Annotated in this window: 43 protein-coding genes, 2 tRNA genes, 2 rRNA genes and 2 riboswitches (1 of these 49 cut by a window edge); of the genes, 42 read left to right on the forward strand and 5 right to left on the reverse strand. The window is 43.2% G+C overall.

The annotated features are described in order from the left end of the window. The first annotated feature begins 21 nt into the window (after positions 1–21). From ACUXV2_RS00040 to ACUXV2_RS00080, 9 genes are all read left to right on the forward strand, one after another. A 23S ribosomal RNA gene (locus tag ACUXV2_RS00040) occupies positions 22–2957 on the forward strand. A gap of 99 nt (positions 2958–3056) precedes the next feature. Next, a 5S ribosomal RNA gene (gene rrf / locus ACUXV2_RS00045) occupies positions 3057–3173 on the forward strand. Positions 3174–3252: 79 nt separating this feature from the next. Continuing rightward, positions 3253–3326 (forward strand) — tRNA-Met (locus ACUXV2_RS00050). 100 nt (positions 3327–3426) lie between these two features. Next, positions 3427–3503 (forward strand) — tRNA-Asp (locus ACUXV2_RS00055). A gap of 287 nt (positions 3504–3790) precedes the next feature. Further along, positions 3791–4246, forward strand: coding sequence for a tRNA (adenosine(37)-N6)-threonylcarbamoyltransferase complex ATPase subunit type 1 TsaE (tsaE, locus tag ACUXV2_RS00060; protein ID WP_446245038.1), 456 nt, complete (start codon positions 3791–3793; stop codon positions 4244–4246). Beyond that, entirely contained in the window at positions 4243–4938 is a 696-nt protein-coding gene (gene tsaB, locus ACUXV2_RS00065; RefSeq protein ID WP_446245039.1) for a tRNA (adenosine(37)-N6)-threonylcarbamoyltransferase complex dimerization subunit type 1 TsaB, read from the forward strand. Before tsaE ends, tsaB begins: the two co-directional genes overlap by 4 nt. 24 nt (positions 4939–4962) lie before the next feature. Continuing rightward, positions 4963–5400 (forward strand): ribosomal protein S18-alanine N-acetyltransferase, encoded by a 438-nt coding sequence (gene rimI, locus ACUXV2_RS00070; protein ID WP_446245040.1) that lies wholly within the window; start codon positions 4963–4965, stop codon positions 5398–5400. Beyond that, positions 5397–6413, forward strand: a complete 1017-nt coding sequence (tsaD, locus tag ACUXV2_RS00075; RefSeq protein ID WP_446245041.1) for a tRNA (adenosine(37)-N6)-threonylcarbamoyltransferase complex transferase subunit TsaD — start codon at positions 5397–5399, stop codon at positions 6411–6413. Before rimI ends, tsaD begins: the two co-directional genes overlap by 4 nt. A 222-nt stretch (positions 6414–6635) precedes the next feature. Next, complete coding sequence (locus tag ACUXV2_RS00080; protein ID WP_446245042.1) at positions 6636–7973, forward strand: VWA domain-containing protein; 1338 nt, start codon at positions 6636–6638, stop codon at positions 7971–7973. 247 nt (positions 7974–8220) lie between these two features. Here the strand turns inward: ACUXV2_RS00080 and ACUXV2_RS00085 are convergent, their stop codons facing one another. Then, entirely contained in the window at positions 8221–10167 is a 1947-nt protein-coding gene (locus ACUXV2_RS00085; protein ID WP_446245043.1) for an ABC-F family ATP-binding cassette domain-containing protein, read from the reverse strand. A 223-nt stretch (positions 10168–10390) separates the two neighbouring features. Here ACUXV2_RS00085 and ACUXV2_RS00090 point away from each other — a divergent pair, with 223 nt between their 5' ends. Genes ACUXV2_RS00090 through tatC form a run of 3 tightly spaced genes read left to right on the forward strand, consistent with a single transcriptional unit; the run spans position 10391 to position 12088 of the window. Further along, on the forward strand, positions 10391–11068 hold the full coding sequence (locus ACUXV2_RS00090; RefSeq protein ID WP_175986500.1) for a redox-sensing transcriptional repressor Rex: 678 nt from the start codon (positions 10391–10393) through the stop codon (positions 11066–11068). 54 nt (positions 11069–11122) lie between these two features. Continuing rightward, positions 11123–11296, forward strand: a complete 174-nt coding sequence (locus ACUXV2_RS00095; protein WP_175986501.1) for a twin-arginine translocase TatA/TatE family subunit — start codon at positions 11123–11125, stop codon at positions 11294–11296. A 15-nt stretch (positions 11297–11311) separates the two neighbouring features. Next, positions 11312–12088 (forward strand): twin-arginine translocase subunit TatC, encoded by a 777-nt coding sequence (gene tatC, locus ACUXV2_RS00100; protein ID WP_446245044.1) that lies wholly within the window; start codon positions 11312–11314, stop codon positions 12086–12088. An 18-nt stretch (positions 12089–12106) separates the two neighbouring features. Here the strand turns inward: tatC and ACUXV2_RS00105 are convergent, their stop codons facing one another. Beyond that, positions 12107–12313 carry a YdiK family protein gene (locus tag ACUXV2_RS00105; RefSeq protein ID WP_446245045.1) on the reverse strand — a complete coding sequence of 69 codons (207 nt, stop codon included), beginning with the start codon at positions 12311–12313 and terminating at the stop codon, positions 12107–12109. Further along, entirely contained in the window at positions 12310–13053 is a 744-nt protein-coding gene (locus tag ACUXV2_RS00110; RefSeq protein WP_446245046.1) for a CPBP family intramembrane glutamic endopeptidase, read from the reverse strand. The genes ACUXV2_RS00105 and ACUXV2_RS00110 overlap by 4 nt, the downstream gene beginning before the upstream one ends. 388 nt (positions 13054–13441) lie before the next feature. On the opposite strand from ACUXV2_RS00110, the gene groES reads away from it, so the two are divergent. The 4 genes from groES to ACUXV2_RS00130 all read left to right on the forward strand — a co-directional run bounded on the left by groES (position 13442) and on the right by ACUXV2_RS00130 (position 18300). Beyond that, entirely contained in the window at positions 13442–13729 is a 288-nt protein-coding gene (groES, locus tag ACUXV2_RS00115) for a co-chaperone GroES (protein ID WP_175986508.1), read from the forward strand. A 54-nt stretch (positions 13730–13783) separates the two neighbouring features. Next, entirely contained in the window at positions 13784–15418 is a 1635-nt protein-coding gene (groL, locus tag ACUXV2_RS00120; RefSeq protein WP_446245047.1) for a chaperonin GroEL, read from the forward strand. Positions 15419–15628: 210 nt separating this feature from the next. Next, the gene (locus tag ACUXV2_RS00125) at positions 15629–17326 is read left to right on the forward strand and encodes a transglutaminase domain-containing protein (protein ID WP_446245048.1); all 1698 of its coding nucleotides are present in this window, start codon (positions 15629–15631) and stop codon (positions 17324–17326) included. 35 nt (positions 17327–17361) lie between these two features. Continuing rightward, complete coding sequence (locus tag ACUXV2_RS00130) at positions 17362–18300, forward strand: nucleoside hydrolase (protein WP_446245049.1); 939 nt, start codon at positions 17362–17364, stop codon at positions 18298–18300. Positions 18301–18364: 64 nt separating this feature from the next. On the opposite strand, the gene ACUXV2_RS00135 is transcribed toward ACUXV2_RS00130, so the two are convergent. Then, positions 18365–18526 (reverse strand): hypothetical protein, encoded by a 162-nt coding sequence (locus ACUXV2_RS00135; RefSeq protein ID WP_446245050.1) that lies wholly within the window; start codon positions 18524–18526, stop codon positions 18365–18367. A 148-nt stretch (positions 18527–18674) separates the two neighbouring features. Between ACUXV2_RS00135 and ACUXV2_RS00140 the strand changes: the two genes are divergently transcribed. From ACUXV2_RS00140 to ACUXV2_RS00220, 17 genes are all read left to right on the forward strand, one after another. Further along, positions 18675–19880, forward strand: a complete 1206-nt coding sequence (locus tag ACUXV2_RS00140; RefSeq protein WP_446245051.1) for an alanyl-tRNA editing protein — start codon at positions 18675–18677, stop codon at positions 19878–19880. Between the two features lie 648 nt (positions 19881–20528). Then, positions 20529–21302, forward strand: a complete 774-nt coding sequence (cpaB, locus tag ACUXV2_RS00145) for a Flp pilus assembly protein CpaB (protein WP_446245052.1) — start codon at positions 20529–20531, stop codon at positions 21300–21302. A gap of 28 nt (positions 21303–21330) precedes the next feature. Further along, positions 21331–22482 carry an AAA family ATPase gene (locus ACUXV2_RS00150; RefSeq protein WP_446245053.1) on the forward strand — a complete coding sequence of 384 codons (1152 nt, stop codon included), beginning with the start codon at positions 21331–21333 and terminating at the stop codon, positions 22480–22482. Positions 22483–22513: 31 nt separating this feature from the next. Further along, on the forward strand, positions 22514–23896 hold the full coding sequence (locus ACUXV2_RS00155) for a CpaF family protein (RefSeq protein WP_446245054.1): 1383 nt from the start codon (positions 22514–22516) through the stop codon (positions 23894–23896). Further along, positions 23865–24797: a type II secretion system F family protein gene (locus ACUXV2_RS00160; protein WP_446245055.1), complete on the forward strand. Its 933-nt coding sequence runs from the start codon at positions 23865–23867 to the stop codon at positions 24795–24797. The genes ACUXV2_RS00155 and ACUXV2_RS00160 overlap by 32 nt, the downstream gene beginning before the upstream one ends. 3 nt (positions 24798–24800) lie before the next feature. After that, a complete protein-coding gene (locus ACUXV2_RS00165; RefSeq protein ID WP_446245056.1) occupies positions 24801–25739 on the forward strand; it encodes a type II secretion system F family protein in 939 nt (312 codons plus the stop codon). Positions 25740–25755: 16 nt separating this feature from the next. After that, a complete protein-coding gene (locus ACUXV2_RS00170) occupies positions 25756–25983 on the forward strand; it encodes a hypothetical protein (RefSeq protein ID WP_446245057.1) in 228 nt (75 codons plus the stop codon). Positions 25984–26092: 109 nt separating this feature from the next. Further along, positions 26093–27478: a VWA domain-containing protein gene (locus ACUXV2_RS00175; protein WP_446245058.1), complete on the forward strand. Its 1386-nt coding sequence runs from the start codon at positions 26093–26095 to the stop codon at positions 27476–27478. Between the two features lie 49 nt (positions 27479–27527). Beyond that, positions 27528–28799, forward strand: a complete 1272-nt coding sequence (locus ACUXV2_RS00180; protein WP_446245059.1) for a hypothetical protein — start codon at positions 27528–27530, stop codon at positions 28797–28799. A 61-nt stretch (positions 28800–28860) separates the two neighbouring features. Then, positions 28861–29661, forward strand: coding sequence for a hypothetical protein (locus tag ACUXV2_RS00185; protein WP_446245060.1), 801 nt, complete (start codon positions 28861–28863; stop codon positions 29659–29661). Between the two features lie 11 nt (positions 29662–29672). Then, on the forward strand, positions 29673–30365 hold the full coding sequence (locus ACUXV2_RS00190) for a hypothetical protein (protein WP_446245061.1): 693 nt from the start codon (positions 29673–29675) through the stop codon (positions 30363–30365). 19 nt (positions 30366–30384) lie between these two features. Then, positions 30385–30792 carry a TadE/TadG family type IV pilus assembly protein gene (locus ACUXV2_RS00195; protein ID WP_446245062.1) on the forward strand — a complete coding sequence of 136 codons (408 nt, stop codon included), beginning with the start codon at positions 30385–30387 and terminating at the stop codon, positions 30790–30792. Further along, positions 30782–31474, forward strand: a complete 693-nt coding sequence (locus ACUXV2_RS00200; protein WP_446245063.1) for a TadE/TadG family type IV pilus assembly protein — start codon at positions 30782–30784, stop codon at positions 31472–31474. The genes ACUXV2_RS00195 and ACUXV2_RS00200 overlap by 11 nt, the downstream gene beginning before the upstream one ends. A gap of 20 nt (positions 31475–31494) precedes the next feature. Continuing rightward, the gene (locus ACUXV2_RS00205; RefSeq protein WP_446245064.1) at positions 31495–31701 is read left to right on the forward strand and encodes a hypothetical protein; all 207 of its coding nucleotides are present in this window, start codon (positions 31495–31497) and stop codon (positions 31699–31701) included. Between the two features lie 306 nt (positions 31702–32007). Beyond that, complete coding sequence (locus ACUXV2_RS00210; RefSeq protein ID WP_446245065.1) at positions 32008–32586, forward strand: hypothetical protein; 579 nt, start codon at positions 32008–32010, stop codon at positions 32584–32586. After that, positions 32583–33197, forward strand: coding sequence for a hypothetical protein (locus tag ACUXV2_RS00215; RefSeq protein WP_446245066.1), 615 nt, complete (start codon positions 32583–32585; stop codon positions 33195–33197). Before ACUXV2_RS00210 ends, ACUXV2_RS00215 begins: the two co-directional genes overlap by 4 nt. Positions 33198–33216: 19 nt before the next feature. Continuing rightward, positions 33217–34107, forward strand: coding sequence for a sporulation protein (locus ACUXV2_RS00220; protein WP_446245067.1), 891 nt, complete (start codon positions 33217–33219; stop codon positions 34105–34107). A 455-nt stretch (positions 34108–34562) separates the two neighbouring features. Here ACUXV2_RS00220 and ACUXV2_RS00225 read toward each other — a convergent pair whose 3' ends face one another. Beyond that, entirely contained in the window at positions 34563–35249 is a 687-nt protein-coding gene (locus tag ACUXV2_RS00225; protein WP_446245068.1) for a hypothetical protein, read from the reverse strand. Between the two features lie 507 nt (positions 35250–35756). Here ACUXV2_RS00225 and ACUXV2_RS00230 point away from each other — a divergent pair. The 9 genes from ACUXV2_RS00230 to ptsG form a co-directional block, all read left to right on the forward strand. Continuing rightward, complete coding sequence (locus ACUXV2_RS00230) at positions 35757–37226, forward strand: nicotinate phosphoribosyltransferase (protein ID WP_446245069.1); 1470 nt, start codon at positions 35757–35759, stop codon at positions 37224–37226. Positions 37227–37297: 71 nt separating this feature from the next. Continuing rightward, positions 37298–38125 carry an ammonia-dependent NAD(+) synthetase gene (nadE, locus tag ACUXV2_RS00235; protein WP_446245070.1) on the forward strand — a complete coding sequence of 276 codons (828 nt, stop codon included), beginning with the start codon at positions 37298–37300 and terminating at the stop codon, positions 38123–38125. Between the two features lie 484 nt (positions 38126–38609). Beyond that, positions 38610–39566, forward strand: coding sequence for an AAA family ATPase (locus tag ACUXV2_RS00240; RefSeq protein WP_446245071.1), 957 nt, complete (start codon positions 38610–38612; stop codon positions 39564–39566). A 1-nt stretch (position 39567) separates the two neighbouring features. Next, on the forward strand, positions 39568–40785 hold the full coding sequence (locus tag ACUXV2_RS00245; protein WP_446245072.1) for a DUF58 domain-containing protein: 1218 nt from the start codon (positions 39568–39570) through the stop codon (positions 40783–40785). Next, on the forward strand, positions 40782–42986 hold the full coding sequence (locus ACUXV2_RS00250) for a transglutaminaseTgpA domain-containing protein (protein ID WP_446245073.1): 2205 nt from the start codon (positions 40782–40784) through the stop codon (positions 42984–42986). Before ACUXV2_RS00245 ends, ACUXV2_RS00250 begins: the two co-directional genes overlap by 4 nt. Positions 42987–43026: 40 nt before the next feature. After that, positions 43027–43128, forward strand: a riboswitch (purine riboswitch). A gap of 386 nt (positions 43129–43514) precedes the next feature. Further along, the gene (guaA, locus tag ACUXV2_RS00255; protein ID WP_446245074.1) at positions 43515–45068 is read left to right on the forward strand and encodes a glutamine-hydrolyzing GMP synthase; all 1554 of its coding nucleotides are present in this window, start codon (positions 43515–43517) and stop codon (positions 45066–45068) included. Between the two features lie 130 nt (positions 45069–45198). Further along, a riboswitch (purine riboswitch) is annotated at positions 45199–45300 on the forward strand. Positions 45301–45417: 117 nt separating this feature from the next. Next, positions 45418–46752: an NCS2 family permease gene (locus tag ACUXV2_RS00260; protein WP_446245075.1), complete on the forward strand. Its 1335-nt coding sequence runs from the start codon at positions 45418–45420 to the stop codon at positions 46750–46752. A 187-nt stretch (positions 46753–46939) separates the two neighbouring features. Beyond that, positions 46940–47782 carry a glucose PTS transporter transcription antiterminator GlcT gene (gene glcT / locus ACUXV2_RS00265; RefSeq protein WP_446245076.1) on the forward strand — a complete coding sequence of 281 codons (843 nt, stop codon included), beginning with the start codon at positions 46940–46942 and terminating at the stop codon, positions 47780–47782. 188 nt (positions 47783–47970) lie between these two features. Beyond that, positions 47971–50000, forward strand: partial view of a glucose-specific PTS transporter subunit IIBC gene (gene ptsG, locus ACUXV2_RS00270; RefSeq protein WP_446245077.1) — the 5' portion only. It continues 52 nt past the right edge of the window; the window shows 2030 of its 2082 coding nt (coding positions 1–2030); its start codon is at positions 47971–47973; its stop codon lies beyond the right edge, outside the window.

Raw genomic sequence — 50000 nt, forward strand, 5'->3', positions numbered from 1 at the left:
ACCTTATGTAACAACCAATTCGGTTAAGTTATGAAGGGCGCACGGTGGATGCCTTGGCACTAGGAGCCGATGAAGGACGGGACTAACACCGATATGCTTCGGGGAGCTGTAAGTGAGCTTTGATCCGGAGATTTCCGAATGGGGGAACCCATTGTTCGTAATGGAACAATATCCATATTTGAATACATAGAGTATGGAAGGCAGACCCAGGGAACTGAAACATCTAAGTACCTGGAGGAAGAGAAAGCAAATGCGATTCCCTGAGTAGCGGCGAGCGAAACGGGATGTAGCCCAAACCAAGAGGCTTGCCTCTTGGGGTTGTAGGACACTCTATACGGAGTTACAAAGGAACGGAGTAGACGAAGAAGTCTGGAAAGGCTCGTCAAAGAAGGTAACAACCCTGTAGTTGAAACTTCGTTCCCTCTTGAGTGGATCCTGAGTACGGCGGGACACGTGAAATCCCGTCGGAAGCTGGGAGGACCATCTCCCAAGGCTAAATACTACCTAGTGACCGATAGTGAACCAGTACCGTGAGGGAAAGGTGAAAAGCACCCCGGAAGGGGAGTGAAAGAGAACCTGAAACCGTGTGCCTACAAGTAGTCAGAGCCCGTTAACGGGTGATGGCGTGCCTTTTGTAGAATGAACCGGCGAGTTACGATCCCATGCAAGGTTAAGTCGATGAGACGGAGCCGCAGCGAAAGCGAGTCTGAATAGGGCGAATGAGTATGTGGTCGTAGACCCGAAACCAGGTGATCTACCCATGTCCAGGATGAAGTCCAGGTAACACTGGATGGAGGTCCGAACCCACGCACGTTGAAAAGTGCGGGGATGAGGTGTGGGTAGCGGAGAAATTCCAATCGAACTTGGAGATAGCTGGTTCTCTCCGAAATAGCTTTAGGGCTAGCCTCATGTGTAAGAGTCTTGGAGGTAGAGCACTGTTTGGACTAGGGGCCCTCATCGGGTTACCGAATTCAGACAAACTCCGAATGCCAAAGACTTATCCATGGGAGTCAGACTGCGAGTGATAAGATCCGTAGTCGAAAGGGAAACAGCCCAGACCACCAGCTAAGGTCCCAAAGTATACGTTAAGTGGAAAAGGATGTGGAGTTGCTTAGACAACCAGGATGTTGGCTTAGAAGCAGCCACCATTTAAAGAGTGCGTAATAGCTCACTGGTCGAGTGACTCTGCGCCGAAAATGTACCGGGGCTAAACGTATCACCGAAGCTGTGGATTGACACCTCTAGGTGTCAGTGGTAGGAGAGCGTTCTAAGGACAGTGAAGTCAGACCGTAAGGACTGGTGGAGTGCTTAGAAGTGAGAATGCCGGTATGAGTAGCGAAAGATGGGTGAGAATCCCATCCACCGAATGCCTAAGGTTTCCTGAGGAAGGCTCGTCCGCTCAGGGTTAGTCGGGACCTAAGTCGAGGCCGATAGGCGTAGACGATGGACAACAGGTTGATATTCCTGTACCACCTCTTTTCCGTTTGAGCAATGGGGGGACGCAGGAGGATAGGGTAAGCGCACTGCTGGATATGTGCGTCTAAGCAGTTAGGCTGATGATGAGGCAAATCCCATCATCGCGAAGGCTGAGCTGTGATAGCGAGCGAATTATAGTAGCGAAGTTCCTGATTCCACACTGCCAAGAAAAGCCTCTAGCGAGGAAAAAGGTGCCCGTACCGCAAACCGACACAGGTAGGCGAGGAGAGAATCCTAAGGTGAGCGAGAGAACTCTCGTTAAGGAACTCGGCAAAATGACCCCGTAACTTCGGGAGAAGGGGTGCTCTTTGAGGTGCATAGCCTCGAAGAGCCGCAGTGAATAGGCCCAGGCGACTGTTTAGCAAAAACACAGGTCTCTGCGAAGCCGTAAGGCGAAGTATAGGGGCTGACGCCTGCCCGGTGCTGGAAGGTTAAGAGGAGTGCTTAGCGCAAGCGAAGGTGCGAATCGAAGCCCCAGTAAACGGCGGCCGTAACTATAACGGTCCTAAGGTAGCGAAATTCCTTGTCGGGTAAGTTCCGACCCGCACGAAAGGCGTAACGATCTGGGCACTGTCTCAACGAGAGACTCGGTGAAATTATAGTACCTGTGAAGATGCAGGTTACCCGCGACAGGACGGAAAGACCCCGTGGAGCTTTACTGTAGCCTGATATTGAATTTTGGTACAGCTTGTACAGGATAGGTAGGAGCCTTGGAAGCCGGAGCGCCAGCTTCGGTGGAGGCGTTGGTGGGATACTACCCTGGCTGTATTGAAATTCTAACCCGCGCCCCTTATCGGGGTGGGAGACAGTGTCAGGTGGGCAGTTTGACTGGGGCGGTCGCCTCCTAAAGAGTAACGGAGGCGCCCAAAGGTTCCCTCAGAATGGTTGGAAATCATTCGCAGAGTGTAAAGGCACAAGGGAGCTTGACTGCGAGACCTACAAGTCGAGCAGGGACGAAAGTCGGGCTTAGTGATCCGGTGGTTCCGCATGGAAGGGCCATCGCTCAACGGATAAAAGCTACCCCGGGGATAACAGGCTTATCTCCCCCAAGAGTCCACATCGACGGGGAGGTTTGGCACCTCGATGTCGGCTCATCGCATCCTGGGGCTGTAGTCGGTCCCAAGGGTTGGGCTGTTCGCCCATTAAAGCGGTACGCGAGCTGGGTTCAGAACGTCGTGAGACAGTTCGGTCCCTATCCGTCGTGGGCGCAGGAAATTTGAGAGGAGCTGTCCTTAGTACGAGAGGACCGGGATGGACGCACCGCTGGTGTACCAGTTGTCTTGCCAAAGGCATCGCTGGGTAGCTATGTGCGGAAGGGATAAGTGCTGAAAGCATCTAAGCATGAAGCCCCCCTCGAGATGAGATTTCCCATCACTTTATGTGAGTAAGATCCCTAGAAGATGACTAGGTAGATAGGTCAGAGGTGGAAGCATGGTGACATGTGGAGCTGACTGATACTAATCGATCGAGGACTTAACCACAAAGAGTCATTTTTAAATGAACACAAGCGGCAATACCGGTAATCTTGACATCAATCCTTTATCTAGTTTTGAAGGAACAAACCTTCAATTGAATATTCGTCTGGTGATTATGGCGAAGAGGTCACACCCGTTCCCATGCCGAACACGGAAGTTAAGCTCTTCAGCGCCGATGGTAGTTGGGGGCTCTCCCCCTGTGAGAGTAGGACGTCGCCAGGCGGATATGAAATTTTTTTTGCACAATCTAACATCGGTGACATATAGTGTGGTATAATCTATATATTACCAATCTTATCGTCGCGGGGTGGAGCAGTTCGGTAGCTCGTCGGGCTCATAACCCGAAGGTCGCAGGTTCAAATCCTGTCCCCGCAATACCATTTTTGTAAAGTGAATATGTATCCTAACGGGTGACCGATGGATGAATATTTTGCTTACGCAAATGGACAGTTATTTTGCTTACGCAAAAAACTTTGGTCTGGTAGTTCAGTTGGTTAGAATGCCTGCCTGTCACGCAGGAGGTCGCGGGTTCGAGTCCCGTCCAGACCGCCATTACTTTACACGTAAACGAAACTTTGGTTTCGTTTTTTTATTTTGTCTTAAAGAGCTGTGTTCTTGAGTGATGAGGGGCAGGGACAAAGGAATCGTATTAAGTCATCATTATTCCATATATAAATTATATAAAGTTAAAGAAAACGCATAAGATATTCGTTTTTTCTAACATCCTTCCACCTGCACTTTACTCAAATACCCCAAAAAGGGTAAACTACATATATACATTGTCCCTTAGGTGCTATCCTAAGGGTTTTTTATACTCTACTTAAGTTGAGGAGATAAATATGGATCAGTTTGAAATGATAACGAATACTCCTGAGGAGACCGGGGCATTTGCAGAAAGATTGGCCAATTACCTTCAGGCTGGAGATGTGATAACATTAGAAGGTGATTTAGGTGCCGGGAAGACGACATTTACAAAAGGTCTTGCGAAAGGGCTTGGAGTAAAGAAGACGGTGAATAGCCCTACGTTTACGATCATTAAAGAATATAAAGGGCGTCTGCCTTTTTATCATATGGATGTATACCGCCTGGATGATTCCTTTGAAGACTTGGGGTTTGATGAGTATTTCGAAGGTGAGGGCGTGACGGTCGTCGAGTGGGCGCATTTGATCGAAGACCAGCTTCCGAGCGAACTGTTGAGCTTGTCGATTTACAGAGAAGGCGATACAACGCGCAGGATTGTGTTAAAGCCTTACGGGGAAAGGTATAATGAGTTATGTAAGGAGATTATTTCATGAAAATATTATCGATTGATACCTCCAATTATCCGCTAGGGGTGGCGTTAATTGAAGAGGGGAAAGTGGTTGGAGAGTATATCACCAATTTTAAGAGAAATCATTCAGTGAGGGCCATGCCTGCCGTTGAGCAGCTTTTGAAAGAATGTGAGACGGAACCAAAAGAATTGACGAAGATTGTGGTGGCCAATGGACCTGGATCGTATACAGGTGTCCGTATCGGGGTTACGCTTGCAAAGACGCTCGCGTGGTCGCTGGATATCCCACTTATCCCCGTATCGAGCTTGGCTGTGCTTGCTGCTTCGGGGAGGTATTTTAACGGTTATATAGTTCCAATATTTGATGCGAGAAGAGGCCAGGTGTATACGGGGTTATATAAGTTTGAAGGAGATCAAATCAAACAGGTGGAAGAGGACCGGAATATGTTACTCGCTGACTGGGCGAATAAGCTTAAAGAGTATGACGGTGAGATACTGTTTGTCGGAAATGATGTAAGCATTCATGAGGAAACGATAAAAGAAGTACTTGGTGATCAGGCAAAGGTTGCTCCTTTTGTGAGCAATAATCCTCGTCCCTCAGAGCTTGCGTTCATAGGGGCGGAATTACAAGAAAATACGGCTCATGAAGTCGTGCCTAATTATATTCGCTTAGCTGAGGCGGAAGTGAAATGGTTAGAGTCTCAAAAAAACTCTTAAGTGAGAAGAAGGATCGTTTGAAGTATGGAAATTCGGTTTATGACGGTTGATGATTTGGATGCGGTGATGGAGATCGAGCATCGTTCGTTCAGTATCCCCTGGAGCCGGGAGGCCTTCTACAACGAAATTGAACAGAATCATTTGTCAACGTATCTCGTTGCGGAAGACGGGGAACATGTAGCCGGTTACTGCGGTGTCTGGCTTGTAGTGGATGAAGCTCATATCACCAACGTGGCGGTGCTTCCTGATTACAGGGGACAGGGTCTGGGCGAGGCATTGATGCAGAAAATCATGGAGATTTCAAAAAAGGTCGGGGCGCGTGTGATGACCCTTGAAGTCAGGGTGAGCAATAAGGCTGCACAAGGCCTGTATAGAAAGATGGGTTTTCAGGACGGCGGAATCCGGAAACGGTATTATTCAGATAATCAAGAAGATGCTTTAGTGATGTGGGTGAATTTATGAAAAAAGATACGTATGTGTTAGGTATAGAAACGAGTTGTGATGAAACAGCGGTGGCCATCATTAAAAATGGTACCGAGATTGTGACGAATATTGTTTCTTCTCAAATTGAAAGTCATAAACGTTTTGGCGGTGTGGTTCCGGAAATTGCTTCGCGTCACCACGTAGAGCAGGTGACATTTGTCTTGGAAGAGGCATTGGAACAGGCAGGCATGACAATGGAAGAGATCGATTGCATTGCGGTTACGGAAGGTCCCGGATTAGTTGGAGCGCTTCTGATTGGTGTCAATGCTGCCAAGGCTCTTGCGTTTGCTCATAATAAGCCGTTGGTAGGCGTTCATCATATTGCCGGCCATATCTATGCGAATCGTTTGGTAAAAGAAATGATGTTCCCTCTCTTATCTCTGGTTGTTTCAGGCGGCCACACGGAGCTTGTTCTGATGAAGGAGCATGGTTCCTTTGAGGTCATCGGGGAAACGCGTGATGATGCTGCAGGTGAAGCTTATGATAAGGTAGCGAGAACGTTGAATCTTCCTTATCCGGGAGGTCCACATATCGATCGGCTGGCCCATGAAGGTGAGCCGACGCTGAACCTTCCAAGGGCCTGGCTCGAAGAAGGCTCATATGATTTCAGCTTCAGCGGTTTGAAATCAGCAGTTATCAACACTCTGCACAATGCGAAGCAAAAAGGCAAAACGATTTATCCACAAGATCTTGCTGCAAGCTTCCAGGCGAGTGTGATCGATGTGTTAGTAACTAAGACAGTAAGAGCGGTAAAAGAATATAATGTGGAACAATTGTTAGTAGCGGGCGGAGTCGCAGCTAATAAAGGGCTGCGTTCTGCTTTGGAAGAAGCATTTAAAGAGCTGGAAACAGAACTGATTATCCCGCCATTATCTCTATGTACAGACAATGCAGCGATGATTGCTGCTGCAGGAACGGTTTTGTTTGAGCAAGGTAAAAGAGGCGATATGGCGATGAATGCTCATCCAGGGTTGGATATTGAGAATTTCTGAGAGATTTAATAGAGGCTGTCTTAAAGGTTAATGTAAATTAACCTTTTGGAGACGGCCTCTTTTTTATTGTGTAATTCTTGTGGGTAACTTAAAGTTCTACTAGCAACAAACGCTGTGCGTTTTCATAATAGTAAAAATTTACCTTTAAAGAGAGAGTAAATCATGAGAACATGGGGTAGTTGTTAAACAGGAAATAGAATGAAAGTGGTTGAGGAGGTAAATATGAGAAAAAGGATCTTGTTTGTTTTTGCATCAGCCCTCTTGTTATTAACAGGTTGTTCAGAGAATGAACCTGTTAATAACACAGATTCCGAGAAGGCTGTAGAACACAAGCAGTCGGAAGAAAAGAAAGAGGAGCTTAATAGGGAGGACTACACGTCAACAACGGTTGAAGATGTATTAGTTCAGCCTCCAGGTAAATATTCTGGGGAACAGTATAATGAAGACAAGGTAAAAGCACAGCTCGATAAACTGCCGAAGGATCTGACCAAAGAAGAGTATTTTCAAAGTCTACTGGCGTTGACTGCGGAAGACTATCAAGGCTTCAAGGAATTCTTTGATGGAGTGGACATCAGTTATGAAGAGGCGAGCACAGTTCCAGGGGAATCTACTACAGATATGCCTGGTGGGAAGCAAGTCAATGTGTCCATACTCTTTGATTCCAGTGGCAGTATGAATGGGAAAATAGGAAGCAAGACAAAGATGGAACTGGCAAAGGATTCGATTCAATCATTCGTTTCCAGTCTTCCTGAGCAAGTTAATGTATCGCTGCGTGTGTATGGACATAAAGGAACCGGCGATAACAGTGATAAAGAGCTTTCCTGTGGCAGCTCAGAAGTGGTGTATCCCCTTGCAGCCTATGAAAAGGAGCGATTTAACCAAGCACTTTCCAGTTTTTCACCAGCAGGCTGGACCCCTCTTGCAGCTTCTATTCATTCAGCGGGTGAGGACTTAAAAAAGCAAACTGGAGAAAATGTTGAAAATATTGTATATGTAGTAAGTGATGGAGTGGAGACCTGTGACGGGGATCCCGTTGCGAAAGCACAGGAGCTAAATGACTCAGACATTGCCGCCATTGTCAATATCATCGGTTTTGATGTGGATAATGACGGCCAGAAAGCTTTGAAGCAGGTTGCGGAGGCAGGAAAAGGAAAGTATGAGACGGTTAAATCAAAGCAGGAGTTTGATGATTTCTTTGAGAAAGAAAAAAACCGGTTAATTGATGAATGGTTTGATTGGGAAAATGAAAATGTGGATAAATATTTCAAGAGTGAGACTGAACGGGTTGGGGAGCTCTTCGATCAAGAAACGAAGATGGTTGACTTAGCTCAAGACGAAGAGAACAGATTACTTGACCTATCGATGTATTTAGAAAGTAAGGTGGATGAAGATTTTTATGATGTCAGGGAATTGATTAGGGATAGGGGATATTCTCTTCGGGAATATGCCAGAAATACCGCTTATGAATATCGTGAGGAATTAAGAAATAAGGGGTATGAAAATCGCGAGAAAGCCCGTGACAAAGGATATGAAGAACGTGAGAAGTTGAGGAATGAATAGTAATTGTCTTAACGAACATATGTTTTTATCAACAGTCTGTGGATAAGTTGTTAATAACTATTGAATTGTTGTGAACACCTTGTGAAAAAAGTATGGGTAATTCAGTGGTGAAATGTGTATAACTGTGAGTTACTCTGTGGATAATGTGGAAAACTCTTGTGAATAACGTTTAATCAACATTTGGTCTGTGGATATTGATGTGGAATAAGAAAGGTTTGGATAACGGGGTGTTATCCAAACCTGTGGATTACTGTTCTTCTTGGAGAAGCTCCTCTAATTCTGTCCATTCTTCGAGCAGCTCATCGAGTTCTTCTTTGGAAGAATTGAGTTTGTCATTGATCTCCTGGACTTTTTCGTGATCCTGGAATATGTCCGGGTCACAAAGCAGTTCTTCCTGTTCTTCGATGACAGCTTCAAGAGCTTCCATTTGACCTTCGATTTCTTCTACTCTTCTTCTACGCTGACGCTCAAGCTTTTTCGCTTCTTTATCAATTTTATGGTTTTGTTTCTGCGGAGTTGAAGAGCCGGTTGAAGGCTGTCCTTTTTCGGCTTGTTCCAATGCGGCAAGCTCTTCTTGCTGTCGCAGCTTTTCCATATAATAATTATAGTCTCCAAGGTATTCGGTCGAACCATTTTTAGAGAGTTCAAGCACTTTGGTCGCGATCCTGTTGATGAAATAACGATCGTGGGACACAAACAAAATGGTGCCGGGATAATCGATGAGTGCATTTTCCAGCACTTCTTTACTGTCGAGATCAAGATGGTTGGTTGGCTCATCGAGAATCAGGACATTTCCTTTTTCCATCATCAGTTTTGAAAGAGCGAGTCTGGCTTTTTCCCCTCCACTTAAGGTAGAAACCGGCTTCAGAACGTCTTCGCCTGAGAAAAGGAAGTTGCCGAGGACAGTCCGGATTTCCTTCTCGTTTTTCATCGGGTATTCATCCCATAGTTCATTGAGGACGGTTTTGTTTGATGACAGATCGGCTTGTTCCTGATCGTAGTAGCTGATGGATACATTTGAGCCGAATTTAAAATCTCCTGACAGAGGCTCAAGCTTATTCACCAGTGTTTTAAGCAAGGTGGACTTTCCGATTCCGTTGGGACCGACGAGTGCAATGCTGTCCCCTTTTTTTACAGAGAAATCGATATGGCTGGAGATGTTTTCATCTTTCTCATACCCAATTGAAAGATCGTTTACTTTCAGTACATCATTTCCGCTTTGGCGGTCGATTCCGAATGAGAAGGAGGCGGATTTTTCATCTCCCAGCGGCCTGTCCATCAAATCCATGCGCTCCAGCTTTTTTCGGCGGCTCTGTGCCATTTTCGTCGTTGAGGCACGGGCGATGTTACGCTGGATGAAATCTTCAAGCTTCGCGACTTCCTGCTGCTGGCGTTCATAGAGTTTGACATCTTTTTCGTAGTCTTCTGCTTTTTGCTGAAGGTATTTACTGTAGTTTCCTACGAATTTCTTACTCCGTTTACGGGAGATTTCATACACTTGATTGACGACGCTGTCTAGGAAATAACGGTCGTGAGAAACAATCAGTACAGCGCCTTCGTAGCTTTGCAGGTAGGTTTCAAGCCAGGATAGGGTCTCGATATCAAGATGGTTGGTCGGTTCATCAAGGATGAGAATATCAGGCTTGGTCAAGAGCAGCTTACCCAGTGCAAGGCGGGTTTTCTGACCTCCGCTTAACGTGGAGATTTTCGTTTCATAGTCAAAATCTGCGAAGTTCAAGCCGTGGAGAACGGACCGGATGTCTGCTTCGTATTGGTAGCCTCCGGATTCTTTGAAGCTTACTTGAAGCTCATCATATTCTTTTAACACACGCTGATAAACGTCTGCATCTTCGTAGACTGAAGGGTCGGCCATCTTTTTCTCAAGAGCACGCAGCTGTTTCTCCTGGGCACGGAGCCCTTCGAATACAGTCAGCATTTCATCCCAAATCGATAGATCGGATTCGAGTCCTGTGTTTTGGGCGAGGTAACCGATCGATACGCCTTTAGGCTTCGTGATTTCACCACCGTCGTACGATAACTGTCCTGCAATTATTTTTAAAAGAGTTGATTTGCCCGCACCGTTGCGGCCGACGAGTGCGACCCGGTCCCTTGTCTGTATTTCAAGTTTTATGTTCGATAAGATATTATCTGCACCAAAGTTTTTGCTAAGTTGATTCACTTGTAGTAGAATCATGACGTTTCACCTCTATTTCATAGTGCTAGTGTACCGTATTTGAGAGGAAAACGGCAATCATACATGTCTATGAATGACTATTAATCTTCACACATATGGGATAGAATATAGTGTATGATGAGTATGGGACGAGAAAAAAATGTTATCTGTTATTTTTGGAAGCGTTCACAGATGCGTGGACGACCAATGTAATGGGCTTTGAATAGATGTGGGGGAATGCAATATGAATCAGGATACAACGAAAATTCCACAGGCAACGGCTAAGCGGCTTCCGCTTTATTACCGTTTTATCAAGAATTTATACTCATCTGGCAAGCAGAGGGTGTCATCGAAGGAATTAAGTGAAGCAGTGAAGGTTGATTCGGCCACCATCCGCAGGGACTTTTCCTATTTCGGTGCATTAGGGAAAAAGGGTTATGGATATAATGTTAACTATCTACTCTCGTTTTTCAGAAAGACGCTGGATCAGGATGCACTGACAAAGGTCGTGCTGATTGGTGTCGGGAATCTGGGAACTGCCTTCCTTAATTATAATTTTATAAAAAACAATAATACGAAGATCGAGATGGCGTTCGAGGTCGATGAGTCAAAAGTGGGCACGCAGGTCGGCGATGTACCGGTCTTCCACCTTGATGACCTGGAAGAAAAGCTTGAGGATCAGAATATCGAAGTGGCGATCCTGACTGTGCCGGCTTCTTCTGCTCAAAACATCACAGACAGATTGGTCTCTTCAAAAATCAAGGGAATCCTCAATTTTACGCCGGCAAGGCTGACGGTACCGGATCATATCCGGGTTCATCATATTGATCTTGCGGTTGAATTGCAATCACTGGTTTACTTTTTAAAGCATTATTCTGAAGATGACACGGAAATGTCACAAGATGGAATTATAACGGAATAGAAAATTCTGTTGCTTTACGTTATGATAGAAGAGTACAAGAGGAGGTGTCTCATTATGCCAGTAGGTCCAGGTAGCCTCATAATCATTTTAATTGTCGCTTTACTAGTTTTCGGCCCAAAGAAATTGCCTGAATTAGGGAAAGCTTTCGGTAATACATTACGTGAGTTTAAAAACGCAACAAAAGGCTTAGCAGATGACGACGACGATAAGAACAAAAGTGCTAAGTAGAGTAGGATGAATGCCATGAGTCAAACTCAAAAAGATATGACAATGTATGAACATATAGGAGAATTGCAAAAACGACTCATGATTGTAGTCGTTTTCTTCTTGTTAGCGTTTGTAGCAAGCTTCTTTCTCGCAGAACCGCTGATTCGATATCTGCAGCATGCAGATGAAGCGAAAGAGCTTACGATGAATGCTTTTCGTCTGACAGACCCACTTAAGATTTACATGGAAATGATGGTATTCATTTCGCTGATCCTCACTGCACCGCTCATATTATTCCAGGTCTGGTCATTCATCAGTCCAGGATTATATGAAACGGAGCGTAAAGTGACCCTTAGCTATATTCCGATCTCGCTGTTATTATTTCTAGGCGGACTATCTTTTTCTTACTTCATTTTATTCCCGTATGTCGTGGAGTTCATGATGACGTTGTCTGATAGTCTTGAAATTCAACAAGTAATCGGGATAAACGAATATTTTCATTTCTTGTTTCAACTGACCATTCCATTCGGGCTATTATTCCAGCTGCCTGTCGCGATGTTGTTCTTAACGAGACTAGGAATCATCACTCCGATGATGATGGCAAAAGTACGTAAGGTTGCTTACTTCATTTTGCTGGTCATCGCAGCTTTCATCACGCCGCCGGACATCGTTTCTCACTTGATGGTGACCGTGCCTTTATTCATCCTTTATGAAATCAGCATATGGATTTCGAAGATCGGATATAAAAAGGTGCTAGAAGCGGAACAGAAGCTTGAAATGGAATTATACGAAGAAGATATAAATAAGGATTGATCCCACAGGGACCAATCCTTATTTTTTATTATCAAGTTGTTTCCTGATCTTGAAATGAATCATGACCATCCTAAGCCCCGATCCGAAGTCCAGGGTAGCCAGAAAGACCAGCATATAAGTGAAAAATCCCCAACCATCATCTCTTACATTCTGAATTGCGAAGTATGTGAAAAGTATTCCGAGCAGGAGATAGATCACTCCAGAGAAAAGCGGTGATCTTCTCATAAAAACAATCCTCCAATAAATCCTTGAATTTGTTCAGCTTCTTTCATGATCTTTTGAATTTCGTCCTTATAGATAGATTGTATTAGAACGACAGATGTATTCATCGCCACATGAGCAAAAATTGGCACGAGTATTCTTTTGGTTTTTACATATAGGAAAGCGAATGTAAAGCCCATGGCTGAATACAGAATGACATGCTCCGGTTCGAAGTGGGCAAGGGCGAAAATAATTGAACTGACCAGTGCCGCAAAGAAGAAATTCATCTTTTCATAAAGGACTCCGAAGATGATCTTCCTGAAAACGATCTCTTCCAGGATCGGCCCGATCACAGCCGCGACAAGCATCGTCAATGGCACCTTCTCGATGATCCCGATGATCATCTGTGTATTTTCAGAGCCCATTTCAATCCCTAGTGCAAATTCAATCTGGATGGCAATGGATTGGGCAAAGAAAGCGATGAAGATCCCCGCAATCGCCCACCCGATGGAGCTTCCTGCATGAAGAGGGGCGCTTCGCTCAAGCCGCGTGCTTGTTTCACTTTTCCTAAGGATGGCCCATACCACAATCAGGGTCAACGTAAAGCTGATCATCAGCCAATACCCCGGAACAAGCTGCTTTACCTGATCCGCGGGCTCTCCAAGTACATCAGTCCCGATTTTATAAAGAAGCGGAACTCCGATAATACTCGATAGCTGCATCACAATATACGCGATCAATATATATCCAAAATGTTTTTTCAACGTTTCGTCTCCTTTAATCGTCATCTTGTTCAATTCTACTAAGAAATCGGGGAGTGTTCAAATAGTAGGGGTGTTGTCATATTTATTTCACATTTTCCTGAACGATGATACGTCATTTCTATTATAAATCATACCTTGACTCTACGCGGAAAGTGAGCGCCTGCAGCGGAAATCAACGGGCCACAATTAAAGTAGAATCAGGAATACAAAGACAAACCCGGACATAGTATAGAGAGGTGTGAAAAAAGGAGGAAAATGACGAAAAAAATTTTAAGCAGGACTCTTGCAAAATGAAAACGAATTAATTATTATAATAATTGTGTTAGCACTCACAGTGAACGAGTGCTAATAAAAAACTATTTACATAATTTCAAGGAGGTTGTTTCACTTGTTAAAACCACTAGGTGATCGCGTCGTTATCGAGCTAGTCGAATCAGAAGAAAAAACAGCAAGCGGTATCGTTCTTCCGGACTCCGCAAAGGAAAAGCCGCAGGAAGGTAAAGTTGTTGCTGTAGGTACAGGTCGCGTTCTTGACAGCGGTGAGCGCGTTGCTCTTGAGGTGTCTGTCGGCGATCGAATCATCTTCAGTAAATATGCTGGTACAGAAGTGAAATACCAAGGCGCAGAATATCTGATCCTTCGTGACAGTGACATTCTGGCTGTTGTTGGCGAATAATTAACTAACTGAATATAAAACAATACTTTACACAATAAGAGGAGGACTTTGAATATGGCTAAGGAAATTAAATTTAGCGAAGAAGCACGCCGTTCCATGCTTCGCGGAGTAGATCAATTAGCAAACGCAGTAAAAGTAACTCTTGGACCAAAAGGACGCAACGTGGTACTTGAGAAGAAATACGGTTCACCGCTTATCACAAATGACGGTGTGACAATTGCGAAAGAAATCGAACTTGAAGATGCATTCGAAAATATGGGTGCTAAACTTGTTGCTGAAGTAGCAAGCAAAACAAACGAAATTGCCGGTGACGGTACAACGACTGCAACGGTTCTTGCACAGGCAATGATCCGCGAAGGTCTTAAAAACGTAACTGCTGGTGCTAACCCAGTCGGCGTACGTAAAGGGATCGAAGCTGCTGTTCAAACAGCTGTTGAAGAATTAAAAGCAATTTCAAAGCCAATTGAAGGAAAAGATTCAATCGCTCAAGTTGCTGCAATCTCTGCTGCTGACGAAGAAGTAGGCCAACTGATCGCTGAAGCAATGGAGCGCGTTGGTAACGATGGTGTCATCACAATCGAAGAATCCAAAGGATTCACAACTGAGCTTGACGTCGTGGAAGGTATGCAATTCGACCGCGGATATGCTTCTCCATACATGGTTACAGACTCTGACAAGATGGAAGCGGTTCTTGAGAATCCATACATCTTGATCACGGATAAGAAAATCGGAAACATCCAGGAAGTACTTCCTGTTCTTGAGCAAGTGGTACAACAAGGCAAGCCATTGTTGATCGTTGCTGAAGATGTTGAAGGTGAAGCACTTGCAACATTAGTTGTGAACAAACTTCGCGGAACATTCAATGCGGTGGCTGTTAAAGCACCTGGATTCGGTGACCGTCGTAAAGCAATGCTTGAAGACCTTGCCATCCTTACTGGCGGTGAAGTCATCACTGAAGATTTAGGCTTAGACCTTAAATCTGCAAACGTGACTCAACTAGGTCGCGCAGCGAAAGTTGTCGTAACAAAAGAAAACACAACAGTTGTAGAAGGTTCTGGAAATCCAGAAAAGATTGCAGCGCGCGTGAACCAAATCCGTGCTCAATTCGAAGAGTCTACTTCTGAATTCGATAAAGAAAAATTACAAGAACGCCTTGCTAAGCTTGCTGGCGGTGTAGCAGTCGTGAAAGTTGGAGCTGCAACTGAAACTGAGCTTAAAGAGCGCAAACTGCGCATCGAAGACGCATTGAACTCTACTCGCGCAGCAGTTGAAGAAGGAATCGTCTCTGGTGGTGGTACTGCCCTTGTGAACGTATACAACAAAGTCGCTTCAATCGAAGCTGACGCAGACGTTGCAACTGGTATCAACATCGTGCTTCGCGCACTTGAAGAGCCAATCCGTCAAATCGCTCACAACGCAGGACTTGAAGGTTCTATCATCGTAGAACGCCTGAAGAAAGAAGAAGTGGGTGTAGGATTCAACGCAGCAACTGGCGAATGGGTGAACATGGTCGAAAAAGGTATCGTTGATCCAACTAAGGTTACTCGTTCTGCACTTCAAAACGCAGCATCCGTTGCAGCAATGTTCTTGACTACTGAAGCAGTAGTAGCGGACATTCCTGAAGAAGGCGGCGGCATGCCGGATATGTCTGGCATGGGCGGCATGGGTGGAATGGGCGGCATGATGTAATAAAGGGGATATCCCTTTAGCATCATTCGCTAATAAAAGGTCTCTCATCTGTATAGATGAGAGACCTTTTTGTTTTTCCAAAAAATACCTCGCAAACAGGTTTACCATAAGAGTTAAAATGGTAAAAAAGCATCAGGAACCAAATTTTGTCTAAACCGTACATAAAAGAAGAGATCATACATAACGGAGAAGAGCCTGGAGGAGAATCCCATGAATGTTAAAAACCCGATTGCTGTCATGATACTTTGCTTCATGGCTAGCATGATGTTCCTGTCAGCCTGCAGCAGTTCTGCTGACTCGGAAGCAAAAAAAGAAGAGAAGAAAGAGGAAGATAAATACGAAAAGCTTGTAAAAGAGAAAAACAGTGAGCTTGAGCTCGAGCCGATCGAGCTGACTTCCTACAGCGAGGAAATCGGTGTGACATTGGATGAACCTTCAAACAAGGAATTCGCAGCGAATGGGGAAGTGGTGATCAAAGGGACGATTGAGAAGCATTACGGTTTAAAATCCGACTACGCCTGGATCAAAGTCCGTTCCAAGGAAGAAGGACCGGCCGGGGATCAGCTTGAGTATTACACGCCGATTGAAGACGGGAAGTTCAAGCAGGCCATTCATTTCTTCAACGGCGAAGGTGAATACAGCGTGAAGGTGCAGCTTCCGAGCAAGGATCAGGAGAACTATTTTTACGATACGGCATCTTTCACCGTCCATAATGTGAATCCTGAGAAGAAGCGGGATGTAACGTATACCCCGTTTGGACGAGACGCCGGTATGGAAGTGAGAGTCGATTCAAGCTACATGAAGGGGAATGAAGTGTTTGTGCTTCAGGGAAAAGCGGGCGAGCTGACAGAAGATGATACCATCATGCTGAAATTAAGGAAGGACAGTGAAACGTGGACGCATGTCATTCCGGTCGAGGATGGCACGTTTTCCTATGATGTCCCTTTATTTTATGGAAAAGGGGTTCATGAACTCGAGGTGCTCGTTCCTGATGAGGAACGTGAGAATTACTATCAGACGGCAACGAGTCTTCTGATTGATAACGAATCCGATCGTACAATGAGTCCGATTGATTATTCCAACACGTACATGGAGCGCGGGGTCACATTGGAATCTCCCCAATACGGAGGCGAGGAATCTGACGGGTTGTATACGGTAAAAGGGACGATTGATCCGAAAGCGGAGTTCGGGCCTGAAACCGACCACATTTATGTGACAACGAAAAAAGGAGAGGATGAGGCACTCGATGTCATTCCAGTGGAGGACTTCACCTTTGACGACTCCTTCTATCTACGTTTCGGTCCGGGTACATATGAAGTGACCTTGAGCGTGCCGGAAATCAAGGAAGAAAACAGTGACTCCTTCAGGTTCTACGGATTTGCCAAGTTTGAAGTGGAGTCGACCGGCGAGGATGAACGTGACCTTCTGCCTTCAAGGGGGGTGGAGTCCGATGATCCAAAGATTGAAGAACTGGCACAGAAGCTGACGGAAGGAAAGAAGACCGACCGTGATAAGGTGAAGGCCATCTATGATTACACAGCCAAAAATGTTAGTTATGATGTAGATAAGCTGGAAAACTCAGAATTTGAATGGGATGACAGCGCGTTGAAGACGCTTGAAGAAAAAACGGGTGTGTGTCAGGACTACGCCTACCTGGCCGTCGCTCTCTTAAGGGCAAGCGATATTGAAGCAAGATTTGTAGAAGGGATGGCACGCGGCGGCTGGTGGCCTCAGCGTCATGCATGGGTTGAAGCGAACGTGGACGGCAAGTGGCTGACGATGGATCCGACGTGGGGGTCCGGCTATATAAAGGACGATAAATTTGTAGCGGATTTCAACGAGAAATATTTCGATCCGGATCCGTCTGAATTTGAAAAAACACATACCCGCAAGGGAGTCGCGTATTAAAGAACATCCAGACTAGCGAAAAGGTGGTAACTTCTATGCAGAACAGTATGAAACGAAAGATCATCCTTGATTGCGATCCCGGACACGACGATGCGATTGCGATCCTGCTTGCAGCAGGAAATGAAGCGATTGATCTCATCGGCATTACGACCGTGGCGGGAAATGCAGAATTGGAGAAGACAACACTGAATGCACTGAAAGTATGTGAGATTGCAGGGATAGTAGATATCCCGGTTCACAAGGGGAGCAGTCAGCCCCTTATCCGCAAACGGGAAACAGCGGCTGATATCCACGGGGACTCCGGCATGGATGGGCCGATACTTCCAGAACCAGAAAAAGAGGCTGAAGATGAACATGCCGTGGATTTCATCATAGGTAAATTGATGGAATCTGACGGGGATATCACGCTTGTCCCGGTCGGCCCCCTGACGAATATCGCCATGGCGATGAGAAGGGAACCGGCCATCCTTTCCAAGATCCAGGAAATCGTTATCATGGGCGGCGGGACGTTCGGCAACTGGACACCGGCAGCAGAATTCAATATTTATGTAGACGCCGATGCGGCCAAGGTGGTATTTGAGAGCGGCGTACCGATCACAATGATGGGGCTGGATTTGACTCATCAGGCACTTGCGGATCATGAAGTCTGCAGCCGCATTGGGGAAATAGGCAATCCGGCTGCGAATTTCGTCAGTGATTTATTGAGCTATTTCCGGAAGACATACTTAGAATTTTTCGGCTTCGAGCATCCGCCTGTCCATGACGTGTGCAGCGTGGCCTACTGTATCGACCCCACCGTCGTGGAGACAAAGAAACTGAGAGTGGATATCGAGACAAAAGGGGAACTAACCTATGGTATGACATTGGTGGATTTGCATGGGGTGACCGGCAGGGAGCCGAATGTTAATGTGGCCCTGAAACTCCATCATGATAAGTTTTGGAATATGCTTGTCGAGACGCTTAAACAATATTAAATAAAAATACATGCAGCCAGCCTTAACGGTTAGCTGCATGTATTTTTTAGTTGAGCACAGGAATTTATGGCTGCCATAGGACGTCGAACAGATCTCTATCGAATAAATTCGTATCGATATTACATGCCTCTGCATCGATACCGTACTGCCAGCCGAGGGCAAGTGAGTTGTCAGGCGCTTCAGGGGCGTCGGCCAGTGTGGTAATGCCCACTCTGCCCAGATTCATATTCCACCTTTTCACGTTGATTTCATAAGGGTTGACCCATTATTTGCACTGGAATTCCTGTTATTTTATGAGGTGAGAGGTGTTTGTATTCGGGCCCTCTGCGGTGGATATGATAAAGTAATAGAAAAAGGAGAGGAAAGGGAATTCTATGACGACGAAGTTATATTACGAAGATGCTTACCTAACAACATTCGAAACGACCATCAACCATCAGGGGCAGGAGGAAGACGGCCGCTGGTATGTCGTAGTGGAACAGACGGCTTTCTACCCGACTGGCGGGGGACAGCCGTTTGATGAAGGAGTCCTTAACGGCATCCCTGTGGTGAATGTAGAAGAGACTGCCGGGGAAATCCGGCATTATATAGAGAGACCTTTCGAAACACTCCCTGGAAAAGCCATGGGAGAAATAGATTGGAACAGACGTTTTGATCATATGCAGCAGCATGCCGGCCAGCATATCCTATCCGCAGCTTTTGCAGAAAATCTCGGATATGAAACGATCAGCTTTCATTTGGGAAAAGAATTCCTGACAATCGATCTGGCTGTTGAAAAGATTACATATGAAGATGCCTGCAAAGCAGAAGAATTGGCCAATCGCTTGATCCGGGAAGGGCGTCCGATCGAAACGAAATGGATGACGGGAGAAGAAGCGGCCGCGTATCCGCTCCGAAAAGAGCTGGCGGTTTCCGATGATGTACGTCTGGTCATCATCCCCGACTTTGACTACAACGGGTGCGGGGGGACGCATCCACGCTCAACATCAGAAGTGGGAGCGATCAAAATACTCGGCTGGGAGAAGCATAAAGGACACATCCGCCTCCAGTTTGTGTGCGGGGACCGGGTCCTCGGACAGCTTCATCAAAAGAATGAAGTGATAAAGGAACTGACAGCCCTGCTTCAATCCCCTCAGGAAAAGATGAAAGAAGCAGCCCATCAGCTGATTGATAAAGTCAAAATCCAAGAAAAGCAAATGGAAGAATTGAAGAAGGAGCTTATGAAGTATGAAGCGAAAGAACTTCAAGGTAAAGCAATCGCACTTCCAAAGGGTGCAAACCTTGTCAAAGGCGCCTGCCAAAATCGTCCCGTCCAGGAGCTTCAACAACTGGCCCGAGAGATCATAGCTGACAATGAAGAAACGGTTGTATTTCTTACAGTCCAAAATGGTGACAAGCTTCAAGTTGTCGGAGCAAAAGGAAAGCAAACCCACCAAAATTTAAAAGATCTCGCTCCAAAAATCTTCGCCATCATCAACGGAAAAGGCGGAGGAAAAGAAGATTTCATTCAGGGTGGAGGAGAGCCCGTTGTTTCACCTGAAGGGTTACTGGACGAAATCGAAACTATTCTAAACGAATAGATAGACTGCAGTGGAATGGTGAAAAGTTTGAGAAAGCAGTACAATTGACCTTGAAAAGCATAGTCTTCAAATGAAATACAACCATCTTAATATATGAAGAGAGCTCCCCGAAAAATGTCGGGGAGCTTTCTTTATGGTATGGGGTATTTTGAAACATATATCCTCACAAATAATTACAATTACCTACTAAATTTAACATTTGTAATAAACCACCTAAAAATTACCACGATGCCAACTTCTTCAGCGGTTGATTTTTTAACATTAAGACTTTGTGTTCGCAACTTAATGCCCATGTAAGCGCATATCAGAAAATGCGGTTCTAGTCCTAAACTAACAGACACAATTCGACAATCCCTGGCACTCATTGACGTTAGTAGCATCCGATGATAATTAATATATAGGAAAAAATCATGAACAAAATATGACAATCAGGTTTTTAAACGTGAAATTAGTGGTAAATAAGAGTTGATTAAATTCCAAAATATTGAAAAGTAATACATTTGTATCATTTATGGGTGGGATTGACATCGAACCTTGATCTGAATCGTAAATACAACTAGAAGGAGGAGAGCGGCTTCCAAGGCACCTTACTATGTAACAACCTAAAAATCTATTAAATGCACTTATAGAAAGAAAGGAACATCGTGAATGCTTGAATCGAAGAGGAAGGCTATTATTTTTATTGTTTTATCCATTTTGTTAGCAGTGACTGCAGGGTTTTTGGTATTGAAAAAAGTTCAGGCACTTAATACCAATCTTGGGACAAGCGTAAAAATTTTCGTGGCAGATAAAGAGATTGCATCCCGCAGCCTCATCACCCCTGATAATGTCAAAACAGAAGAAATTCCCAAGAAGTTTTTAAGAGATTATCACGTTACAAATGTCGACGACTTAGTCAATAAAGTTTCCGTGGTCCCTTTATCAGCAGGTGATATGATTACGAAAAACATTCTGAAACAAGCCTCATCAGTAGTTGATGAAAATAATAGAATAATTACCTTAATGCAAAATGAGCGGGTCTACTTTGATGAACAATTGGAAGCATTGGACCGTGTAGATATCATCGTTTCCCATCGTTTCAATGATAAAGAAGAGACAACGGTTTTCATGAAAGATGTGAAAGTAGCAAGGGTTGCTAAAAACAAAGATAAAGAGTTCAAAGGAGTGCAACTGGAAGTTTCATTGGAAAAAGCTCCTGAACTGATCCACATGCAAAACTATGCCGACAGCCTTCGGATAATCAAGGCCAATGTAGGTAAACAGGAGAAGTCTGAAGTAGGCGAATCAGAAAAAGCAGAAGAGACTAAAGCTGAGCCGCAGCCAGAAAAGAAAGAAGAACCAAAACAGGAAACTCAGCCGAAACAAGAAGATTCAAAGAGTGAGAAGCCTGCAAAACCTGAAGAAAAACCAAAACAAGAATAGACAGTCATAGAGATAACGGAGGGACCTTATGAGTAAGGAAAATCAACTATTCCTCATTGGAGAAGAGAATGAATTAAGGAGTACCTTAATTGAACTTTTGAATACATCTTATGAATTGACGTTTATACCAGAAGACTCCTGGTCTACAGAACTCAGAAAATATGAACCAAGTGTAGTGGTGTTCTACCAGGGGGATGCCAATATACCAGTAACGATCAAAATAAAAGAGCTAAGAAGAGATTTTCCCGATACAGCGGCGGTTTATATACATAAAGAGCAGGATTTCGAACTATTAAGGGAAACCACCCGTGCCGGTGTGGAGGATTTTATCCTCATACCTGAAGAAGAAGCATCGATAAAAGAAAGAATCAACTTTACTCTTCAGAACACTCAAGCAAAGTCCGAAACAGCCGTTTCTTCAGGGAATTATAAACGTGGTAAGGGTCAAATCTTCGCCTTTTACAGTGGCAAAGGAGGAGCCGGTAAAACGCTTTTGAGCACGGCTTTTGCCCAGACGTTGAAACTGGAGTCTACTGCCCAGGTCATTCATATTGACTTTAACCTACAGTACGGCGGTGCTGAAACCTATTTAGGAATTGAGAGTAATCGCTCTTTAATCGATCTCCTTCCTGTCATAAATGAAATAAACGAGCATCACTTAAAGAATATCTCAGAGACCGAGACACATTCAAAGTTAGAAGTGCTCGTCAGTCCGAGGGACGCCGAAATGGCAGAAAAAATGGACGAAGACTTTGTCATAAGGCTTTTGAGGGCATGTAAAAGATGTTATGACTTCATCATCATCGATTTGCCTTCTGCAATGGATGTGAAGACGTACACAGCCCTGGAAGAGGCAGATCGCGTATATTACGTCATGACTCTTGATACGCCCGCAATAAGGGTCCTTAAACATGTTGAAGATTTGCTCAAACGATTGGGGCCTCAAACGCTCGAGCAAATGGAGCTGGTGGTGAATTTTACCGGTCGGGAAAACGAATTAACGAAAAAAGATATTGAAAGATTTATTGACCTGCCTGTAACTGCTGAAATCCGAAGGGATCTTAAAGGTGTACAAGCAGCCATTAATCAGGGAGAGCCGCTGAGGAAAGAAGTAAAAGAGAAGAAACTTACGGCACCTGCAAAAGATATACAAAAATGGGTTACTTCAATGTTGAAATAGAAAATAGATGAATAAAGAAGGAGGTGGATACATGTCACTCTTTCAAAGGAAGCAGGATAAAAAACCCGAGAAAGATTACAACTATGAAGGTGGAAAAACATCCTCATCCAATCCCTATATAGATGAATTGGTTGAACACTATAAGGCCAGACTCCTGACAGAGACGAACCTTGAAGAGTTGACCAGTTTACAATCAGGTGAACGCCGCCTTTCTATCGAACGAGTAGTCAATCAATTCATGGCAGAGGAGAAAGTGGTCATACCAAGCCATGAAAAAGAGTCTATGTTATCAAGATTGATAGACGAAAGTGTAGGTTTCGGTCCTCTAGAAGGATTGTTAAAGGATGAAACCATAACGGAGATTCTCGTAAATGGACCTTCGGAGGTTTTCATTGAGAAAAACGGAAAGCTTCAAAAGTCGGATGTATCGTTCAAGAATGAAGAGCATGTTCGACATATCATTGATCGTGTAGTTGCTCCATTGGGAAGGCGTATCGATGAAAGTTCCCCAATGGTGGATGCAAGATTACCAGATGGAAGCCGTGTCAATGCCGTCATTCCTCCAATAAGTTTAAATGGGACACTTATATCAATCAGGAAATTCAAGAAGACTCCATTTGAGATGGAGGACTTGATGAACTACAACACTTTCACAAATGAGATGGCATTCTTCCTTGAATCCATTGTCAGCGCAAAAATGAATATTCTTGTTTCCGGAGGAACGGGGAGCGGTAAAACAACTCTCTTGAATGCAATGGCAAAATCAATCCCTATTAAAGAGCGGGTCATCACCATTGAAGACTCTGCAGAATTAAGGTTGAACCGTGCAAGTGTGGTTGGGATGGAGGCGCGTCCCGCGAATGTGGAAGGTACGGGGGAAGTATCGATTCGTCAATTGGTGAAAAACGCCCTTCGTATGCGTCCCGACCGAATCATAGTCGGTGAGGTCAGGGGGTCCGAAGCATTCGACATGCTGCAGGCAATGAATACCGGGCACGAGGGATCTATTACAACAGTCCACGCCAATTCACCTTCTGATGCGATAAGCCGTGTAGAAGGAATGGTTGTAATGGCGGGGATGGATCTCCCGACTCATATTATCCGAGAATATATCGTGGGAGCGTTGGACTTTATAGTACAGGCTGAACGTTTATCAGACGGGACAAGGAAAATCATGAATATTTCAGAAGTGTTTGTCAACGATCATAACCAGATTGAAGTACAGGATATTTTTACTTTTGAACGAACTGGTCTTGGTAAGAACGGTGAAGTAATCGGACAATTTACACCAACCGGCATAGTGCCGCGTTGCCTGCACCGACTGAAAATACATGGTATTCAAATGGACGAGACCCTATTCCACAGACGGGAGGGCGCAGATCATGCAGCTATTGACAGTTTCCATACTCTATAGCCTAGCTGTTCTTCTCCTCATATGGGGCCTTTATTTCCTTCTGGGGTACCGGAATCAAAAAAGGGAATGGAAGCAAAAGGTCAATGAGTGGTATCCAGAACAAAAAAGGAAAAGTTCACTTAGCGTCTTGGGAGATCGATTTGATAAGTCAGAAGCGTCACAGCCCCTTGCACTAAAACTGCAAGGTTCAAATATTGCTCTTCTTCCATCGGAATATATAGGGGTCCACATTCTTGGGGCACTGGTCCTTTTTGTTCTCTTGTTTAATATTTTTAAGCTTCCAGGTAATATCACCATTATATTGATCCCAGTCATCCTGTTTGTTTCTCATTATCTATTATTCTATTTACGGAAGAATAAATATGAGGAACGCTTCAATAGCCAGCTTGCAGATATATGCCGGCTGTTGGGAAACGGGGCCAGGTCCGGTCTTACGATAAACCAGGGCATCGAAATGGTGGCAAGAGAGGTTGGAGCACCTGCAGGGGATGAGTTCAAAAGAATTGCAAACGAGCTTAAGCTGGGGGTTCCTCTGGAAACTGCACTGCGGTCCATGCAAAAAAGAAACAAGTCCAGAGAGTTCCAGTTGTTTATCGCGACCATACTCATCCAAAAGAAAACAGGGGGTAACCTGGCGGCAACCCTTGAATCTATGTCCAATACCCTCGAAGATCGGAAAATACTAAATCAAACGATTAAGACTATGACCTCTGAGCAGAGATACATTTCCATCATTGTCCCTGCAATGCCGATTTTCATTGTACTAATGATGAACAATATAATAGAAGGATTTACTGATTCATTAAAAACTGTACCCGGGATGATTATTCTTGCCCTGTTTCTTTCAGGAATCGTACTCTCATTCTTTCTAATTAGAAAAATAACAAATATAAAGGTGTAGCTGATGGATGCCATAATTATTCTATCCATAATCTTATTCTGGATTACTTTCGTCATTGCGATACGTCATTACTCTGTCTATATAAAAGAAAAGAGGATGCTGCTGGAGCATGTGTCTGACGTAACCGATGTAAATGCATTTGATAAGAAAGTTCGAAAGAAAAATAAAACAAGCTTATTTGAAAAGCTAACAAAATATGCCGATGAATTTGCCGATTTGGGCCAAAGAATCAACTTCTTCAGTGAAAATCATGACGTGAAAGAATGGCTCGAGAAATCAGGAAACAAATATGGGCTGACAGTAGAGAGGTTTCAAGGTCTTAAAATTGTGTTGCTATTAATCGGCTTCATTGCAGGGTTTTTATCCTTCGTAATTGGCCTGCCTTTCTCACAATATGCCATTATCTTTAATCCGATTATCGGATATTTCCTGCCCATAATACTGGTAAGAAACCAAGCAAAAAAACGTCAGGAAGCATTGCGACAAGACCTGCCTGATTTCCTGGACACAATCAGTACCAGCTTACAGGCTGGCGTCAGCTTAGACCAAGCTTTAAGGGAGGTGATCCGTTTCTTTGAAGGACCGCTCAAGGAAGAGTTCTCAAGGTTCAATCATGAAATTGATCTGGGAGTACAAAGGGAAACGGCCTATCGGAACTTGCTGAACCGCAATGATAATCCTGAATTCCAGAGTTTAATAAAGTCACTTCTGCAAGGGCTTAAGCTGGGGGTTCCGATTGCAACAACATTTAAGGTTCAAGCAGAAGATATGCGTCAGTTCCGTGAAGAACAAGTAAAGGAGCTCGCAGCAAAAGCTTCTCCTAAAGTTACACTTGTAACCACTTTTGTGGTTGCACCGGTATCGATCCTTATGATTGCGGGACTGATGTTGCTTAATCTTATTTATGGCGAGAACAGTATTTTTAAACTACTAAACTTATAAATGGAGGATATACAAAATGAAAAAAATCTCAGAACTTTATACAAAATGCTCAATCAAGTTAAACGGAATGGTACGTAACGAAAGAGGTTCACAGACTTTAGAGTGGATTGGAATCGCCGCAGTTGTTGTCATTGTAGTGGGAGTTATTTCAACAGCGTTTTCCGGTGATCAACAATTCGGTAAAGATGTAGTAAAGAAGTTTAGCGATATGATTAAACAAATTGGTGGAGGCGGAGGTCAGTAAGTTCGCCATTTGAGGTTAGAAACGAAACTTCATTAACCGAGGAAATAGTGAATTAGACATCCTTTTCCTTGGTGTACATAGTATTTTGCAAAAGTCAGGAGGAAAAAGAATGAAGAAGAACATTGTGGTAATTTTATTTACAGCTCTCCTGGTGTTAACTGGATGTAACGAAGACGAAAATAAAGTAAATAATTCTAATGATCAAAAGACAGCGGAGAATTCTGTTAGTGAAAAGGAAACTGCTGAGGAAGATAATAATGAAAAAGATTCCAATATTGAAGATCTTCCAGCTGTTCCAAGTACATCACAAGGAATTGTAAATCAAACTCCCGGGATCTTTGCCGGAAAGTATGTAGAGGAAGACCCTTGGACAAGTGAAATGCTGGAAAAAATGAAAGGTGCTCCAAATCTTCCGGAAAATGCTACTGATGAAGAGTATGATCAATATTTTCAATATATTTATTCATTAGCTGCAGAAGATTTCCCAGATCCGCAGGAGTTAATCAAGAAATGGGAATATGCTATTTCTGGTACTCCTGAGGCAACGGACCAACGTTTTCAATTTAAAGATAATTATAATATTGAAATTATCCTTGATTCCAGTGGAAGCATGAATAATATGGTTAACGGGAAAACCCAGATGGAGTTAGCTAAGGAAACCATCAATAACTTTTTATCTACTATTCCGGATAAAGCCAATGTCTCATTAAGGGTCTATGGACATAAAGGAACTGGTTCAGACTCCGATAAAGAGTTAAGTTGTTCAAGCATAGAACAGGTATATGGTTTTGAAAAATACAATAGTGAGACATTCAATGAAGCTTTAAATAACTTTTCTCCTAGTGGGTGGACGCCAATCGAAGGAGCATTAAAAGCTTCCAAAGAGGCGTTCTCAAAATATGACGCAAAAAATAATACTAATTTAATTTATTTAGTCAGTGACGGAATTGAAACATGTGATGGGGATCCAGCAGAATTCGCTAAAACTTTGCCTGATTCGAATATTAAACCTATTGTTAATGTTATTGGATTTAATGTCGATGGAGAAGCACAGAAACAGTTGAAAGCCGTGGCGAAAAATAGCGATGGGATGTATACAACTGTGACAAGCGCAGAACAATTGGAAAATGAATTTAATAGAACTAAAGAAGTTCTTGAAAGCTGGAATCAATGGAAAGAAGATGCCCTTTATGATTTGGATGGAAAAAGCACAGATGTGTTTTTTGACATAAGGGATTATTCAATCAACTATGATCAAAAAGCCAGAGCACAGGAAAATAGAATTTGGAAAATAATCCAGATTTCTAATTTGGAAGAGATAATAACGGATGAACAGGAAGAAGAATTATCGAAAAGAAGAGATGAAATGGAAGACTTGGTTACTGAATCATTAAATAAGATTGAAAGTGATTTAGAGAATACTGGAGACAAGAAGATAGATGAGATAGAAAAAGAAATTAATGAAAAGTATAATTCAAACGTCTCTCAAGAATAACAACGATGAGTAAGCATAAAACCTTATAATTAGAAAGGAACTAAGAACGATGTTTGAAAAAATCACAAGTAAGGTTGTTGTTACACTCGCTCTACTCATCGTTCTTTTCCAATCATTTTCTTTTCCAATCTATGCAAGTGCTACAATACAGCCGTGGAAAGGGAACCCTTGGTCTGGACAAGATTGGAAGGGTCAGGATTGGAAAGGTACCCCATGGGATGGGCAAGACCTTCAGTGGGAAGGTGAGTCCTGGGAAGGAAATCCGTGGGAAGGCAAGTCCACGAACGGAAATGATTGGGAAGGAAACGGTACTGAAGGTCAAGGAACGGGCGGACAAGGGACTAACGGACAGTCTTGGGAAGGTTATCAGTGGACAAATGCACCCTGGTATATGGACCCATGGCTAAATAATGGTTGGACACCGAATGGGTTTGAAGGTAATCCTTTTAATGGGAATGGAACGAATGGCAATCCATTTAATGGAGATGGTACTTTAGCAAGTCCGTTTGAAGGGACTCCCACAGACTCAAGTGGAGGTGGCGGATCCGGAGCATTTTCAGGAGATCAGACAGACGTAAAGTTGCCAATGGGTTTTGAGGTTGCAAAGTACATTTCGAATGATGTTATTGGCGGACAAGTGAACTTGGTCAGTGATTTTATGAATTTTGATTTTAATGAAAATCCCGAAGGTTTTGGACCCAAAGGTACTTTCTTCTCCTCTTTAGTTCTAAATGGAGTAAAGGTGGGATTAGGAGATAAAACCCCTTGGTATGTAAATGGGATTGCTGATGCTCAAGATGGTACTTTAAAGACTATGGATGCCCTAAAAGCTGCACATGATTTTAAAGTAATAAAAGATGCTCAAAGATTAGCTGATGGAGTAGATGGGCTAAGAGGGGCAATGCAGGCTGCGCCACAAGGTTTGAAAATGGTCGGTTCAATTTCTAAATTGAATGTTGTTACAGCTGCAGTAGGTGCTGGTTATTCTGCTTTTGAGATAGGGTTTAATGGAGCTAAAGCATATGATGTGTTAAATTCAGATGCTGCAGGTAATCAAAAAGTTTCTGCCGTTGCAGAAGTGACGAGTAATATTGGTGACTTAGCTATGAATGCAGGTGTAATCGCAACTACTATACCGGGTCTTCAAGTATTAGGAGCTGGATTAGTTGTTGGTGGTGCAGCACTTTGGGGCGCTTCAAAATTAACAAAGCTCGTTGCTGATAATTGGTCAGGTGTTAAGAAATTTGCTAAAAATCCAATTAAAAATACCGGAAAAGCGATTGGAAAAGGAATTAGTAAGATCAAAGGCTGGTTTAGTTAATAATATAACAAATAAGTAAAAGGGGGAGACCCCTTTTACTTAAAAGGAGGATTCTCTTATTTTGAATGCACAATTAATGGGAATTGCCAAAAAACATAAGAAGTGGTTTGAGGAAGTTATTATTAATCCTATGGGTTACGCCGTTAACAATAGGGATTATTACTATTTGGTAATATACAAAAGAAATAATAAATTAAAAGGATATGCAGTAATCACCACAGGAGATTTTAATAAAAATGATGCATTATATGCGTTTGAAAAATTAGTATTATATTCAGCATTTATGAATAACTTTTCTTCAATCGGTGAAACAAGAGCTAGAATATCTCCTGATAACTTTTACATACCTGCAAATTATTTAAGTGATTATTTAGAGAGTAATAGTAACGATATTCTAGCTAGAGGCGAATTAATATTAAAAGAGCTAGGTGTCTTACAAGAAGAATTCGTGAAAAATGCTAATAACTATACCGATTATTATGATCATCATATTTTAAAAACAAATATTATAGTTGATTCAGATCTTGATAAAATAATTGAGGTACTGGCAAATGTTAATAGACTTCAATACCTCGCTGGAGAAAAATTTGTAAGTTCGTATGAAGAATTGAAAGAAGTACAATCTGAAATGGTAAAAGAAGGTGTATTTTCAAAGTTACCTAAAGATAATCAAGTTTTTTTAAAAGAATTGCTAAGTAGTAAAAAAGAAACTGAAACAACATTACTAACACTTGAAAGAGAAAAAGAAACTGCTCATTTACCATACGAGGAGCGGATGGAAGTTTCTAAAAAAGGTTTTTGGAAAGAAGGACAAAAGAAACTACCGAGATACAAGCAAGACCTACGCTACCCCAAACCCTGAGGTGAGGATTCATGGATAAACCAATAAGATACACTTTCTCATTTATAGGGGAAAGGTTTGAAAAGATACTGCTCATTATTTTATGTGTACAGTTACCTTTATTGCTGCTCCATTCTCTAATTACGAATTATATCTATGCCATAACTCCAAATGTTGGAACAGTCTATTCCGTTGCAGACATTTACTATGCTTTACTTACGATCCTAATTTTCATCTACGCTCAAGTTCCCTTTGTGAAATATACATTTAATGAGCTTGAAGGCAGGGAAGATTCTTTAAGGAACGCATTTTATACGTTTGTGGTTAATGGGTTTCCTATTTTTGTTTTTGCCTGCCTGATTAGTGTTCTTGCTATATTAGGTTTTGCGCTGTTTATTATACCTGGAATAATTATTTTGGCTGTGTTTATTACAGCTCCTATTATTGCGATTGTAGATGATAAATCAGTTTGGAAATCGATTAAAGAGTCAGGCTTACTTTTTAAGAAGAAATTCATCAAGATTATTCTTTTGATTTCTATATGGGGCATTGTCGAAATGGTAATAGGGATGGTATTGAACGGATTAATTTTAAGAATAACTTCATCTTACGCTGCAATTGCCGGTGTTCAAATGATTACAAATATGATCTTTTATCCAATCTTCTTAATTCTATTAACTACTTATACGCTGAAGTGGAGAGCTGGATTAAGAAAGCTAGTATAGTCGGGTGGGTGAATAGTAAATGAGAAGAATCATAGGAAATCTTAAAAATGAAAAGGGTTCATCTACAATTGAATTCCTGGGTATCCTCCCGCTTATCCTGGTAGTCGTAATGATCGCCTGGCAGTTGATTGTAAGTGTTCAAGCTGTAGTGGTGGCTCAATCTGCAGCAAATGAAGCAGCTAAAGTATATTCTATAACTGAGAACTCCTCTGAGGCCTCCCGGGCCGCTCAAAATATTGTAGTTGCCGGTGGATCTTACCTTACTTTCAATGGAGCATCCGGTATGACACAGAAGGACTTTACAGCAAACGTCAGTGTTTCAATAGATTTAGTATTTCTACCAAAAAAAATCATGCCAGGTAACGCTACCCCTTCTATCTCATACACTTCTAAAGCTACTGGCAAGGTGATCAAGAATGAAAGCTAGAATGATAGATCTTGTTAGGCAAGAGAGAGGAAATGCAGCGCTTTTGATGATTGGGCTTCTCAGCATAATGATGGTTCTATTCATTTTTGTTTTCAACCTAACAAAAATATTTGCCGTTAAGGAAGAAGCCAGCACGACTGCCCAGCAAGCGAGTTTAGCTGCTACATCAGTACTTTACTCTCAAGTTGATGAGGTAATCAATGAGTATGAGAAAACTCTTGAAGGTACAATTGATAAAATTCCTGAATCAATTGAAATGAAGATTCAGAAGAAAGAAATTGAGCTCCGATCATCTTCTAGTTATGATGATTATTCTGACAATGAAATCAAACTGGAAGCGATGGATATTGTACTTACAGAAGAGTTGCAGCGTGGAGTTGGTAAAGACAAGCTGCACGATATGTTGAATGAAGAACTTTATCAATCCACCTTAAAAGACATGCAAGCACAAGCCCAAACGACCATTGTACAAAACAATGGAAATTTAACAGGAGCTAAACTGGTTATAGACGATGGTCAGGTGTTTGTCCGTGCATCCAATACAGTAAAAGGAACATCATATAAAGGTTTCTTTACTGATTTAAAAGAGGATCTCTTTCAAACTGCAGGAGGACCTAAGATTGATTTCCTGACTGACTTAAGCAACTTTGATGTGAAAATAGAAAGGTCGCTCGATTATTAATGATGAGAGGAGGGAATTCAATGTCCAAGAAAGAAAAACGCTGGAGAAGATTTTACTTATTCTTGATGATTTTCTTCTATGTCATTTATGTACCGGTATCAGTAATAGAGTGGCTGGCAGGAGATGGCGGACTTCCTCTCACAGCAGTTGTAGTGGGAATTGCGTTGCCATATATGAGAAAGAACCATATCCATCAGATTCAGATAAAGGAAAATACGGGAGCTTGAATATCTATGTTCAAGCTCTTTTTCTTCAATATCAATTTCCATTTATAGTAATTCAGTGAGATTACCTTATACAGATGAAGGGTTAGAAGAGTTTTGGGAAATGAAGAGTGCGGAAGCCTTTCCAATGTTTGAAACCAGTATAGTGCCTAAGATACGGAATTAAGTGAAGGTCCGTAAAGTTTGTGGAGTGGGGACGGTTCCTTCTGTAACCGTTAATCTTATTTAAACAGAACGAAGCGCGAGTGCTGTGTGTAAGTTCTTATAATATGAGTTTTAAAGATACTATTTAATGAAAGAGGTGATGTCATGACAACCAAACCGGTCCCCTTTAAAGAAAGCAGAATAATCTCAACAACGTTTCTGCTGGTATTAATGGGCTTTCTATTTAGCTTTGTACCTGACGAAAACTGGTCCCTTCTAGCGGTGAATATGGGGCTGGCTGGCTTATGCGGCATCCTATTTTTGGTGTTTTGGTTAAAGACAAGACATGAAAGCAAACGATATTTTTCCTTACTATCCTATGTAATGATTATTGCGTTGTCCATATACTTTGGCATTCCTTTCTTTAGAGTGTTTGCTGGCCAGCTAATATCATGGTTGGGGATGGTATTGATCATCGTTATGATTATATTGCCTTTCCTTCATCGGGAGTCTATAGCAACGGGTGTCGTGAACCCTTCTAAAAACCCCATTGGCAAGTACTTTTTTACAGTTACGGCCTTGATTATCGGGTTTGGGGTCACCTTCTTTGCTACCATAAACTTCTCAGAAAATCCTGATGCGATAGCCCTTTCAACTTTTTCTTTTATCATTGCCCTGTTATTCCTGTTTATTGCCCCAATAATGTTGATTAAGCCAAGTCGGGTAAAGGAGCTGGAGAAATGATACAGAATGAGGAATCGCGATTGTCAGAAAAAAACGACCTATCATTTAAAGAGAGTCGAATTCTTCATGTGGCTGTTTCTATTGTGATCGTTACTTTTTTATTCAGTGCTTTACCTGAATGGTCTGCTCCACAATTTAGAGTAAATGCGGTTATCTCATTTGTATTGCTAATGATAATTGTTGTGTCATGGAAGACTGTGGAGCTTAAAGTCAGGTATTTTTCTATTCAGAGTTACTGCCTCATCTTCTGTTTGTCCCACTTATTTGCACAGCCAATCATTAAATATTTCTGGCAGGAGGGTAATGGTGCCTGGATCTACTTTGCGTCGTGTTGGATCGTCGGCTTTGTTTTATTGCACTTTTTCAGGGAAGGTCTATTCCAGGCTTTTTCAAAAATCTATGAAAGCAAGTTTAGCATTGGCTACCACATAGTTGTATTCAGCTTTTTGCTGATGGTTCCAGTAATCGTTACCATTATTACAGTTAAAGAACTGAATATCAATATAGGGTATGGAATGGTGCTCTATATCCTGTCGATTACCCTCCTTGTGACACTTCCAGCTTTTCTTAAAAGACCAGAAGAAATCAAAACATATGAATCTACTAATTGATTAAAAGGAGAGATTCCCCATGTTCAACAAACACAAAAAAGCCATGCGAAACGCCAAATTCAAGAAACTGATCACCAGAACAATCGGGCACGTCAAAGTGGACACTGTGTTGACTGAAGAGAAGGTTACGCCTGGTGATATGCTTATCGGTGAAGTTCAGCTGTCGAGTAAGAAAGGGTTTAAAGAGATAGAAAAGGTGAGTGTTTCTCTTATGCAGCAGTTTCCTTTTTCGGAAGACACGGTGGCTAATCTTTCTTTGCTTACTACTGAAATGAGATTATCAGATGAGCAGAAAGAGGAAAATGAGTTGGTATTGCCATTTGAACTGAAAATTCCTTATTTCACGCCGAAGAGTGCAGAGAAGAGAAAATGCTGGATCCAGACGGATATCGATCTACCATATAAGCTGGATCCGAGGGATATGGATTTTATCGAGGTCAATGAACATCCGCTTCTTCCGTATGTGAATAAAATAGTGACTGAAGAGTTGGGTTTTGTAAAAACAAATAGAGAAGAAGTCATTCATTACCCGCAATTCCAGCCCAAATGGGTCATTGATCAAAAGGTGCTGAATCATCCCCTCTATCCGATGCTTTCAAGCAGGAAAGTGCCGGTAGCTCACGAGATTGAATATTTCCCTCCCGAAGAATACCGGGATAAATACCGTGAAATTGAATTTATTTACGATATTAAAGAAGATAGCTTGGATCTGTTTGTGGAACTTCAATTTATCATCCCAAAAGAAATTGGCGGATACTTCAAGCGTGCGGCCATAAGTGAAAGCGACCGGGATGAAAGAATCCATAAGCTATCTTTCACTAAAGAAGAACTTCAGAACCCAGAGAACATCAAAAATAAGCTGATGGCACTCCTGGAAAATACAGAAATACCGAAAGAATTAAGAGTTTAATCAAACGTTTGTTTAAAATGATTGAAACCGTAGTAACAGAATTACAAAGTTCCGAATGAGAAGAAAAATCCGAACTATTATGTTGAATTCTAGGATTCAAAATAGTTCGGATTCTTTTGTGCTGCTAAAGTGTACGTTGAGTTTTGAGCTCGTTCCAGCGGTTGATTGGAGTGCAAGACGAAGACTCCTGCGGGGAAGAGTAGCTTATGTGAGACGTGTCCAGCTACAGGGCTTAGAGGCACATGTCATAAGCCAAACCGACCAAGAAGGCAAAGAACGCCTTCCAGGCCGATTCGTCTTATGCCACCCGCCTCTGAACAAAGCCCTTCCGCTTTTCTTCCCGCAGGCGAAGCCGAGGAGGCTCACGGGCTACCCGCGGAAAGCGAAGTCTTGCACGGAAATCAATAGCGGTATTTAATGCCCAAACTTTAGTTTTGTCACAAGCTCATCAATTATTAGTAATTTCGCTCAATCTTTTGCTTTATGGTCTCGATTTTTTCAGGAACCACATACAAATAGTCAATCAAAGCTTCTAACAGTTCAATCAGCAGTTCTGCAGTTTTATCATCAATCTCCTTTTCCAGCTCAAGCATTTGGAAAAATGGGCTGTCTGGACGAGTGAGTTGGCTTAATGTTTGAATAGGTGATGATAAATCAACATTCTTTGGGAGCTGCTCGAATTGCTCTGATAAAGTTTGGCTTTTTGCTTTTTCAGCGTTCAAGTTTTTCACTAAACTTTCAAGAACCCGCTTGGTCATGACAGCCGTGGCTGAATGGTCATTCGACTGGTTCACATTCAGAGCGGAACGATAGGACCTTACAAGATCTTGCGAAATACGCTTGTTATCTTGAATTTTATCAAGAGGACCATTTGTTGCAGTTGGATCATAGACGTGGACGGTGACTTCTTTTGTCTGGTTCGTTGGATTTTCCTTGATCATTAAAATAAAAGTAGAGGGTTTTTTGCACACAGAACAAGTTCCTTCTGAAAACACTCCGGTTTTAATCTGATAAAAATTCGCTTTTAATGCAAATTCTCCTTGTTTCCGGCATTGCGGGCATTGTGTCCGGACCTTTTTTGGCACTTTTAAATAACCATACTGAGTGGATGCTAATATAGACCCTGGCGTAATTTCTCTCATTTCAACCTCCTAAACAGCAAAGATTTTCGTTTTATTGTAAAAGTATGAAAAATCATACAATTACTTCTATATAAAATTATAACTTTATAAAGCTAAACAACAAGTTCGAATAAATGGAAAATGAAACCGGATTCAGATTATGACTAATTATGATAAGTGTCTATTAAAAAGGTTCGAAGAAACAGTCCAATATAATGGGGTGATTTCTATTCCTGGTAACACAAAACTCTCATTCACTGGCAGTTCACAGAAAGTGGCAAGGGAGTGACGTTTCTAGTAATCGTAATCTTAATCAAACGTTTGTTTAAAAATCTTATTATGATTTTTTTTGCTCCAGCAGTTGCACAGAAATCAACTGTGGTGTTTAGTAGAACCGTGCAAGTTAAAAAAGTATTGCACTTTTGAAATTCTTCCCCAACCAAAACATTCGGAAAAACCGCTATAATTGGTTAGAATAGTAACAATGATATTATTGATTAACGGTTGGAATGCAGAAGGGGAGAAATCATGACACATTTTACAGATGACAGCGTAGCTTTGCATACGGATTTGTATCAGATAAATATGACAAAGGCCTATTGGGATGATGACTTCCATAATCGAAAGGCTGTTTTTGAAGTGTTCTTTCGAAAGCTGCCTTTTGGGAATGGATATGCGGTGTTTGCCGGTTTGGAACGTGTGATTGAATTTGTGAAGAATTTTCATTTCAGTGAGAGTGATATTGAATATTTACGGGAGCTGGAATATGAGGAAGAGTTCCTTCAGTATTTAAGCGATCTCCGCTTCACAGGGACAATCAGGTCCATGCGGGAGGGAGAGCTTGCATTTGCCAATGAGCCTCTCTTGCGAATCGAAGCACCACTCGCCCAGGCACAGCTACTTGAGACGGCGATCCTCAATATCATAAACTATCAGACGCTGATTGCGACGAAGGCGAACCGGATCAAGCAGGTTGTTCAAGATGAAGTGGTGATGGAATTCGGGACCCGGCGTGCGCATGAGCTGGATGCAGCGATTTGGGGAACGCGTGCTGCTTTCATCGGCGGGTTCGATGCGACCAGTAATGTGCGTGCAGGGAAAATTTTTGGCATGCCTGTTTCAGGTACACACGCGCACTCGATGGTCCAAGCGTATCAGGATGATTATACAGCCTTCCATAAGTACGCGGAGAGTCATAAGGACTGCGTGTTCCTCGTTGATACGTATGACACGTTGAAATCCGGCGTCCCAGCAGCGATCAAGGTGGCGAAAGAGCTGGGGGATAAGATTAACTTTAAGGGAATCCGCCTCGACAGCGGGGATATGGCTTATTTATCAAAGAAAGCCCGTAAGATGCTGGATGAAGCCGGTTTTACCGAAACGAAGATCATTGCTTCCAATGACCTGGATGAATACACGATTCTGAACTTGAAGGCGCAGGGAGCCGAGATCGATGTATGGGGTGTCGGTACCAAGTTGATCACGGCGTACGATCAACCTGCTCTCGGTGCGGTGTACAAGCTTGCTTCTATTGAAAATGAAAAAGGTGAGATGGAGGATTCCATCAAGATTTCGAGTAATGCAGAGAAAGTGTCGACCCCCGGGTTGAAAAAGGTTTATCGCATCATCAATAAGGTTAATCATAAATCAGAGGGGGATTATATCACGCTTGAGCATGAAGATCCCCAACATGAAGACCGTCTGAAGATGTTCCATCCGGTCCACACTTACATCAGTAAGTTCGTGACGAATTTCGAGGCAAGGGAGCTTCACGTCGATGTTTTCAAAGAGGGTGAACTGGTATATGAGACACCTTCGCTTCAAGTTATGAGGGAATTCGTAAATGAGAACCTTGAACTGTTATGGGACGAGTACAAGCGTTCAATGAATCCAGAGGAGTATCCGGTGGACTTAAGTGATGAATGCTGGACGAATAAGATGAACCTCATTCAGAAAGTGAAGGCTGAAGTGAAAGAAAGATTTCACTCCGGCAGGTAATTAGATTTGTGATTGGGTAAGATAAACAGGTATACTATGATGTGATAAAACCTAACATGGAGTGTGAAAGTATGGATTCTCTTCAGAAACAGATAGTGGATGAAATGATGGTGACTCCTGATTTCGATCCAAAGAAAGAAATACGCCGCAGTATCGATTTCATGAAAGAATACTTAACGAAGCATTCGTTTTTAAAGAGCTTGGTACTCGGCATTTCCGGTGGCCAGGACTCCACATTATTGGGGAAACTTGCCCAGGCGGCAGTGGATGAATTGAACAAAGAAAAGGGTTCGGATGAGTATGCTTTCTATGCAGTGCGCCTTCCGTATGGTGAACAGGGCGATGCGCAGGACGCAATTGATGCAGTAGGGTTCATCAACCCGTCTGTCCCCATGACTGTAAACATCCAGGCGGCAGTGGACGCGAGTTACTCAACCTTGAAGAAGGCTGGCATCGAAATGTCGGATTTTGTTAAAGGGAATGAAAAGGCGCGTGAACGTATGAAGGTTCAGTTCGCGATCGCTGCGATGAAGAATGGTGTCGTCCTTGGTACGGATCATTCAGCCGAAGCGGTCACAGGCTTCTATACGAAGTTTGGTGATGGAGCGGCTGATCTTGTACCTTTGTTCCGTCTCAATAAACGTCAGGGAAAAGAGATGCTGAAAGAGCTTGGCTGTCCTGAGCACCTATACAATAAGAAGCCTACAGCTGACCTGGAAGAGGACAAACCTCAGCTTCCTGATGAAGAAGCACTCGGTGTGACCTATGACCAGATCGATGACTTCCTCGAAGGGAAAGAGATCCCTCAGGAAGCAAGGGAAACAATCGAGAAACATTATCTGAAATCACAGCATAAGCGTCATCTGCCGATTACGGTGTTTGATGATTTTTGGAAGTGAAACTAAAGAAAAGCCGATTCTCATATGATTGAGAGTTGGCTTTTTTTAATTTCACTTGAAATTTTTATAGAGGATGTGCTTAAGACGATGACGGTCAGGACGCAGCTGGATACATATGCTAAAATCGGAAAGTGGAAGATTATTGGTCAAAACTAAAAGATTATCGTCTAAACCTCAAAGAATAACAGGGAAAACTAAAAGATTATCCTCTAAAACTCAAGATGAATGGATGAAACTAATAGATTATCCTCTAAAACTAAAGAAATCCGCCACCCTATCATCAACTCCATCCCCTGTGGACCAGCCAACTTATAAAAGCATGCGCCATTCAAAAAATGTAACGTCAAATCAAAAAATACGACAAATTTCCTAAAAATTCGTATTATCTTTCCTCGAAATGGAGGATTTTTGGAAATTAAAACGAAAGTATTAGTATTAATAGTTAAAGAGAAAAAAGATTAAAAAGGGAAACAGGAGGGGTCATATGACACAGGAAGTAGTAAACCCGAAACTGCAAAATGTCGTTGAAAATATAGAGAAAGTCATGATTGGCAAAAGAAAAGTAGCGGAACTGAGTGTGGTGGCTTTATTGGCTGGCGGGCACGTTCTGCTTGAGGATGTACCCGGGGTCGGAAAGACGATGATGGTCCGGGCGCTTGCGAAATCCGTAGGGGCAAGCTTTAAGCGGATTCAGTTTACGCCTGACCTCCTTCCGTCGGATGTCATCGGGGTATCGATTTACAATCCAAAGGATATGGAATTCAACTTCAGGCCTGGCCCGATCATGGGGAATATCATTTTAGCGGATGAAATCAACCGTACGTCCCCGAAGACGCAGTCAGCGCTGCTTGAAGGGATGGAAGAAGGAAGTGTGACCATCGACGGGAACACGCGCAGGCTTGATAAGCCGTTTTTTGTTATGGCTACACAGAATCCGATTGAATATGAAGGGACATATCCGCTTCCGGAAGCCCAGCTTGACCGGTTTCTACTAAAAATGAAGATGGGGTATCCTGAGCCGGCTGAGGAGATGGAAGTGCTTCACCGTGCGCAGAAGAATCCTCCGATAGATGAGCTTGAGGCGGTCATGACCCTTGAAGAGCTGCGTTATCTTCAGGAAGAAGTGAAAGAGGTGTTGGTGGATGACACCATCAAGAAATACATCGTGGATATTGCGGGCCGTACGAGAATCCATGCGAATGTGTACCTTGGCGCAAGCCCCCGTGGTTCGATTGCCTTGATGAAGGCATGTCAGGCGTATGCATTTCTAAGAGGAAGGGAGTATGTTGTTCCTGATGATGTTCAATTCCTCGCACCTTTCGTGTTTGCACACAGGATCATCATGAAATCGGAAGCCCGTTATGAAGGAATCACGCCGGAAGAAGTGGTGGAAAGAGTGATGGCGCGCATTCCTGTACCGGTTCAAAGGCTTGTGAGATAGCATGAAGAGAAAACTTCAGTTACTCAAGCCGATAGGCAAGCTTCTGGTACTTCTCCTTTTGATTGCCATCACGTTTACGTATGCGATGTTTCAGGGCGGGTTTGTCAGCTGGTTTTTATTCTACAGCTTTCTTCCTTTTGCTCTGTATTCGCTGCTCGTATTCATGTACCCGCTTTCTGATTTTTATGTGGAAAGAAGGTTTCAATCCGTGGAATACAAAGCAGGGGACGAGCTTAAGGTGACGCTGACGCTGAGAAGGAAGGTTCCTTTTCCGCTGTTTTATATGGTTCTTGAAGATGTCGTAACAGAGTCCCTGTTCCAGCAGTCCTCATTCCAGAAAGCCAAATCGATGATTTATCCGGGTTTCAGGAAGGAAGTGAAGCTGTCCTATTACATAGACGAGCTTCCCCGCGGAGAACATATCTACTCAGCGGTCCGCCTTAAGACGGGTGACTTCTTCGGGGTATTTGAAAAAGATGTTGTCATAGAATGCAAGGATCAGCTGCTGGTTTACCCTTCGTTCACCGAGGTGCAGTACAGGCCGCTTGAAAATCGTTACGATCAAGGGATGACTTCGTCCAATGTGAAGATACAGAAGGATACGACGATGGCAACGGGCGTTCGTTCGTATCAGCCGGGTGACCGTTTTTCATGGATCCATTGGAAGTCTTTCGCCCGCACGAATGAACTGATGACGAAGGAGTTTGAAGAGCGGCAGTCACACGATGTGCTCATCGTGCTCGATCGTGAGTATTCCTCATCCTTTGAACCGATGGTCACCTTCACTGCTTCGGTAATTCGCTCCATTATTAAAAAGGGGGCGCAGGTCGGATTGGTCTCGATCGGGAAAGAACACCAATCGTTTCCGATTAGAGGCGGGGAGGAGCAGCAAGGGCAGCTTTTCCATCATTTGGCGAAGGTCCAGCCTGACAGCCAGTTTGAGCTGGGGAAAATACTCCAGGGTGAAGGTCTCAACTATTCACAGTCTGCATCTGTCTTCTTTGTTACAGCTTCTGTTTCGAAGAAGTTGATCATGAGTGTCAATAACTATACAAAGCGAAACGGTTCAGTCGTTATTTTCCTGGTCAAGTCAAAAGGGGAATCCTACACATCCGAGGAAAAAGCTTTAAAATCCTACGCAGCCTCGCGCGGCATCTGGCTGAAAGTATGCTATGACGGTGATTTCTCATCAGTCTTTTCGGAGGTGAAGCGCGCATGAGGGGAGAAGCATCAACTAATCGATTTTACTCTGCCTTGATTTTTTTATTCGGATTCCTGCTTTTGTGGGAGTGGCTGAAACCCTTGAAGGTTGTAACCGATACAGGTGATCTGACGTTCTTTATCATGTTTATTGCATTGTCACTGACACTATCCTATTTCAGGGTTCATTATTTGCTGTCAGGCACTGTGAAAGCCATCTTTATCATCGTTTCTCTGCATTCCCTTTATTTTGAAGGTTCCGTGCTAGATTTTACATGGTGGGGAGTCTTCATGAAAGACCTGTGGCATAACGTGGGTCTGACGATTGGCAGGGATTGGTCTGACTTATCTTTTATGTATCGAAGCCTGCTGTTTTTTATCCTGCTGTGGCTGATGACCTATTTGATTTATTACTGGCTGTCGGTAAGGAAAGCGATTTTGCTTTTTTACATCATGACGGTCACGTACATCAGCGTTATGGATACATTTACGATGTACGAAGGAGACAAAGCGATCATACGTGTCGTTGTGTTTGGGTTTCTGCTTATGGGGCTGCTCGCTCTTGAGCGGTTGATCCAGGGGGAAAAGCTGTTAGGTTCAAAAATGAGCAGGCACCGATGGATTGTGCCCCTGACGGTGATGCTTGGAATCAGCTCGATCGTGGCTTTTGCCGCCCCGAAGGCGGACCCGGTCTGGCCTGATCCTGTTCCATATATTAAATCCTTTGCAGAAGGTTCCGGAGGGTTGAAGGGTGTAAGTAAAATTGGCTATGACTCAGACGACTCCCAGCTCGGTGGTCCATTCATCGGGGATCCGACCGTGGTATTCACGGCCGAGGTGACAAGGGAACACTATTGGAGAATCGAAACCAAGGATCTGTATACGGGAAAAGGGTGGGAACAATCGATGGAGGAGGACGCTGGCGTGCCTTTCCGTTCGGATGAAGAACTTCCATTTGCCCTCACACCCAAAAATGAAGAACGCGAGCTTCAAACTGAAAATGTCATGATCGAAGAGGGATATCCTCATGTGGTGTACCCTTACGGTGTTGAAAAAGTGACCGGGAATGAAGAAGGCTCCTTCGAATTTATGCCAGTGAACGAAAAAATCAGAACCTTCGATGAATCCGGAGATCCTGTAAAATTAGAAGAATATGCTCTCACGTACCGCTACCCATCTTATTCGCAAAAAGGAATGAGAGCGGCGAATTCGGAACAGGAAGCGATGCAGGTTCCAGAGTTTGTGGAAAGGTATACGCAAATTCCTGATTCCACCCCGCAGCGGGTAAAGGATTTAGCTGTTGAAATCACTGAGGGTAAAGCCGACTGGTATGAAAAAGTGCGTGCCGTTGAGGGATATTTTGAAAAAGAAGCCTTTGTTTACGATCAATTTGATGTCCCTGTACCTGAAGAGGGGCAGGACTATGTTGATCAATTTCTGTTTGAATCACAAAGGGGATATTGTGATAACTTCTCGACTTCGATGGTCGTCATGGTCAGATCCCTCGGGATTCCTGCCCGTTGGGTAAAAGGGTACACAGAAGGGGAATACAGCCGCCAGATCGATTCTGAATACAAATTGTATGAGGTCTCGAATAATAATGCCCATTCCTGGGTAGAGGTATTTTTCCCTGAAGTCGGCTGGGTCCCTTTTGAACCGACTGTCGGATTTAACAGCAACATTGCTTATGAGTATGATTTGGACCTGGAAGATTCAGATGAAGAAGATCAGGCTCCGGTGCCTGAAAAGGAAGAGACGCCTAAAAAGCCATTAAAACCTGATGAAGAAGAAGCGGCAAGCGGCGGATTTTCTTTCAAGGATCTTTGGGATAACATGAAAACATTTTTCGCGGAAAACTGGGGTAAAATCTTGATCGGATTCCTGCTGGTGGCTGTTGCAGCAGTCATTGCCTATATTTTTAGAAGGCGCTGGCTTCCTTTCTTCCTGATTTTCTATTACAGAAGGAGAAGGTCGGAGGATGTGTATTCTGAAGCGTACCTTTCATTGGTGAAACAATTAGGAAGATATGGATTAAAAATGCAGGACGGACAAACTCTCAGAGGGTTCTCCCGCTATGTGGATTCCTTCTTCGGGACCTATGAAATGACGAGTATGACCAACCGCTATGAACGTACTCTCTATGGTCACAAGCCTGATCGGGAAGATTGGGTGGAAATGAGAGAATTATGGGAAAATTTAATTAAAAGGACAACTGGTTGACCGCTTCATCAACAAGGTTTAAAATGATGTCAAATTAATAATAGAGTTCGTTAGCATCCTTCGTATATCCTCGATAATATGGTTCGAAAGTTTCTACCCGGTCACCGTAAATGACTGGACTATGAAGGCAGTGTTCTATTTAGACATCTTTGTATGCCCAAAAACTAGAATCCTGCCTTTATTACAGGCGGAGTCTAGTTTTTTTGCATTAAAAGAGGTCATTTTGCGGTTGGAATTCAGTAAAACTAAATGCTTTCTGTGTAGATTGCCTGTTGGTTTTACCGGATCCATCTTTTGGTTGGAGGGCAGGACGTAGACTCCTGCGGGAAAAGTAGCTAATGTGAGACCCCGGAGGCGATAGCCGAGGAGGCTCACGGGCTACCCGCGGAAAGCGAAGTCCTGCACGGAAACTAAAAGCGTTGTAAAGAAGACCATCTAAAAAAGAATTGCTAACAAAAAGGATGTATTTGTGGATGGTAAGGGAAACATACACAACAGAGAGATAAATAAATGGATGAGGTGAACTGAATGCTAGGTAAAGAGGAATTGCATAATCAGGAAATGATCGTCGTTTTAGACTTTGGAAGTCAGTATAATCAGTTAATCACACGAAGAATTCGTGAGTTCGGTGTGTACAGTGAGCTTCACCCGCACACCATCACGCTTGAAGAAATCCAGGAAATGAATCCATCCGGAATCATTTTCTCGGGTGGTCCGAACAGCGTATACGGTGAGAATTCATTCCGCTGTGATGAACGCATTTTCGACCTGGATATTCCGATCCTTGGTATCTGCTACGGTATGCAGCTGATGACGATGCATTTCGGTGGTAAAGTTGAGCGTGCCAAACACCGGGAATATGGGAAAGCGGCCATCAATATCGAGAAAACATCCAAGCTTTTCTCTGGCCTTGAAGATGAACAGGTCGTATGGATGAGCCATGGGGATCTTGTAGTCGAAGCTCCGGAAGGCTTTGATGTAAACGCGACAAACCCATCATGCCCGATCGCTTCAATGAGCAACGAAGAAAAAAATCTTTATGCCGTTCAATTCCACCCGGAGGTCCGTCACTCTGTTCACGGGAATGAAATGCTGAAGAATTTCGTATTTGAAGTATGCGGCTGTGAAGGCGACTGGACGATGGAAAGCTTCATCGATATGGAAATGGACAAGATCCGTCAAATCGTCGGAGATAAAAAAGTCCTTTGTGCCCTAAGCGGAGGAGTAGATTCTTCTGTCGTGGCGGTCCTTATCCATAAAGCAATCGGCGATCAGTTAACATGTATCTTCGTTGATCATGGCCTCCTTCGAAAGAAAGAAGCGGATAGCGTCATGAAAACCTTCTCTGAAGGATTCAACATGAACGTGATCAAAGTGGATGCACAAGATCGTTTCCTTAATAAGCTGAAAGGCGTTTCCGATCCTGAACAAAAACGTAAAATCATCGGTAACGAGTTCATCTATGTATTCGATGACGAAGCGGCGAAACTGGAAGGAATCGATTTCCTTGCACAAGGAACGCTTTATACAGATATCATTGAAAGCGGGACGGCCACTGCGCAAACTATCAAGTCACACCATAATGTTGGCGGGCTTCCTGAAGATATGCAGTTCACCTTGATTGAGCCTTTAAATACTTTATTTAAAGATGAAGTGCGTGCGTTAGGTTCCGAGCTTGGTATTCCGGACGACATCGTCTGGAGACAGCCTTTCCCTGGACCGGGCCTTGGCATCCGTGTGCTTGGAGAAATCTCTGAAGAGAAGCTTGAAATCGTACGTGAATCCGACTATATCCTTCGTGAAGAAATCAAGAAAGCCGGTCTTGACCGTGATATCTGGCAGTACTTCACCGTCCTTCCTGATATCCGCAGTGTCGGAGTTATGGGAGATGCCAGAACATATGACTATACGATCGGAATCCGTGCCGTTACATCAATTGACGGAATGACTTCCGACTGGGCTCGCATCCCTTGGGATGTACTTGAGAAAATCTCAACCCGAATCGTAAACGAAGTCGATCACATTAACCGCGTCGTGTATGATGTGACGAGTAAGCCGCCTGCTACAATCGAGTGGGAGTAAATATAGAGAAGAGGTAATGAAAATCGGCCTCTGAACTTAAACCGAACATTTTATAATTTATTTTATAAAATGTTCGGTTTTTCTATTGACCACTATAGGATTGGTTGGTACAATGGTCATGTCATAATAAATCTTATATTTTTTGTTACGTCGTATAATTTCGGGAATAGGGCCCGAGCGTTTCTACCAAGCTACCGTAAATGGCTTGACTACGAGGTGATTGATGGAAGGACTTCATATTAAAACTGCTGTCCTGTCTGTTTTTTATCTTACAGTCAAAGCTCTGAACTCTTGGTAGTTCAGAGCTTTTTTTATTGAAATCTGCGACGCACAAGGGAGGACTACAGAAATGAAGAATTTCTTTCAGTTTGAACAACTGGGAACCAATTACAGAAGAGAAATCATCGGGGGACTGACAACCTTCCTTTCAATGGCTTATATACTGGTTGTAAATCCGTTAACGTTAACGCTTCAATCAGTTCCGGATCTGCCGGACAGTATGAGAATGGACTCAGGTGCCGTATTCGTGGCCACAGCTCTGGCTGCTGCGATCGGTTCACTGATCATGGGTCTGCTTGCCAAATATCCGATAGCCCTTGCGCCGGGTATGGGACTCAATGCATTTTTTGCTTATACGGTTGTTTTAACAATGGGTGTTTCATGGCAATCGGCATTAACGGGTGTTTTGATATCAGGACTTATCTTTATTTTATTGACATTGACTGGAGTCCGCGAAAAAATCATCAACTCCATACCGGCTGAATTGAAGTTTGCGGTTGGAGCGGGTATCGGACTTTTCATTACATTCATCGGTTTCCAAAATGCAGGGATCATTGTAAATAATGATGCTGTCCTTGTTGGACTTGGGGACCTTACTCATGGGAATACGTTATTGGCTATATTCGGCATCATCCTTACAGTGATCTTGATGACGAGAGGCGTAAAAGGCGGAATCTTCATCGGTATGGTGGCTACAGCCATCGTAGGGATGCTGACAGGTTTGATCGACACGCCGCATAAAGTGGTAGATGCTGCACCAAGCCTTGCTCCTACTTTCGGGGCAGCGCTAGATCCTTTGTTCAATGATGCAGGAAGCATTTTTACAATCCAAATGCTTGTTGTTGTATTGACATTCTTATTCGTAGACTTCTTTGATACAGCTGGTACTCTCGTGGCAGTGGCCAATCAAGCAGGATTAATGAAGGATAATAAACTTCCTCGCGCTGGGAAAGCATTATTCGCAGATTCATGTGCGACAGTAGTAGGAGCCATCCTTGGTACATCCACAACAACTTCTTATATTGAATCTTCTGCAGGGGTTGCGGCAGGAGCAAGAACAGGTTTTGCATCGGTCGTTACGGCGGTACTATTCGTACTATCGATTTTCTTCTTCCCATTACTCGATGTCATCACGGCACCTGTTACTGCGCCTGCACTGATCATCGTAGGTGTGCTGATGGTATCATCATTAGGAGAAATTGACTGGAAGAAATTCGAAGTGGCCGTTCCGGCATTCTTGACGATCGTCGCCATGCCGTTAACCTACAGTATTGCAACGGGTATTGCAATCGGGTTTATCTTCTATCCGATTACAATGATCATGAAAGGCCGTGCAAAAGAAATACATCCGATCATGTATGGGTTGTTTGTCGTTTTTGTACTGTACTTTTTATTCATTGCTTAATTCATCTTTTATTAAAAGCTGATCTCTTCTTGAGATCAGTTTTTTTGTGTAAAAAGAGGATGTGGGGATATATAGGAGAATTTAATATTCAAGGGGATTTTATTTAATTGAAATATGTGTTCATTTTCGTTAAAATCATGGAATCGGATACTGTCGAAAATGGTCGAAATTATGGGGAGAAATTCATATGGCTACTTTGAGTGTGAAAAAAACATTGAATAACAACGTTCTAATCGCCCAGCATGAGAGTTATGGGGAAGTTGTGCTGATTGGAAAGGGGATTGGGTTCAACCGGAAAAAAGGAGACCCGATTCAAAACGATATAGCAGAAAAAATGTTCGTCCTAAAAGGGGAAAAGGAGCAAGAGCAATACAAGAACTTACTGCCATTCCTGGATGAAGATATTTCCAATGTCATCATATCTGCAATTGAGTTGATACGGGAGCGGACGAATTCCTTCTTGAATGAACATATCCACATCGCCCTGACCGACCATATTCTCTTTGCCATTAATCGACTGATGAGGGGGATGGAGATTCGAAATCCCTTCTTAGTGGAAACGAGGACGCTCTACCCATTTGAATATGAAATAGCCCGTGAAGTTGTCGGGATGATCAACGATATGACAGATGTGAACCTTCCTGAGGGGGAAGTGGGATTCATTGCTCTTCATATTCACAGTGCAATGATGAATAAAGATCTTTCTGAAGTGAATCAGCATTCTCAGCTGATATCCAGGCTTACAGCGATGATCGAACAGCAGCTGGATGTGAAAATCAACAAAGAAAGTGTAGATTATATGAGGCTTGTCCGTCATATACGATACACAATCGAGCGTGTCCTGCGAGAAGAACGTGTCGAAGAACCTGAAAAAATTGCAAAACTGTTGAAAGAAGAATACCCTCTCTGCTATAATTTATCTTGGAAGCTGATCAAGATGATGCAGCAAACATTGAAGAAACCTGTTTATGACGCAGAAGCGGTTTACTTGACCATGCACCTGCAGCGTATACAGAATAAAGTTAAATAATGCACTTATCTATCTTACGTGTTACTGATTCGATCAGGCATGAGTAAAGAAGATAATTGAAACGTATAAATTGGGGTAGTCTATCCTTATACGTTCATTATCCTCTTTTCTCATGCCTTTTTTGTTTGTAGCTATCATCTCATCTGCTGAATAATATCATTATCCATTTAATAAAAGGAGGAAAACACATGTTTAAAAAGGCTTTTGGTGTCTTACAAAAAGTCGGTAAAGCACTTATGCTTCCAGTTGCGATCTTACCGGCTGCCGGACTTCTGCTCGCATTTGGTAATGCGCTGCAAAATCCAACGTTATTAGAAATCGCTCCATTCCTTTCAAACGGAGGAGTCGAAATGGTTGCCAGTGTCATGGAACAAGCTGGCGGAATTATCTTCGGTAATCTCGCACTGCTATTCGCAGTCGGTGTGGCCATTGGACTTGCAGGCGGTGAAGGTGTTGCCGGACTTGCAGCCATCGTTGGTTTCTTGATCATGAACGTAACGATGGGTACAGTGGAAGGATTGGGAATCGGTGATGTAACGGGTGAAGGGGTAGACCCTGCCTATGCACTTGTTCTTGGGATCCCGACACTTCAAACCGGGGTATTCGGCGGTATCATCGTCGGTATTCTGGCGGCGTATATGTATAATCGTTTCTTCCAAATCGAACTTCCTTCTTACTTAGGATTCTTCGCTGGTAAACGATTTGTTCCGATTGCCACTGCAGCATCAGCGGTTATTTTAGGATTATTAATGCTTGTCATCTGGCCGCCTATCCAAAACGGCTTGAATGCTTTTTCTAACTTCATGCTTGGTGAAAACAGAGCATTTGCGGCATTCATCTTTGGTGTAATCGAACGTGCGTTGATTCCATTCGGACTTCACCACATTTTCTACTCACCATTCTGGTTTGAATTTGGTACGTATACATCTGAAGCTGGTAACATCATCCGTGGTGACCAGGCAATCTTCATGAAGCAAATCCAAGATGGAGTTCAGGATCTTACTGCCGGTACGTTCATGACTGGTAAATTCCCATTCATGATGTTCGGTCTTCCTGCTGCGGCACTTGCGATCTACCATGAAGCACGTCCAGAACGTAAAGCGGTAGTAGCGGGTATCATGGGATCTGCAGCATTGACTTCATTCTTGACTGGTATCACAGAGCCGATCGAATTCTCTTTCTTATTCGTAGCTCCTGTACTATTCGGTATCCATACAATCTTTGCGGGTCTATCTTTCCTTACGATGCACTTGCTGGATGTGAAAATCGGTATGACATTCTCGGGTGGTCTGATCGACTACATCTTATTCGGTCTTATCAACCCTCAGACTAATGCTTGGATCGTGATCCCGGTAGGTCTTGTATTCGCAGTAATTTACTACTTCGGTTTCCGTTTTGCGATCCGCAAATGGAACTTGATGACTCCAGGTCGTGAAGAAGTAGAAGATGAAGACGAAGAAGGTTCAGCAGCTGCAGGTGGAGCTGGCGAACTTCCATACAATGTTCTTGAAGCTCTTGGCGGCGAAGAAAACATCGCTCACCTTGATGCTTGTATAACTCGTCTGCGTGTATCCGTCAATGATGCGAAAAACGTAGATAAACCTAGACTTAAGAAATTGGGTGCTTCAGGTGTCCTTGAGGTAGGAAACAGCATTCAAGCGATCTTCGGTCCTAAATCGGACACACTGAAATCACAAATGCAGGACATCATGCGCGGTAAAGCTCCTCGTAAAGCACAAACAAGTGCTAACGAAGAAGTGGAACAGCAAATTGAAGAAGTGAACCCAGATGCTCTTCAAACAACAGAAGAAGAAAAGAACGAAAGATTTGTAGCGCCTATCACAGGTGAAATCAAAGAAATCACAGAAGTACCTGATCAAGTGTTCTCAGGGAAAATGATGGGCGACGGATTCGCAATCGTGCCTTCAGAAGGAACGATCGTTTCCCCTGTAGACGGTAAAGTTGTGAATGTATTCCCAACTAAACACGCTTTGGGACTTGAGTCTAAGAGCGGTCGTGAAGTGCTGATCCATGTCGGTATCGATACAGTCAAATTGGAAGGTAAAGGCTTTGAAGCTCTAGTAAAAGAGGGAGACCAAGTAGAAGCAGGTCAACCATTACTGGAAGTGGATTTAGACTACATCAAGGAAAATGCACCTTCTATTATGACGCCGATTGTCTTCACAAACCTCAAAGAGGGTCAACAAGTGACGATTGA

The sequence above is a fragment of the Rossellomorea sp. NS-SX7 genome (genome assembly GCF_052828565.1).

Coding starts and splice junctions, on each gene's coding strand:
- nadE (WP_446245070.1), top strand. CDS start 37,298: ATGGATTCTCTTCAGAAACAGATAGTGGATGAAATGATGGTGACTCCT.
- guaA (WP_446245074.1), top strand. CDS start 43,515: ATGCTAGGTAAAGAGGAATTGCATAATCAGGAAATGATCGTCGTTTTA.
- ACUXV2_RS00205 (WP_446245064.1), top strand. CDS start 31,495: ATGTCCAAGAAAGAAAAACGCTGGAGAAGATTTTACTTATTCTTGATG.
- ACUXV2_RS00245 (WP_446245072.1), top strand. CDS start 39,568: ATGAAGAGAAAACTTCAGTTACTCAAGCCGATAGGCAAGCTTCTGGTA.
- ACUXV2_RS00200 (WP_446245063.1), top strand. CDS start 30,782: ATGAAAGCTAGAATGATAGATCTTGTTAGGCAAGAGAGAGGAAATGCA.
- ACUXV2_RS00080 (WP_446245042.1), top strand. CDS start 6,636: ATGAGAAAAAGGATCTTGTTTGTTTTTGCATCAGCCCTCTTGTTATTA.
- rimI (WP_446245040.1), top strand. CDS start 4,963: ATGGAAATTCGGTTTATGACGGTTGATGATTTGGATGCGGTGATGGAG.
- ACUXV2_RS00085 (WP_446245043.1), bottom strand. CDS start 10,167: ATGATTCTACTACAAGTGAATCAACTTAGCAAAAACTTTGGTGCAGAT.
- ACUXV2_RS00165 (WP_446245056.1), top strand. CDS start 24,801: ATGGATGCCATAATTATTCTATCCATAATCTTATTCTGGATTACTTTC.
- ACUXV2_RS00215 (WP_446245066.1), top strand. CDS start 32,583: ATGATACAGAATGAGGAATCGCGATTGTCAGAAAAAAACGACCTATCA.
- ACUXV2_RS00170 (WP_446245057.1), top strand. CDS start 25,756: ATGAAAAAAATCTCAGAACTTTATACAAAATGCTCAATCAAGTTAAAC.
- ACUXV2_RS00260 (WP_446245075.1), top strand. CDS start 45,418: ATGAAGAATTTCTTTCAGTTTGAACAACTGGGAACCAATTACAGAAGA.
- tsaD (WP_446245041.1), top strand. CDS start 5,397: ATGAAAAAAGATACGTATGTGTTAGGTATAGAAACGAGTTGTGATGAA.
- ACUXV2_RS00140 (WP_446245051.1), top strand. CDS start 18,675: ATGACGACGAAGTTATATTACGAAGATGCTTACCTAACAACATTCGAA.
- ACUXV2_RS00240 (WP_446245071.1), top strand. CDS start 38,610: ATGACACAGGAAGTAGTAAACCCGAAACTGCAAAATGTCGTTGAAAAT.
- ACUXV2_RS00190 (WP_446245061.1), top strand. CDS start 29,673: ATGGATAAACCAATAAGATACACTTTCTCATTTATAGGGGAAAGGTTT.
- ACUXV2_RS00150 (WP_446245053.1), top strand. CDS start 21,331: ATGAGTAAGGAAAATCAACTATTCCTCATTGGAGAAGAGAATGAATTA.
- tsaE (WP_446245038.1), top strand. CDS start 3,791: ATGGATCAGTTTGAAATGATAACGAATACTCCTGAGGAGACCGGGGCA.
- ACUXV2_RS00135 (WP_446245050.1), bottom strand. CDS start 18,526: ATGAATCTGGGCAGAGTGGGCATTACCACACTGGCCGACGCCCCTGAA.
- cpaB (WP_446245052.1), top strand. CDS start 20,529: ATGCTTGAATCGAAGAGGAAGGCTATTATTTTTATTGTTTTATCCATT.
- ACUXV2_RS00225 (WP_446245068.1), bottom strand. CDS start 35,249: ATGAGAGAAATTACGCCAGGGTCTATATTAGCATCCACTCAGTATGGT.
- tsaB (WP_446245039.1), top strand. CDS start 4,243: ATGAAAATATTATCGATTGATACCTCCAATTATCCGCTAGGGGTGGCG.
- glcT (WP_446245076.1), top strand. CDS start 46,940: ATGGCTACTTTGAGTGTGAAAAAAACATTGAATAACAACGTTCTAATC.
- ACUXV2_RS00155 (WP_446245054.1), top strand. CDS start 22,514: ATGTCACTCTTTCAAAGGAAGCAGGATAAAAAACCCGAGAAAGATTAC.
- ACUXV2_RS00095 (WP_175986501.1), top strand. CDS start 11,123: ATGCCAGTAGGTCCAGGTAGCCTCATAATCATTTTAATTGTCGCTTTA.
- ACUXV2_RS00250 (WP_446245073.1), top strand. CDS start 40,782: ATGAGGGGAGAAGCATCAACTAATCGATTTTACTCTGCCTTGATTTTT.
- ACUXV2_RS00160 (WP_446245055.1), top strand. CDS start 23,865: ATGCAGCTATTGACAGTTTCCATACTCTATAGCCTAGCTGTTCTTCTC.
- ACUXV2_RS00195 (WP_446245062.1), top strand. CDS start 30,385: ATGAGAAGAATCATAGGAAATCTTAAAAATGAAAAGGGTTCATCTACA.
- ACUXV2_RS00210 (WP_446245065.1), top strand. CDS start 32,008: ATGACAACCAAACCGGTCCCCTTTAAAGAAAGCAGAATAATCTCAACA.
- ACUXV2_RS00220 (WP_446245067.1), top strand. CDS start 33,217: ATGTTCAACAAACACAAAAAAGCCATGCGAAACGCCAAATTCAAGAAA.
- tatC (WP_446245044.1), top strand. CDS start 11,312: ATGAGTCAAACTCAAAAAGATATGACAATGTATGAACATATAGGAGAA.
- ACUXV2_RS00230 (WP_446245069.1), top strand. CDS start 35,757: ATGACACATTTTACAGATGACAGCGTAGCTTTGCATACGGATTTGTAT.
- ACUXV2_RS00180 (WP_446245059.1), top strand. CDS start 27,528: ATGTTTGAAAAAATCACAAGTAAGGTTGTTGTTACACTCGCTCTACTC.
- ACUXV2_RS00090 (WP_175986500.1), top strand. CDS start 10,391: ATGAATCAGGATACAACGAAAATTCCACAGGCAACGGCTAAGCGGCTT.
- ACUXV2_RS00175 (WP_446245058.1), top strand. CDS start 26,093: ATGAAGAAGAACATTGTGGTAATTTTATTTACAGCTCTCCTGGTGTTA.
- ACUXV2_RS00105 (WP_446245045.1), bottom strand. CDS start 12,313: ATGAGAAGATCACCGCTTTTCTCTGGAGTGATCTATCTCCTGCTCGGA.
- groL (WP_446245047.1), top strand. CDS start 13,784: ATGGCTAAGGAAATTAAATTTAGCGAAGAAGCACGCCGTTCCATGCTT.
- ACUXV2_RS00130 (WP_446245049.1), top strand. CDS start 17,362: ATGCAGAACAGTATGAAACGAAAGATCATCCTTGATTGCGATCCCGGA.
- ACUXV2_RS00125 (WP_446245048.1), top strand. CDS start 15,629: ATGAATGTTAAAAACCCGATTGCTGTCATGATACTTTGCTTCATGGCT.